We start from the raw sequence: 56,810 nt of genomic DNA, 5'->3' as shown, positions 1-56,810 counted from the left end.
TCCTCACCCAGAGCAACTTCATCGAGATCGGCAAGCGGATGACGATCATCGGGATCGCGGCCGTCGGCGAGACGATCGTCATCATCGCCGGCGGTTTCGACCTCTCGGTCGGGTCGGTCGCCGCGATGGCCAGCGTGGGGTCGGCGTGGGTGGTGGACAACGGCGGCCCCCTTGTCGTCGGCGTGCTGGCGGCACTGGCGATCGGCGCGCTGATCGGCGTCGTGAACGGCGCCATCACCGGTTACGGGCGCATCAACCCCCTGATCACCACGCTGGGAACTCTCGCCGTCGTGCGCGGCCTGGCCTACGTCCTCACCGACAACAAGCAGATCACCGTCAACCACGAGGGATTCCAGAACCTGGGGAAGCACAGCGCGGCGGGCCTCCCCTACATCGTGTGGATCCTGCTGGGGACCTTCGTTGTCTTCGGCCTGATCATCCCGCGCTACCGCTTCGGGCGCTACATGTACGCCATCGGGTCCAACGAGCGCGCCGCCGCACTCGCCGGCGTGCGCGTCAACCGCTGGAAGCTGGTGTTCTACGGAGTCTCCGGCATGCTCGCCGGCCTCGCCGGGCTGGTCAACGCCACCCGGCTGGGGACCGGCATCCCGTCGTCGTCCATCGGACTGGAGCTGCAGACCATCACCGCCGTCATCCTGGGAGGAACCTACCTGCTGGGCGGTCGGGGCCGTCTGCTGGGCACCTTCCTCGGCGTACTGTTCCTGTCCTGCCTCCTGACCGGGCTGATCCAGTCGGGTGCGGAGCCCGAGTATCAGCGGGTTGCGCAGGGCAGCGCCCTGCTCCTGGCGGTTCTGTACGACGAGCGGCGGCGCGGACGCCTCGCCCGTGGCTGACGGGCCGGAGCCGGTGCGGCTCAGCCACTGTTTCCGGGTCAATGACGCGGCCGAGTACGCCCGGCGCCACGCCGTGGTGTGGCCCGAGATCGAGGAACTGCTGCGCCGCTGCGGCTTCCGGCGCTACGACATCTACCTCTGGGGCGACGTGGCCGTCAGCTTCATCGAGGTGGACGACTACGCCGCCGCTGCGGCCCGCTACAACGAGAGCGCCGCCGGGGCCCGCTGGGAGGAGCACTTCGCCGACCTCATCACCGTCGAGGTGACCGACGAGCACGGCTGGCCCAAGCCCTTCGACCACGTCTGGAGCCTGTAGGCGTCTACCGGTGCCAACCGAACAACTCGCGCTCGCGCCGTTCGTTGATCCTCTTGGCGTGGAACACGACCGGTCTGTCCTCCCGGGTCACATCGATCATGACCTCGATCGGAAGGCCGTCAAGCGTCAATCCGACAAGCGTTATAGCGTCCTCATGGGGCCAACCGACGATGGATCTCAGCGGAAACCGAATCGCAGGGACGATGTCGCGATCCTCTTCACCGTGTTTGCGAGCCGCCTCAAGGATTTGAAGCCGGTCAAGCTCCAAGGGCGGCTAAGTCTCCACGGCGAGCCCGGCGGACAGCTGTGGCTCGAGACGATCTCTCACCGGTGGCGGCAGGTCGGTCAGCATGGCATCGCGTTCTGCGGCGGGGAGGCGCCGAAGCATGTACACCTGCTCGGACTCCGGCATCTCCGCGAAGTACAACATTGCCGACCGTTGGATTGCCTCCACAAGTTCCGGCGGCGCTTCACGCAGCTCGCGGTCCGGCGGCAATGGCTCCTCCGCCGCGGCGAGCAGCTCCGCGAGGCGGTCCGCCGGGTAGTCGAAGTCGTCATCCATCAGGTATCACTGTACCGCGGGTGAGCCCGCGGGGCGTCGCCGGACGTGCAACCGGTCCGCCCAGGTCATACACGGGCGCGGGCGCACCACGGGGGGCCGCCGGGCCGGGTCACTCGACCGGCGGGACCTCCAGGAGTTCGAGGGTGATGCCGTCGGGGTCGCGGAAGTAGCCGACGCGCTTGCCCTTGTTGGGCCCGTGCGTGATCGTCACCGGGCCCCTGCTGCGCGGCACAGCGCCGAGTGAGGTGAAGCGCTCGAAGTCCGCGGCGAGGTCCGTCGAGGACAGGCAGAGGTGCGCCGTGCCGGGGTTCTTGGACTCGACGTCCACCATCTCGCCTGTCGGCTCCAGGTACTCGATCAGCTCCAGCAGCACCGTCGAGTCGGGAATGTGGAACAGCGCGATGTAGAGCCGGGCGCCGGGGTAGCCGATCTGCTCGGCCGTGTACGGCTTGTCGAAGACGGCCTTGATGAACGGCTCGGTCTCGAACAGGGCCGAGTAGAACGCCACCGAACGGTCCAGATCGGGCACGGTGAAACCGACGTGATGGGTGCCGCAGAGCATGGCTGATTCCCCTTCGACGAGGCGCACGGACGGGGACATGTATAGCCGTTGCGGCATCGCCCCCCAAGCGAGCGGGAGATGCCCGCTTCACGGCATCGCCGGACTCGCAGGTTTGGGCCGCGCAGGCGGCCCTCCTGAACGAGGAACCAGCTAGTGGAAGATGATCCCGCCGTCGACGTTCAGCGCCTGCCCGGTCACGTAGTCGGCCGCATCGCTGAGGAAGTACTGCACCGACCGGGCCACGTCGTCGGGCGTCTGGATGCGCCCCATGGGGATCGTCGCCACCAGCGCGTCGATCGACTCCTGGGGGGTGATCCCGGCCTTCTCCGCACGGGCCTTGTGGATCTTGGGTGTCATGGCGGTGTCGACGACGCCGGGGCACACCGCGTTGATCTGCACCTTCGGGGCCAGCGCCAGGGCGAGGGACCGCACCACGCTCGACACGCCGGCCTTGGACGCCGTGTAGTCGACGGCGTCGGCACGGCCGATTTTGGCGCCGATCGAGGCGATCGCCACGAGACGGCCGCCGTCGCCCGCCATCATGTGGCGGGCCAGCGCCTGCAGGGTGAAGAACGTGCCCTTCAGGTTGATGCCCAGCATCCGGTCCCAGGCCTCCTCGGTGAGTTCCAGGGCGGGGACGATCTCGACGATTCCGGCGGAGGTCACGCCGAGCGTGAGCGGTCCGAGCGCATCGATCGCCTCGGCGACGGCGGCCCGCACCGCCGCGGGCGACGACACGTCAGCGGGACAACCCACGGCGTGCCCTCCGCCATCGCGGATCTCGGCGACAACGGCGTCGAGGGCTGCGGCGTCGATGTCGTTCAGCGCCAGCGCGGCACCCGCAGACGCCAAGCGCAGCGCGATGCCGCGGCCGATCCCGTTCGCCGCCCCGGTCACGAAGGCGTTGCGCCCCTCGAACATTCCCTGGCTCATGGCCCCTCCCCAACGACTCCTCTGATGGGCGACCGCCGCGGAACAGGCGGTCAGTTGCTCCGAACAGCCGGCCCGGCGAGATGTGCGGCCTCCCGCTCCTCCCAGCGGACCGCCCGCGGCAACGGCTCACCATCGGAGCGCAGGTCGTCCACGATGTCGGACACGAGAGAGCGGATGCCGTCGAGCGCTTCTGCCTCGGTGGGTGCCAGGTGGCTCACCAGAGAGAACCCGTCACACAGTCCAACCCAGGCGTCATCCTCGGTGGACCAGAAGGCGCGATACTCGTAGCAGGGCTCATCCATCTGGGTTCTCCTTGAGGGCGATCGCCCGCAAGACTTGGCGCACCTGGTAGGGCTTCGCCTCCCCGTCGTGGTCCTGGATGTTCACGATCGGCGTGCCCCTCAGAGATGTTCGGAAGATCAAATGGCCACCCCTGCGACGAGGTTCACCGAAGTATAGGCGGCACACCTTCGCCAGGTCGGAGAAGCGCACGCCCGTCTGACTCCTCCGCCACCGCGCGATCATCGCCTGAGCTCTCTCGAACTGAGTCACAGGCCCCTCCTGTGCGCTTCATTGACCAAATAGTACTGATTGACATATAATTACACTATGGACACTACCGCCCCCGACCCGGCCGCTCTCGGCCTCGACACACGTTCGTGGCTTCCCGAGCGCCACGACCACGGCATCGCCATCGTGGGCTGCGGTGGGATCACCAACGACGGGCACCTGCCGGCCTACACGTCGCACGGGCTGAACGTGGTGGGGTGCTACGACATCGATCCAGCAGCGGCACGGCGCACGGCGGAGCAGTGGGGCGTCGAGCGGGTCTTCGGCTCGCTGGCGGAGGTCGCGGGCGACCCCTCGGTGGAGATCGCGGACATCGCCGTGCCCGCCTGGCGGCAACTCGAACTGGTTCGCACGCTGGCTGACGGCGGCAAGCACCTGCTGTGCCAGAAGCCGCTGTCGGACGACTTCGCCGAAGCCGTCGAGATCGTCGAGCGGGCCGAGGCGGCAGGGGTCAAGCTGGCCGTGAACCAGCAGTACCGCTGGAGCCCGGTCATCCGGGCGATGCACACGCTGATGGCGCAGGGCCGGATCGGCACGCCCACAGCCGCGTTCGTGCACGAATCCCTGGTGAATCCGTGGGAGTTCTGGCCTTGGCTGATGAAGGTGCCTCAGCTGGAGGTCATGTACCACAGCATCCACTACCTCGACGGCATGCGGTTCCTGCTGGGCGCCCACGGCGAGCCGGAGTGGGTCACGAGCCGGCACACCCGCCAGCCGTCGCAGGCGCCGAGCGCGGAGACGCAGACGGTCACCGTCCTCGACTACGCCTCCGGCTTGCAGGCCTTCGTGGCTGTCGATCACAACGATGTCAGCGACGACGTGTTCGGGCGGGTGCGCGTCCTGGGCACCGACGGCGTCACCTCGGGCACGATGGGGCTCTCCTACGACTACCCCCACGGCCGCGCCGACACCGTCCGCTGGTCGGCGCACGACGACCCCGGCGGCGGCTTCGAGACCGAGCTGCCCGGGCGCTGGATCCCCGAGGGATTCGTCGGGCCGATCTCCTCGCTGATGAGTGCGATCAACGACGACACCGAGCCGCCCACCAGCGGTCGCGACAACCTCCACACTCTGCGCCTCGTGCACGCGGCCTATCTCTCTGCGGCCGAGAACCGCTCGGTGCGGCCCACCGAGATCGACGAGCGGACCTGACGCGCCCGCCGGCGGGGGCGGTTCAGAGGAGGGCGCGGATCAGCAGGCTGAGAGCCGCGGCGACTGAGATCGCCAGCAGTGCGGGACGCGTGTAGCCGCGGTCGAGCACCCCCACGAGCCGCCCGGACAGCAGATACCCGACGATCTGCCCCGGCACAAGCACCGCGACTGCCAGCAGGTGCGTCGTGCCGAACTCCCCCCACGCGGCCAGGAACACCAGTGAGAGGGACGCCGCTAGGAGGAAGTAGACCGACAGCGTGCCGCGCAGCCGGCGGGGCTCCACGTGCTGCAGGGTGAGCGCCAGCGGCGGACCGCCCACACCGGTCGAGGTTCCAGAGACACCCGACACGAAACCGCCGACGGCGACGATCGATCGGCCGCGCGGCAGGCGGACCGGGGTGACCGACAGCGCCACGCCCACCAGGATCACCGACGCCAGGAACACCGACAGCCCCCACTCCGAGAAGACCTCCACGAGCAGGAAGGCTCCGAGCGCCGCCCCCGGCACGCGCCCGAGGAGCGCCCACGACAGCGCCGACCGGTCGATCCCGGAGCGGTCCCGGCGCGCAATGAGCAGCGTGTTCGCCAGCGAGGCCGCCAGCAGCGGGCCTGGCACCAGGTCGGGGTCGATCTGGATCAGGATCGGCGCCGCCACGACGTTCATCCCGAACCCCACGCTGCCCTGGACCGCGGCGCCGACGGCCATCACCACCACCGCGGCGACGATCTCCGCCGGGCTCATCAGCGCCGCCCTCCGGTGCCTGCAGGGAGCATCGTCGGAGCCTACGGGAGACCGTCCGGGCGGCAGCGGGAATCTCCGACGCGAGGGCCCGGCGGACAGTCCCGCCGGGTGAGACAGCGTGTGCCGAGGCGCGGTGCGCGCCCCACCGCACGTCGCTAGTATCCCGCCATCGTGGCCGACAAGAGTGCAGGGGACGCGGGCAAGCCCTGGTGGCTGCGGGGCAACCACGGCCCCCTCCCCGACGAGACCGAGGGTTTCGACCTGCCGGTGCGTGGCCGGATCCCGGCCGACTTGCACGGCATGCTGATCCATGCCGGCCCCAACCCGCCCCGCGGCGACTCGCCGCACTGGTTCCTGGGTGAGGGAATGCTCCACGGCCTGCTGCTGCGCGGCGGGCGAGCCGTGCGCTACCGCAGCCGCTGGGTGCGCACGCCCCGCCTGACGGAGTCCAACGGCGACCACGACGACCCCGACCACTCGCCCGCCAATACCAACGTGGTGGTCCACGGTGGGCGCATCCTGGCCCTCGAGGAGCGCCACCGCCCGTATGAGGTCACCTCCGACCTGGAGACCGTCGGGCCCGTCGACTTCGGCGGCGCGGTGCGCAACCTCACCGCTCACCCCAAGATCTGCCCGCGCACCGGCGAGATGCTGGCGTTCGCCACTTCCGAGGTCGAACCGCAGCTCACCTATCTCCGCTTCGACAGCGACGGCACGCTCGCCGGAACCGCCACGATCGACCTGCCCCGGCCGGTGATGATGCACGACTTCGCGGTCACGTCCGACCATGTGGTGTTCATGGACCTGCCGGTGGTGTGGGATCCCGCGGCCAACGGCGGGCTCCCCTACCGCTGGGACCCCGATCACGGCGCCCGCCTCGGCGTCATGGCCCGCGCCGGCGGCGACGTGCAGTGGTTCGACATCGACCCCTGCTACGTGTTCCACACCGTCAACGCCTGCGAGATGTTCGGGCGCATCACCCTCGACGCCTGCCGCTACGACTCCCTCTGGGGCACCTCCTCGAACCGCTTCGACGTGCCCGCCATGGTGCACCGCTGGAGCCTGGGGCTCGGCGACGGCTCGGTCCGCGAGGAGACGCTCTTCGACGTGCGCTGCGACTTCCCGCGCATCGACGAGCGGCTCCTCGGGCGCCCCAACCGCTACGCCTACGTGACCACGCTGGTGGACGAGGAGACCGGCAGCGTCTCCCACGGGCACCGCGTCGTGCGCCTGGACCTGGTGGCACACACCAGCGAGCACCATCACTTCGGACCGGCCCGCTACGCCAGCGAGGCGGTGTTCGTGCCGCGCCACGCCGGCGCCGAGGAGGACGAGGGCTACGTGCTGACCGTCGTCTACGACGCCGAGCGGCACGGCAGCGAGGTGGTCATCCTGGCAGCCGACGCCGTCAGTTCGGGACCGCTCGCTACGGTGACCCTCCCCAACCGGGTCCCCTACGGGTTCCACTGCGCCTGGGTGCCGGCCGGCGCCTGAGCGCCCGCCGGACCACGTACCGGAAGACTGGTCGAACAACTAGCGTTGCCGCAGCCTTGGAGTAACGCCCAAGGTCAGAGCGGGAGCGGCGATGCCAATACGGCCGCCCCGTAGGGCGCCGGCGCCGCTCCCGCTTGCCTTGAACTCTAGCACCGGACCACGCGCGCCGCGCTGTTTCCGCCGACGGGCTCATGTGGCAGACTCTCGGCAGGAGGCCAGCGATGTCCGACCCGTCCGAGAAGCTGCTTGACGCAATGAGCCTGCTGGAGTCCTTGGCGCGGGAGGTGACCCCCGAGGAGGCCGCCGACGAGATCGACGCCGCCACGCTGCAGTCCTTCTGGCGCGAGTGGCCCCACACGGTGGGATGGGCCGGCGCCCTGTGGCGGCGCCTCAACCAGGATCTCGACACGCCCTCGCAGCCGGGTGACGGCAGCGGCTACGACGAGACCGGCGGCTCGGGCTGACATGGTCGCGGTGCGGGAGGTCATGAGCACCGAGGTGGTGACCCTGCCGGGCACCACGCCGATGGCCGAGGCCGCCCGGCACATGGTGCGTCGGCACATCGGATCGGTCCTCGTCGTGGACGGCACCATGCTCAGCGGCATCCTCACCGAGCGCGACGTGCTGCGCGCCGCCGGCAAGGCACGGGACATGGCCGTCGACCAGATCGAACGCTGGATGTCCCCCGAGCCGATCACCTGCTCCCCCGAGATCGACACCGAGGAGGCAGCGGAGATGATGCTCTCTGGAGGGTTCCGCCACCTCCCCGTGGTGGACGGAACGGGGCTGATCGGCATCGTGAGCCTGCGGGACGTCCTCAGCGCCCGCATCGGCCGCAAGGGCTGACGCTTCAGCCACCCGAGCCCGCCCCCCGCCGGTCGGAGTCAGGGGCCGAGCGCGGCGAAACGCGCAAAGAATCGTGATACCCCAAAAATTCGGGTGGCGAACACCCAAAAAGTCGACCTACGCCCACCCGTTACCGACAGCACCGGCCTGTGGGGCATCGCGAGCCTCCGCGACATCCGCCGAGTCTCAGTTCTCCGAAAAACGTAGTTCGGAAATCCCGAAAAATGAAGTCTAAAACTCCCGTAAAGTGAAGTGAAGAATGTCCGACAAGAGGCGACCAACGCAACAATCGCCACGCTGCTTGCAGACATCTCCGACGGAGGCGACGGTCCGCCGGCTCGCTCCACGATTCACGCATACCTGGACGAACTGGCCCGCATGTTCGCGATCGAGCCGCTGCCGGCCTGGTCGGCCCACTTGAGGTCGTCCCCCCGCCTTCGCAGGAGCGCTGAGCGGTACTTCGCCGACCCTGCGCTCGCAGTGGCCGCGCTGAGAGGCCTGCCGGCCCGCCTCATCGCCGTGACCGCGTTCGGCCACGGCTACCAGACCGACGACGGGATAGCCGTGGCCCCCCTGACCGCCCTGAAGCCATGACCTCCCAGACGCCGTCGGCTGTCGAGACCGCTGGGCGCCACTATGCGTACCTCCGCACGAAGGTCGCTGCCGCAGCGGCCGCGAATGACGGCGTGCCTCTGGAAGATCACCTGCGTGCGCCGGTCCAGGCTCTGGTGGAGTCCGTCGCGGAGGATCTGGGGCACCCGAAGCTGGTTCTGGCCGGGGAGATTTCCGGCGCGGTTGCGGGCGCCCGGCCCGACTACACCGTGATGCGGGGTGGGCTCATCATGGGGCACATCGAACTCAAGGCACCCGGTGCGGGAGTCGATCCTGACGGGTTCACGGGCCACAACCTGGACCAGTGGCAGCAACTGCGGCACCTACCGAACCTGCTCTACAGCGACGGGATCGACTGGATCCTGTGGCAGGACGACCAGCAAGTGGCCCGAGCGACTGCCTGGACCGCGCCGGGCAAGGGAATCACGAGCGCCAGGATCGACGCTGGCGAACTGGTTGATCTGATCGACACGTTCTGCGCCGACGCCGCGCACGCCCCGGCGACGGCCCAGGAACTCGCCCGCACCACGGCCCGACTCTGCCGGGTGCTGCGCAAGCAGATCGTCGGCGCCCTCGCGTCCGGCGGATCGAAGGGCCTCGAAGCCGTGGCCGAGGATTGGCGATCGTTGCTGTTCCCCGAGGCGAGCGACGCCGAATTCGCCGATGCGTACGCCCAGACCATCACCTTCGGGTTGATCGCCGCTCGCGCCGCAGGCGCCGCGCTGACCGCCGACGCCGACCGCGACGCCGGGGCCGAGTTCTCCGGGGATGTTGAAGCCGCCGCGTGCCCCGGCGAGGCGGCCGGGAAGGATGACCGCCTCACAACTCCGGACGGCGCCTCCGCGGCCCGACTCTCCGCTGGGGCGGGACCGGCCGCCGCGGGGGCCGGCGCTGCCGAGCGGGTGGCGCGGGCGACCAAGGCGCTGGACGCCGAGGCGGGCCTGATCCCCACGGCGCTGCGGGTGCTGTGCGCCGAGAGCGCCATCGGGCCCATCGAGCCCGCCGTCGAGTCGCTGCTGGCGCTGCTCGCCGCCACCGACCCGGCGCTCCTGAACGACGCGGGCGACTGGCTGTACTTCTACGAGGACTTCCTCGCCCAGTACGACCCCGACCTGCGCAAGGAATCGGGCTCGTACTACACCCCCGCCGAGCTGGTGCAGTTCATGGTGCGCCTGGTGGACGAGGTGCTCAGAACGCGACTCGGCCAGCCCTCGGGATTCGCTGAAGAGTCTGTGACGGTCATCGATCCGGCCGTGGGGACCGGCACGTTCCTGCTCCAGATCATTGACCGCATCGCCTCCACCGTCGAGGAGCGCGACGGCGCCGGGGCCGTGGCCGGTGCGCTGCGGGGCGCTGCTGAGCGGCTCGTCGGGTTCGAGCTGCAGACCGGGCCGTACAGCGTGGCGCAGTTCCGCACCGGAGCGCGTTTCCGCCGCCACGGCGTGGATCGTGCGCCGCGGGTGCTGTTGGCGGACACACTGGCCGACCCCTACACCGAGGAGGTCCGGCTGGGGTCGATCTACGAGCCGATCAGCCGGGAACGCCGCGCCGCCAACCACCTGAAGGCGACGACGCCCGTCATGGTCGCCATCGGCAACCCTCCGTACCGGGAGCGAGCGAAGGGACTCGGCGGCTGGGTGGAGAGCGGGAATCCCAACACCGATCTGCCGCCCATCCTCGACGATTGGAAGCCGCCTTCCGACTGGGGCGTCTCCGCCCACATCTACAACATGTCCAACCTGCTGGTCTACTTCTGGCGCTGGGCGACCTGGAAGGTCCTCGAGAACGCGGGCAACGACGGCGGGGAGTCGCCCGGCGTCGTGTGCTTCGTCACGACCGCGGCGTGGCTGAGCGGCGACGGGTTCCAGAAGATGCGCGCCTGGCTGCGGCAGCGGTGCTCGGAGATCTGGGTGGTCTCGCTGTCTCCCGAGGGCCACCAGCCGGACGTGCCGACCCGGATGTTCGAAGGTGTCCAGCACGAAATCAGCGTCGTCTGCGCAGTCCGCTCGCCGGAGGCCGACGAGACACCGGCGACAGTCTGGTTCAGAGAGGTCGCGCCGGGCACCCGCAACGCCAAGTTCGCCGAACTGGAGACCATCGCCATCGGCGGCAATGGGGCGCTCGGCTGGGCTCGGTGCCCTCGGAGATTGCGAGCGCCATTCAAACCCGCTGGTGAGGATGTCTGGCGCTTCTGCCCGTCGATTCACGACCTGCTTCCCTGGTCTACTCCGGGAGTACTGGCCAACCGCGGGTGGCCCACCGCCCAGGATTCGCAAACCCTCAACCGACGCTGGAGCGAACTCGTCTCAGAGGCGGATGAAGAAAGAAGGAAGGCCCTGTTCAAGGAGACCCGCGATAGGACGATCCACCGGAAGTTCAACGCCAACCTTCCCGGCTGCCCGTACGACGCCTCCACCCCAATCTCCGGAGAGAGGAATCCGTGTCCGACGCCGGTCCGCTTCGCGTGGCGATCACTCGACCGTCAGTGGATCATCGCCGACAGACGGGTTCTCGACGTGCCCCGCCCGCCTCTATGGGAGGCGCGCAGTGACCGGCAGATCCACCTGACGTGCATCCAGGACGACCACCCCGAGAACGGGCCGGCGGTCACGTTCACCCATTTGCTGCCCGGCTTGCACCACTACCACGGACGTGGCGGGCGCGCGTTCCCGCTCTGGCGCGACAACGGCGCCACGACCGCGAACGTCGCACCCAAGTTGCTCGACCATCTTGGGGGGCTGCTCGGCACGGAGATAGCACCCGAGGACTTGCTCGCCTACATCGCTGGGGTGTGCGCCCACCCTGCCTACACGGCCTGGCTCAACGAGGTCTCGCCGTACACGCCGGGCCTGCGAGTGCCCCTGACAGCCGACAACGACTACTGGTCGATGGCGGTCGGGATCGGTCGGCGGGTCGTCTGGGCGCACACGTTCGGGGAACGGTACGTCGACACTGACGATGGCCGCCCTGCTGGACGGGTTCGCCTCGACAACGGACCTCGCTTGCGCCACGAGACGGGCGAGGGAACCCGCAACCGTACGCTCTCCTACGACGCTGAGCGGCGCGAACTCCGCATCGGCGACGGGGCGTTCGAGAACGTCGCCCCGGACGTGTACGGCTACGAAGTCTCCGGCACCAACGTCATCAGGTCCTGGTTCAACTACCGGAGGGCCGCAACGGGTACCCGCGACCCGGACTCGCTGGAGTCGATCGCACCTGACGGCTGGCGTCCCGAGTGGGACATCGAGCTTCTCGACATCCTCAACGCCCTCACCGCGCTCGTAGCACTGGAGCCCGAGCAGTCGGAACTGCTAGCAGCGATCATCGACGGCCCGCAGATCACCGTCGAGGACCTCACCGCCACCGAAGTGCTGCCCGTACCGGCCGAGGCCAAGAAGGCCCCGGCAGCCACACGGAAGCCAAAACCCGGCCACACGACGCTGATCTAAGCCGGTCAGAATTTCGTCGATGTCTGAGAATATGACCCCTGCTGGTTACCGCTAGTGCGCTGCCCGCTAAGGCACTCTGAGTGCTTGATGATCACGCCGCCGAGAGCAGGCATTAGACGGTAACCACCCAGCTTGATTCCCACATCCTCAAGCTGCTTGGCCGCTTGACGACTGCGGTCAAGAGCCGTTCGATCGATGTTGGGGTTGTGATTGATGATCTCATTCAGATGTTCCTGTTCCATTGTTGTCCGTCCTTTCGCGACTTAGAAGAACGTAGGTGTGTGAACGAACGAGGTGATACCGTTCCTAAGCATGTGATCCCGCAAAAACCAGAAGTAATCCCAGACAGCTTTCTTCAATTCAGGATTCTCGCCGAAGTCGTCGATCTTCAGTCTGAGTTCATTTCGAAGCGCCGTCATATCGATTCCCCGTCCATGCGTTAGCCAACGTGTGTGATCACTCAGCTGCCGAGCGATTTCACTGGCGCGCTCCTCCTTCATCTGTATGGTGACCGGGATCTTTCTAGTTTCAGTTTCGGTCCAATCCTTGAACTTATAGTTCGTAAGCCAGAGCTTCAGCAGTTCAATAGAAAGATCGCGTTGAAGCTCAAACTGGTGGAGTTCTGCTAGATCAAGTTTCTCCAGCAGTATCAGTTCAGCAGTAGATAATGCGCCATTCTTGCTCTTCTCAATGAGAGTATCGAACTGAGCCAGATACGACAATGCGGGCACTAAACGATCGTCCCGTACAAGCTGCGGGTCGATGGGGCCAAGGCAAGAATGGTAGTCCATCATAATCTCATCGCCGGACATAGCCAATACAGTCCCCGCTGACATCGCTCTGTCCGGAATAATGAATTTGACCTCCGAGTAGTGCTCTCTCAAGACCCGCACGATGCGTTCAACAACTTCCACTACACCACCGGGTGTGTCGAGAATCACGAACAGAGTGTTTCTACGCTCTTCCCTAGCCTCAATCGTGACCTTGGCGGTGTGCTCTACGCCTTCCTGCATCGGCGAGATGATTGTGAGTCCATCCGCATCAAGCATGTCTTCGATCGCTTGAAGGCGGGTTGCAGCCCATTCTCGAGCACTATCCTGCGTAGTCGGAGGTAAAGGAATTGGCGCTGAAGTGCTCATAGGATCAGAGGATAGTGGCAATGTACAACTTGCCTACTAGGTTGGCGGCACGGTCGGCAGGGCGGTCACGCGCGCCGTGCCCCGCAAGACGACCGCCACTGCGGTCGTCTTGCGGGCTCCCCGGCGGCCCGAAGGGTGCGGCAGAGCAGCACGGCTCAACATCGGTCACTCGTGAATCACCTCCATGGTCGGGATACGACCTCGGCAAGCCACAGTGTGAATCTTAGCCTGAATCCACCGATGGGTTGGGATGTGGAGGGTTTGCCATGTGGAGAAATATCTCCTTGACCTGGGAGAGCGGAGCAGGTCACGGGCCGAGCGCGGCGAGCGGCACGACGGCCACGCCGTCGGTCTCGTGGGCTATCCGCAGGCCGGTGTGCTCGCCGGGGGCGTTGGTGCCGAAGACGGCGATCAGCTTGGACGGCGGCCGCCTGCCCGCCTCCCGCGCCCTCTTCGCCAGCAGCTTCAAGGCCCGCTTGGACCGCTCGAGCGCGTGCTCACTGCGGCTCAGCTTCACCTCCACGGCCACCCACGACCCGTCGCGATCCTCCACCACAGCGTCTACTTCGAACCCGCTCTCGGCGTAATAGCGCACCTCGGCATCGTTGACGTCGGCGTAGGCCCGCAGGTCTCGCATCACCAGCGACTCGAACGCGCCGCCCATGAACTCGGGCTCCCCCGCCAGGCGTCGGGGTGCGACACGCAGGACCCCGGTGGCTATCGACGGGTCGCACAGGAAGCGCTTCGGCCGAGCCCGCATGGCCCTCTTCGACGCGGGCTGGAACCCCCACGGCGGGCAGTCCTCCCGAATGAACACCCTCTCGAAGGCGTCGAGGAACGCCGGCAGCGTCTTGCGGTCCAGAGGAGACTCCATCTCGCCCGCCGCCGTGTCACGAGCCAGGGCGCTCACCGACGCGGCCGTTCCGACGTTCCGGGCAATGGAACGCAGAACCGTCCGGGCAGTGCCCACGCTGCGATAGGGAAGCGCATCGGCGCGGCGCCGGATGTCGATGCCGCACATCGCATCCACGTACGCCTCGACGTACCGCAGCGCCTGCTCCAGAGGCATTCTCAGCGAAGCCGGCCAGCCCCCCCGACAGATCGCCTCGGCCAACTCCAGACGGGACAGCGCCCGTTCCGCGGCCGCGTCCACCGGCAGCCCGCCCAGCATGGCCCCCAACGACACCGAGCCGTTGGAGAGGCCGCTCTCATAGGACGAGAACGTCCGCAGCCGCAGCGGCGCCAGCCTGCCCGCACCGGAGTGGCGGATGGGGTTGTCGGGCAACGTGGACGAGCCCGTCAAGATGAACTGGCCCGGCGCGCCCCCTCGCCGGTCGCACTCGCGCCGCACCGCGTTCCACAGCCCCGGCGCCACCTGCCACTCGTCCACCAGCAGCGGCGGCGGCAGATCCAGCAGACCGCGAAGCGCGCCGGGCGACCCGCCAGCCACCTCGACTTCATCCATGGCCAAGAACGACGACGCGGCTCGGCTGCCCGTGGTCGTCTTGCCGCACCCCCTCGGACCTTCGACGACGACCGCCGGCGAGAACAGCAGCACCTCCCGCAGCTTGCCGTCCAAGAGCCGCGGCAAGTACTCGCCCGGAAGCTCAATGCTCACAGAATCATGGTACCCCAATAATTAGGGTGGCGAACACCCAAAATGTCGACCGACACCCCCGTGGCCGACAGCACCTGCCTGCCGGGCACCGTGAGCCTCCGCGAAGCGCTCAGAGCGCCCGTATCGGGCGCAAGGGCTGACGGGCCCCGTCGCCGGGCCGGGATGGCCGCCGGTCGGGGCTCATCGAGATCAGTGAGCCTCACGGGCCGAGCGCGCCGAGCGGCATGATCGCCACGCCGTCGGGATGCTGGAAGCCGTAGCCGGTGGCGGTGATGACCAGGAGGGCCGCGGGGGTTCCCATCCGGGCCGCATCGACCCTGTCGCGGAGGCGCAGCAGGCTCTTCACACCGTGGCGTATCAGCGCTTCGCCCCCCAGTTTGATCTCCGCGGCCATCCACTCGCCGTCAGCGCGCTCGACGATGGCGTCCACCTCGAGGGTGGCGTTGTCGCGGAAATAGAACACTCGGGCGTCGTTGGCCTGCGCGTACACGCGGAGATCGCGCATGGCCAGAGACTCGAACAGCAAGCCCAGGAAGCCCAGATCGGCGCGTAGCCGCCCGGCGTTTGTTCGCAAGGCTGCCACCGCCAGCGAGGGGTCCACGAAGTAGCGCTTCTCGGTGCGCCGGAGCTGCGAGGCCGAACGCAGGTGCGGGGCCCACGCAGGAAGGCCTTCGACGACGAACAGCCGGGAGAGAGCCTCCAGATAGCGCCGGACCGTGCGGGGATGGGTGGAGGCGTCCGTGCCTCCGCTGACGTCGTCGGCAAGGGTCCTGTAGGTGACGTTCGTGGCTTCGTTCCGGGCCAGGGAGACGAGCAGCCTGCCCACGCCCACCGGGTCATGCGCCGGCCCCCCCGATCGGGGGATCTCGGTCCGGGCGATCTCGCCCAGGTAGTCGCGCAACCGGCTCTGCGCGTCCGGGACAGGGGCGTCCAGCAGCCACGGCCAGCCGCCCCGGCACACGAGGTCCACGACCTCGGCGAGGGTCATGTCGGAGCGGCTCGGCGCCGCGCGCTCCCCGTTCAGCAGCCCTCCGAGCGATACCGCGCCGGTGGACTCTCCCGACTCGAACAGCGACATCGGCCGCATCCGGACTCGCGTCACCCTTCCCGCTCCCGAGTGGCGGGTGGCGTCGTCGGGAGGGTTGGCCGAGCCGGTGAGGATGAACCGGCCGGGCCGGCCGCTCCGGTCGCAGGCGTGGCGCATGGGATTCCAGATGCGGGGCGCGAGCTGCCACTCGTCCAGCAGACGGGGGGCGTCGCCCCCAAGCAGCGCGCCAGGGTCCAGGGCGGCCGCCAAGCGGGCGTCGTCGGACTCGTCCAGAGCGGCGGCGCTCGCGGCGAACCTGCGAGCCGTCCACGTCTTTCCGCAGGCCCTCGGCCCTTCGATCACCACCGCCGGAGAACTGCCCAGCGCGGCCTCGACCTCGCGGTCCACCACCCTCCGCAGGTAGCCTTCAGGCGTCAACGGCCCGTCCATGGCTCATATCCTAGCGTCTATGCGATAATATCGCATTTGCAAGTGCGATATTATCGCATGCTAAGGTGCCGAAAACTGGAGTGCGGATCGTCGCAAACTGGAGTTCAGGCACCGTCGGTGCGGTCCCGCCACACGCCTGCACCGCGGATCCGGAGCAAGCACTGTGAGAAGACGCGAGCGACGCCGAGTTCGCCGATGCTCCGCCACCCCGCGGGGTTCGTGGTAGAGCTAAAGGGACAAGCGGAGGCGCCGGTTGAGTGGCCGAGTCCGTTGGCGCCGGCGCCCCCGCTCTACTCTGGGCGCTACGTTGAGGCCGATCATCCCTCCAATGGACCGGCCGTCACATTCACCCGCCTGCTCCCCCGGCAGCATCACTATCGAGGATGGGGAGGCGGGCGAGCATTTCCGTTCTGGTACGACAACGCCGCGCCGGCCTAGACGGCTCTCATCTGACCTTCATCGCGAATATATTCCGAGAATTCCCCGAACAAGTGTTGTGTCATTGATTCAGAGGTGCTAGAGTACTCACTACCGGTTCATCGGTCCTCCCCAGAGGGGGAGTCGGTGGCTCCCCGACCGGCTTGTCGGCCCGGCCGACGCGAAGTGCACGCCGGCGAACTCCTGCGGGGAGCCCACGATGACCGATCCGACCCTCCTGAGCAACACCACCGATGGCGTTGCGGGCGACGCGGTCGGCCGGGTTGCGGGCCAGATCGACAACCTCTGCCTCCCCTGCGGCCACCGCCACCACCACGAACTCCACGACAACGGCGGCGACATCGACACAGCCGCCGACGGCAAACGCACCCTCCGCCACGCCGCCCGCCACCGCCCCCCGAACACCGGCCACCCCCACCGCGACGACACCTGCACAGCCGCCGCGGCAGCGCGGACTCCACCGTCAACCAGCCACTCCGGCTCTAGAGGCACCGGCCTCGGAGTATCCGCCTCAATTGTGTGGAGCGGCTACACGATACCCGGCGCCCGGTGCCGGGGCGGATGCAATATCGCGTGATATCGTACGAGCAGAGATTGCCGTTGGAGGTGACTCGTGGTCGACATTCTTGTGCGGGACGTTCCCGATGACGTCGTGGCGGCCATCGAGGTGAACGCCAGAGCGGTCGGCCTCTCGCGGGTGGAATACCTGCGAAGGCTGCTGGAGCGTGAGCGCACCACCGGAAGCGGCGACGTGACCGTGGAGTCGCTGCGTTGGTTCGGGGAGACCTTCTGTGACCTCGCCGACGACGACGTGATGCACTCCGCATGGACATGACCGGCCGCCTGATCGACAAGTCGGCGCCGGTGCAGTGCCCACGGCACCCACGACACAGACGCCGGGGACGCCGGGGGTCGCGCGTGGACATGACCGGCCGGCTGATCGACAAGTCGGCGCCGGTGCAGTGCCCACGGCACCCACGACACAGACGCCGGGGACGCCGGGGGTCGCGCGTGGACATGACCGGCCGGCTGATCGACAAGTCGGCGCCGGTGCAGTGCCCACGGCACCCACGACACAGACGCCGGGGACGCCGGGGACGCGGGTGGACATGACCGGCTGGCTGATCGACAAGTCGGCGCTCGTGCGGCTCGCCACGAGCCCCGACGCGGCGGAGTGGGCGTCACGAATGAGCCGCGGGCTGGTACGGATCTCGACACTCACCCGACTCGAGGCGGGGTTCTCGGCGCGCTCGGCCGATGACCTCCGGCGGAGCGTCGCCGAACCGCCGCTCAGCGCCATGCCCGTCGAGTACCTGACACCCGCCGGCGAGGACCGGGCGATGGCGGTGCAGCAAGCGCTGGCGAGGGCCGGCCACCACCGCGCACCGTCGATCCCGGACCTGCTCATCGCCGCCATCGCCGAACTGTCCCGGCTGACCGTCCTGCACATGGACGAGGATTTCGAACTCATCGCCGACATCACCGGCCAACCCGTCGAACGCCTGGCGGTTTCGAGTTGACCCCTGCCTGACTTGACCCCTGCCTGACCCCTGCTGGCTTCGCGCCGGACGGGGTCCCTTACAGGGCGCTCAGAGCGGCGTCGTAGTCGGGGTCGGCGTTGAGTGGTGAGACGAGTTCGGTGTGGACGACCTTGCCATACTCGTCGATCACGACGACCGCACGGGCGCACAGACCCTCCATGGAACTGTTCATGATGCGCACGCCGTAGTCCTCGGCGAACTCCGGGGAGCGGAAGGTGGACGCGGTGTAGACGTTCTGGATGCCCTCGTTCCGGCAGAACCGCCTCGCAGCGAAGGGCAGGTCGGCCGACACGCACAGCACCGTCGCGGCGTAGAGGCCTATGACGCGCTCGTTGAACACTCGCACGCTCTCTGCGCAGGTCTCCGTGTCGATGCTCGGGAAGATGTTGAGCACCAGTCGCCGGCCGGCGAAGACCCCGGGGCTCATCGGTTCCATATCGGCCCCGACCAGGCTGAAGTCGGGAGCCTCGGCACCCACGGCAGGCAACTCACCGCTCGTGTGGAGGATGTCTCCTTCATGCTCGATCGTCGCCATGCCAGGTAATCCCCCATATGCGTGTCTCCGTCTCCGGAGCCTGAGTTTCTAGCCGATCCGTCGAGTGCTTGACAATTTCCACTCGGTGGTGCGTTTGACATATGTCACAGCACTTCGTGTGACGGTCCTCTCGACCGCGTGCTTAGCCTGTGGCGGTGCTCGTCCGGCGTCGATTCGCTACCCGCCGCATGGTCGCGCTCGTCCTCGGCCTGTGCGCATCGCTCGGAGTGCTGGGGTGCTCGCCGTCGGAGGTTGCCGGCCTCCGGTCCTACCTGCAGTTCCTGGAGAGTTCCCCGGCCGGCGGTGAGACCTCGTGCCTCGAGGGAACCCCCGTGCTCAGCGAGATCGTCGAACCCGAGGCGGTGCTGCGGTGGGAACCGACGGTGTGCGCCGTCTTCGACCCGGTCGATGCCTCCACGGCGCTGTGCATCATCTCCTACGAGTCGGGCGGCGACCCCGGCAGCACCAATCCCGACGACCCGGGACGCGGCTCGTTCGGCTTGATGCAGATCAACTCCGACTGGTGGATCGGGTCGGAATACCACGAGCGCATGGTCAAGTGGTTCGGGCGCGACGATGAGACGTACCTCGATCCGGCCGTCAACATCAGCGCCGCAGCCCTGCTCGTCAACGATCCCGATCTCTCGGGCTGGCACTCCTGGGCATCGAGTAAAATCTGCCCCCACCGCCACCACGAGCACAGCGCCTAGCAATCTCTCTTCCTAACGGCCACAGCCAGGCGGTTCGAGCCGCCCGAACCGCAGCCGTTCGGACCCCCGTCGAGGTCACCTCCTGGGTTGCCGGGGCCCGGTACTCAGCCGGCCTGAGGGCTGCTTCCGGGGACGGTGCCCTCCGGCAGGCCCATCACGTGGACGGCGACGTCCTCGGGTCTTGCCAGCCACACGTCGTCACGCCGCGCCGCGATGTGCTCGAGGGCGGCGCGCAGGTACTTCAGGCGGAACGGTTGGCCGACCAGGAAAGTGTGCAGCGAGACCGAGTACACCAGCGGCTGCTCGTCGGCGAGGCGGAGCATCTCGTCGAACTGATCGATCATCATCTCGGCGAAGACCGGCGCAGGGTGATGCCGCCGGACGTAGACGCCCACGTCGTTCAGTTCCAAGGGGTAGGGGATGCTCAGCAACGGGCCCGACCTGGTCCTGAGCCAGATCGGCTGGTCGTCGCAGGGGGACTGCAGCGTGTACTTGTAGCCGGCCTCCGCGAGCAGGTCGCTGGTGACGGCCGACTCGGCGATGTACGGCCCCATCCAGCCGCTCGGCCGGCGGCCCCAGTACTCGGTGATGGCCTCGGTTGTCTCGGCGATGAGGCGGGCCTCGTCGGGCTCCCAGAGGCCGTCGCTGCGTTCGGAGTTCGTCCGGCCGTGGGCGATGATCTCGTCGCCGCGCTCGATGATCTTGGCGACGATGTCGGGGTAGAGCTCCATCACCGTCGAATTGACGTTGTGCGACCACGGGATCTCCAACTCGTCGAATACGTCGAACATGCGCCAGATGCCGATCCGGTTGCCGTAGTCCCGCCAGGCATAGCTCCGGTAGTCGGCGGGCGCGCTCACCGCCGAATCGTTCAGACCCATACCCGCCTTGTAGGCGAAGTGTTCGACGTTGTTCGACAGGCACACGGCGAGACGGGTGCCGTTGGGCCAGTCGTAGGGCACGCGGTCCTTGATCGACACGTAGTCGTAGCGGTCGTTCATCGGGAGCTTCACGGGAGAACCTCCTCGAAGAACCCCTCGAAGTGCTCGGCGATCTCATCGGCGGCGGTTGTGAAGAGCTCCAGCACGTCGGTGAGATCCGGTCGCGAGACGACTTGGGTGTGAGCCGGCAGCAACGGCATCGCCCGAGCGGTCTGGGTGGTCAGATCGTCGTGGACGTCGACTACCAAGAAGGGCTGGCGAATCTTCGAGACGAACTCGCCGGTCGGATGGTCGAAGACGGCGTGGTACGTCATCCAGGGATCGGGCTGCGCCCCCAGATGATCCATCAGGAACTCGTGCAGCAGGTCGGGCGACCAGGCGCGCGAGCGCTCGGCCGCGCCGCCGAAGCCGCCGTCGCGCCACCAGCGCCAGTACCAGTCGAGATGCGAGCCGTCGGCATCGGGCCTCGGTTCGTGCAGGTAGTTGTCCTTGTACTGCGGGATCTCCTCCGGCGAGAACACCGGCACGGTCACGACCGCGATCCGCCGGATCCGGTCCGGGTAGCGCACCGCCAGATCGATGGCCTCGCACGAACCGGTGTGGACACCCGCAACGTCGAACTGGCCGATCCCCATGGCGTCGAGCGCGTCGATCGTGGAGTCGGCATAGTCACCCAGGGACAGGCCGGGCCGCGGGTGATCGGAGCACCCGAACCCGAGACGGTCGGGCACGACCACCCGGCGCCCGGCGGACAGCCGAGGGGTGATGTGGCGGTACATGCGGCCCGACGAGAGGCCCATGTGCAGCAGCACGAGCGGTGGATCGCCCTCGCCGTTGCTGCGCATGTGCACATGGCCGTGACGAGTACTGATGAGCCTGCGGCTCGTTCCCTCCGCTTCCAGCATCGTGATTCCCTCCGCCACCGGCATCCGGTGCGCGGGGTACTGTACCCCACGTCCTGCACCCGGACTGTTGCGAGGGGGTACTGATGAGGCGAGGGTACGCCGACACCGCGGTGGGACAGGTTCACTACGTCGAGGCCGGCGAGGGGCCCCCGCTGATCCTGCTGCACCAGACCGCCAGCAGCTCGGTCATGTGGTTGCGGGCGATCCCCTACTTCGCCGAGCGCTACCACACGATCGCCATGGATACGCCGGGGTTCGGGATGTCCGACCATCCGGCCGAGCAGCCGACCGAGGGCATCCCCTACTACTCCCAGGCCGTCATCGGCCTGCTGGACCATTTCGGGTACGAGCAGGCAAACATCGTGGGGTTCCACACGGGCGCCAGCATCGCGGTGGACGTGGCGGCCAACTCTCCCGAGCGGGTCAAATCACTCGTGATCGCACCGATCCTCGCCGTGGACGACCAGGAGGAGCGCGACGATTGGCTGTCTCGTGACGACTTGAAGTCGGGCTGGGTGCCCGACGGCAAGGGCGAGTTCCTGGCGAACGACATCCTGGACTACGTGGCCCACTTCGCGACCGAGAACGACGGTGAGACATACCTGCGAGAGCTCATCGCCAAGCTGCAGGCGGGCCCGAACTACTGGTGGACCTACGTCGCCGTCGTGCAGTACGACCACTACGCGGCGTACCCCCAACTGCAGTGCCCGGTCCTGGTCCTCAACGTGGAGGAGGAGGTTCTGTACTCCTACACGGTGAAGGCGCACGCCGCGATCCCCCACAGCGAGTACGTCGAGATCCCCGGCCCCGAGCCCAACATCCGCGGCTGGGTGGCCGTCGTGCCCGAGTTCCCGAGGGAATTCTCCGAGGCCGTGATGTCGTTCGTGGACCGCATCGAGGGAGAGTGACCAGCCCCGCGCGTGCATCCCGACCCGGCAGCGAGCTCCAGACTGCTGGCGATGTCCAGGTGATCAGCCCCGCGGGCGCCCTGACCGCGCATGACAGCTGAACGATCCCACTGGTGGGTGATGGCAGCAGGAGCACTCACCAGCCTCGTCCTGAATCTCGACCAGGCGACGGTGCTGCTGGGAGCGCCGACCATCGCCGAGGCGCTCGGCGCCGACCTGTCGGCAACCCAGTGGATGTTCTCGGGATTCCTCCTTCCCTTGGCGGCATTGGTCATGCTGGGGGGCGGGCTGACGGACCGCTTCGGCACCTCGTTGATGCTCCGCTGCGGACTGGCGCTCTTCATCGCCGGCACGGTCGGCAGCGCCTTCGCCGGCAGCATGGGACTGCTGATCGGCCTGCGGGCGGTGTCGGGCACCGGCGCGGCGCTGGCCTTCCCGGCCTCCGTGGCGCTGCTGCGTGTGCACCTGCCCGCCGGGCGGCCGCTCAACGTCGCGCTGGGCCTGTGGTTCACCGGTGCGCTCGGGGGCTCGGCGATCGGCCCCCTCATCGGCGGGCTCCTGCTGCGGGCATGGCCGTGGTGGTCGATCTTCTGGCTGTCGTGCGGCTTCGCACTGGCCGCGCTGGTGCCGGTGCTGATCGGTGTGCGGGAGGATCCGGCGCCGCCGACCGCGACCGACCTGCGGGTGCTGCCCAGTCTTGCGGGCTCGGTCGGCCTGGCCCTGCTGATCTGGGGCCTCATCAGCGCCGGCCAGGAGGGCTGGGGCTCCGGCCCGGTGTTGTGGCGGGTGCTCGGAGGCCTGGGGGTGCTGGCGCTCATGACGGCGGCCCTGCGCCGCGGGGCCGGCTCGCGCCCGGAGGTGGGGATCGACCGCCGGCGCCTCGCTGCGGGCCTCATCATCATGCTGCTGGCGATCGTCTCGGTGGTCGGGACGATGTTCTTCGTGATCACCTACCTACAGGGCATACTCGGGTTCTCGCCGCTGGTGGCGGGCGCCGCGTTCATGCCGTTCGGCGTCGTGGCCGCCCTGATCTCCCCCTTCGCCATGCGCCTTCTCGAGCGGTTCGGCTTCGGCCGCATGCTGGGGTCGGCCGTGCTGCTGGAGGTGGCCGGCCTCGTGCTGGTCTCCCGGATGACCCCCATGTCGCCGTACCCCGTCGTCGGCATCGCCCTGGCGCTGGTCGGGGGCGCCATGTCGGTGTTCCCGGCGGTCTCGCTGCATCTGGCGCTCAGCGCCGCGCCCGCATCCCGCGGCGGGATCGTCTCGGGCGCGCACACCGTGGCGATCCAGCTCGGCCAGCTCCTCTCGATCGCCATCATCGGCTCGCTCGTCGCCTCGCGGGTCGGCGGCGTCTACCGCTCCCTGTTGGGGGATGACGGGCTCGACCCGGACGTGCCCGCCGAGATCACCACCGACCTGGCGTTGGGGCGCAGTGCGGCACCGCCGGGCGTCTCGGAAGCGGACGCCGTGCTCTACGAGATCGCCGGCGAGAAGGCTTTCACCACCGCGGTCGGGCAGGCCGCCCTGATCGTGCTCGCCGCGATCGCCGCGGCGGCCGTCTTGGCTATCGCCGTCCTGAGGCCGAAGCGGGAGCCCTCCGCGGCCGTCAGTGCGACAGAGGAGTCAGTCCGCGGAGCCGATCGATGACCGCCGCCGCCGGCAGCACGTCGGCGTACTTGGCATCGAGGTCGAACAGCCCCACGTCGTGGCTCGCCTGGATGCGGTCGTACACGCACTCCTCGGGGACGATCGTCCGGAAGTTGTAGGAGAAGGCATCCACGGCGGTGGCCCGGATGCATCCGCTCGTGGTGCAGCCGGCGAGGATCACCGTGTCCACCCCGAAGTCCACGAGGTAACTCACCAGAGCCGTTCCGAAGAAGGCGCTGGCGTGGCGCTTGGGAAGCAGCACGTCTCCCTCCTCCGGCGCCACCTCGGCCACGAACTCGTAGCCCCGCTCGCTGATCGAGGTGATGGCCGGGTTGATGCTGCCGAAGCGCCCCGCGTCGACGGCCTTCTTGGGTGCGACGTACGGGTAGACGATCGGGATCGCGGCCTCCCGCGCCGCGCCGAGGAGCCGGGCGATGTGCGGCATCGCCGCCCACGCCCTGTCGCCGCAGGCCGTCGGGTACATGGTGGTGATCGCTTCGCGGATCGGCACCGGCCTGTCGCCGGCTGTGCGGTACTGCACGTCGATGACGAGCAGCGCGGGATGGTCGCCGAAACCCGAGGCCCCGCCGAATCCCGACAACTCGTACACGTCGAGGTCGTCTCCGGGGATCGAGGCCAGCCACGACCGTCGATCCTCGGTCTGGCTGCTCATGGGGTCTCGGTCTCTTTCGGTCGACTCATTTCGGTTGACTCATTTCTCGGCCGATTCATTGCTCAATCGATTCATTGCTCAGTCGATTCTCGAGGTCGTCGAACCGCTCCAGATCCACGAGGGCCTGACGCTGCGCCCATCCGAGCACCCGATCGCCCAAATCCACAGAGTCGCCGTGCTCGTAGAGATGCGCCAGAGCGTCCTCGCCGGCCTTGAGCATGACCCGCAGCAGCAGATTGGCGTGCAGGATCAACCGGTAGCCCATCTCCTGCAACTCCTCGCGGGGCAACTGTGGGGTCTTGCCTCCCTCCACGACGTTGAGGAGCACGGGCGTGCCCCCCAACTCGGCGGGAATCCCGCGTATCTCCTCCACCGTCCGCGGCGCCTCCACGAAGATGACGTCGGCTCCGGCCTCCGCGTAGAGGCGCGCCCGGCGCATCGCCTCGTCGAAGCCCAGCACCGAGCGAGCGTCGGTCCGGGCGATCACCACCAGGTCGGGGTCCGCACGGGCACTGAGCGCGGCGTCGATCCGGGAGAGCATCTCCGCGGGCTCCACGAGCCGCTGCCCGGCGAAGTGCCCGCACCGCTTCGGCATCGCCTGATCCTCGATCTGGACGGCGGCGGCGCCCGCCTTCTCGAGCAGGTGGACCGTGCGCATCACCGACAGCGGTCCACCGAAGCCGGTGTCGGCGTCCACGATGACCGGGATATCGACGGCATCGCAGATCCTGGCGGCCTCGTCCACCACTTCGGTCATCGAGACGAGACCGATGTCCGGCAGCCCGAACTGCGAGTTGGCGAGCCCAGCCCCGGTCACGAAACAGCAGTCGAATCCCGCCCGCTCCACCAGGCGGGCCGCGAGGGCGTTCACCGCGCCGACCACGACCGTGGCCTGCGGTCGGTCGAGCAGAGCCCGCAGGGCGGCACACCGTGATGGGGCCGGCGGCCCCCCGACCCCCTGGGGGATACCGGAGGTCTCCGAACCGGCGGTCTCCGGGGAGACCATCAGCGCCGCCGGACCTGCGGGTTGCCGCCGGTTACCGACGCGGCCGCGCCGGCGCGGTTTCCCCGCGCATCGGGCTCCGGGAGTACGGTTGCAACTCGTGCGGGTGGCACTGTCGTGAGGGCGCGGCAATGGGCGTGGCTCATCGTCAAGCGCATCCTCTTCATGATTCCGATCCTATTCGGCGTGGCGACGGCGACTTTCTTCCTCACCCGGCTGGCCGGCGGCGACCCGGCGTATCTGGTCGCCGGCTCCTTCGCCACAGAGGAGGTGATCGCCAACGTCCGGGCCCAACTCGGCACGGATCAGCCGCTGGGTGCTCAATACGCCGACTTCCTCGGCGACACTGTCCGCGGCGATCTCGGCACGTCGCTCTTCACTGACCGTCCGGTCACGACCGATCTGGCCGACCGGCTGCCCGCCACGCTGGAGTTGGTCGTGCTGGCACTGGCCTTCGCCCTCGTCTTCGGTCTGGCGCTGGGCAGCTATGCGGCCCATCGGCGGGGCAGGGGCGGCGACAGGGCGGTCCGCTTCGGCAGTTTTTCCGCTCTCTCGGTGCCCGACTTCTGGCTGGGACTCGTCCTGCTGTTCGTCTTCTTCTTCAAGCTCGACATCGCCCCCGGCCCCACGGGACAGCTGTCTCCGGGCGGACCCGCACCGCGCGACGTGACCGGCGCGGCGCTCTTCGACGCGATGATCACGCTGAACGGTGAGGCCTTCAGGGCATCCCTGCACCACATCTGGCTGCCGCTCATGACGATGGTGCTCATCTTCACCGCGCCCATCGCCCGCCTGGCCCGCTCGGCCGCCATCGAATCGCTGACATCGGACTCCATCCTCTTCGGGCGGGCCTGCGGCCTGTCGAACCGCAAGCTCTGGGTGTACGCCACGCGGGGCGCCCTTCCCCCGGTGGTGACCTTCGTGGGAATCCTCTTCAGCGTGCTTCTGGGAAGCGCCGTGCTGGTTGAGACGGTGTTCTCCTGGGGCGGAGCGGCCCAGTACGCCGTCAACGCCATCCGCCAGAGCGACTTCCCGGCCGTGCAGGGGTTCGTGCTCGTCGCGGGGGCGCTGTCGGTGGCCATCTTCTTCGTCGTTGATCTGCTCTACCGGGTCATCGACCCCCGGGTGCGGTTGTGAACCCGCCCCCGGACGCCCGCAACGAGGCCGCTCTCGAGTTCGTGCTGCCGAGACACGCCGAAGGCTTCGCCAAACGGCTGCGACGGAGCCTGAACCCCCCGCTGCTGTGGGGTGCGTTCATCATCTTCGTGCTGGCGCTGGGCGCCTACGTGGTCCCGGCGGTCTGGCAATTCGGCGCCGAGATCGCCAACCCGCGCGAGGCGCTGCGGCCGCCCAGCGTCCGGCACCCCTTCGGGACCGACCGCTCCGGGTTCGACATCTTCGTGCGGGTGTTCCACGCCCCGCGGATCGATCTGACCATCGTGGTGCTCGGGGTGGGCCTCGGCGCGCTGATCGGCATCGTGTTGGGCGTGGCCGCGGGCTTCTCCCGGCGCCTCATGGGCGAGTTCTCGATGCGGCTCGCCGACATCGTGCAGGCCTTCCCGCTGCTGATCCTGGCGATCGCCCTGGTGTCACTGGGCGGCAACAGCCTGACCAACGTGGTGTTCGTCCTGGCCTTCGTGAACGCTCCGGTGTTCCTGCGGCTGGTCCGCAGCCGCGTGCTGACCGTCCGCGAGCAGCGCTACATCCAGGCCGCGGTGGCGCTGGGCAACTCCACCACGCGCCTCGTGTTCCGCCACGTGCTGCCCAACTCGCTCGGACCCGCCGTCGTGCAGTTCGGCGTCTCGATGGGCTACGGGATCCTCACGCTGGCGGGCCTGGCCTACCTGGGCGTCGGGGTGCAGGTGCCGACGCCCGAATGGGGTTCGATGATCCTCGGAGGCGCCGGCTACATCACCACCGGCCAGTGGTGGATCTCGATCTTCCCCGGCATCTTCCTGGCGTTCGCCGTGTTCGCCTTCAACCTGCTCAGCGAGGGGATCGAGCAGGCCCGGGAGGTGCACCTGCGATGAGCGGACCGGCCCTCGTGGCGAGGGACCTCAGCGTCGAGATCACCGGGCGCGACGGCGTCACCCCCGTGCTGGACGGCGTCGGCCTGGAGCTCCGGAGGGGCCGGATGCACGGCCTCGTGGGCGAGACCGGCTCGGGGAAGTCGATGACGGCGCGCTCGGTCATCGGACTCCTGCCTCCCGGTGGGCGGATCACCGCAGGCTCGGTGCAACTCGGAGGCAGGGAGCTGCTCGGGCTCGACGCCGATGAACTGCGGGAGCTGCGCGGCGCATCGATCGGCATGGTGTTCCAGAACCCCCGGACGGCGCTGTACCCGATGATGACCATCGAGACCCAGATGGCCAACGTGTTGAAGGCGCATCTGGACCTGGACCGGCGGGGGCGCGCCGCCCGGATCCGCGAGCGGCTCCGCCTGGTCGGGATCGACGACGTGGACCGGATCGCCCGGTCGTACCCCCACGAGTTGAGCGGCGGTCTGGCGCAGCGGGCCGTGATCGCCACGGCGCTGCTCTGCGATCCGGAGGTGCTGATCGCCGATGAGCCCACCACCGGCCTCGACGCCACGATCCAGCGCCAGATCCTGGAGTTGATCGCCTTCCTGCAGTCGGAATTGTCGCTGTCGGTTCTCATCATCACCCACGACCTGGGCATCATCGCCCAGTACTGCGACACGGTCTCGGTCATGCACGACGGGCGGGTCGTGGAGGACGGGGACATGCGCGGGGTCCTGCTCTCGCCGCAGCACGACTACACCAAACGCCTCATCGCCGCATCGGACCTGCGCGGGTTGCACGCGCAGCGAGTGCAGGACGCCGGCCGATGAGCGACGGATCCCACGGCTCGACGGTGAGCGGTGGCGCCGGCGCCATCGCCGTCGAAGGCCTCAACAAGACCTTCGGTACCCGGCGCGGCGTGCCCGACGTGGTGGCCGCTGAGGACGTCGGTTTCACGGTCCCCTACGGGCGGACGCTCGGCATCGTCGGCGAGAGCGGCTCGGGGAAGTCGACCGTCGCCCGCTGCATCCTGGGGCTCACCCCGGTTGATTCCGGCAGGATCGAGGTGCTCGGCCGCTCCATCACCGATGCGCCGGTTCGCGCGCTCCGCTCGTGGCGCAGCGAGATGCAGATCGTCTTCCAGGAGCCCTACGAGTCGCTGGATCCCCGCTATCACGTCTGGGAGGCGGTCGCCGAGCCCCTGCTCCTGCACACCGACCTGCGGGGCGCGGACCTGGCGAGACGGGTCCACGAACTGCTGGAGCAGGTGGCGCTCTCGCCGGATCTGGCGGGCCGCTACCCGCACGAACTCTCCGGGGGACAGCAGCAGCGGGTCAACATCGCCAGAGCGCTGGCGACGTCGCCGCGGGTGCTCATCCTCGACGAACCGACGGCCTCGCTCGACGTGTCGGTGCAGGAGGGCGTGCTGCGGTTGCTGCTGAGCCTGCAGCGGGAACTGAACCTCACCTACGTCCTCATCTCCCACGACCTGAAGGCGATCCGGGCCGTCTGCGAGCGCGTGGCGGTCATGTACCTGGGGCGAGTCGTGGAGATCGGTCCCACCGACGAGGTCCTGTCGAACCCCAAGCACCCCTACACCGAGTTCCTCATCGGCGCCGAGCTGTCGGTGGACCCCGACGTGGCCCCCGCCGCGAGCGTCGTGCGGGGCGAGGTGAGCAGCACCGAACGGCCCGGGGGTTGCGTCTTCACGGCGCGCTGTCCCTTGGTCACGAGCGCCTGCCACGACGCGCAACCCGCCCTGGTCGAAGCGACGCCCGGTCACACCGCAGCCTGCATCCTCGTCGAGCCCGAGAGCGTCGCGTCGCAGTCCTCGGGCGCCGGCTGAGCGCGGAACCCCAGGCCACGCCCGGCGCCGCCCGACTACGTGACGCCGGCCCGCAACACGATCGCCGCGACCGAGGATCCGTCACATACAACGATCTCGCGCTCACAGCCCCTTGCCCAGCCCTTTGCCCGACCCTTGCGGCACGACTACCCTTCCGGCGTCATCTCCGAACCTCCGGGTACACGATCCTTGACGGGTCTGAACGCCGGCGTTTCGGGACAGAACCACGGGGAGGGAAACATGAACTCCGGATCGTCGAGCAAGATCCGCCGCGGGCGGGTGTCGGGACGGGCAGGCTGGATTGCCGTCGTGGGAACGTTGGCGCTGCTCGCAGCAGCCTGCGCGGCCGACGATGGCGCCCAGGACACGGCCGATTCGGCTCTGGGCGAAGCGCAGGCAGCCCAGTCCGAAGCCAACGTGGCGCTCGCCGACGCGCAAGCGGCCTCCGCCCAGGCGGACGCGGCGCTCGCCGCCGCCGAAGAGGCCCAGGCCGCAGCCAACCTGGCGCAGGCCACCGCCGAGGGCAACCAGGAGGCCGTCGCCGAGGCCGAGGCGGCGCTCGCCGACGCCCAGGCAGCCGCCGACGAGGCACGCTCGCAGGCGGCCGCCGCCCAGAGCGAGGCCGACTCGGCGCGGGCCGCCGCGGAGGAAGCCCAGGCCGAAGCCCAAGCGGCCGCCGAACGCGAAGCCGCAGCACCCGCGCCGGCGCCGGAGCCGCCCGCTCCCGCGCCCGAGCCGCCCCCGCCGCCACCCGCTGCCGCACCGGCGGTGCCCGAGGAGGTCGTGCTGGCGCTGGCCGGGCCGGTGCTGGCCATCAACCCCGACGGGCCGGGGCAGAACAACCTCCCGTCGGTCGGTATCTTCTTCGCCACCTACGACAGCCTCACGAACTGGGAGATCCCCGCCGACCGCGACGCCCTGTACGCCAGCCTCGAAGGCGGAAACTCCGGCCAGGCCCAGCCCGAGCTCGCCGAGAGTTGGGAGATCTCCGATGACGGCAGCGTCTACACGTTCCACCTGCGCCAGGGCGTGATGAGCGACGCGGGCAACGAGATGACCGCCGCCGACGTGTACTGGTCCCTCGAGAAGGCCATGGCGGCGGGGACCACCGGTGCCTTCTGGCTGCTGGTGGCCGGACTTACGAGCATCGACCAGGTCGAGACCATCGACGACTACACGATCCGGATCAGCGGCCTGGTCGGCGACAAGCTCCTGCCCTCGCTGGGGACAGGCTGGCTGGCGATCTACGACTCCGTGTACCTGCAGGAGAACCACGCCACCGACGAGGACCCCTACGCCAACGAGTGGCTCAACCAGAACACGGCAGGCTTCGGGCCGTACCGCGTGCTGGAATTCGGGCCCGGCGGCGACGAGATGGTCCTCGAGGCCCGCGAGAACTACTGGGGCCCCCAGCCGGCGTTGACGCGTGTCATCCAGCGCAGCGTGCCCGACGCCAACTCGCGGCTGCAGCTGCTGCTCGCCGGCGACGTGGCGTTCGCAGCCGAGTTGACGACGCTGGGCGTCGAGCAGGCGAAGGCCACCGACGGCGTGGCGGTCACCCGCATCTTCACGACCACCGGCGCCTTCCTGGCCCTCACCTACGATCCACCGTTCGACGACCCGGCGGTGCGGGCGGCGATCGCTCAGGCGATCCCCTACCAGGACATCATCGACGTGGTCTTCCAGGGCGATGCCGTCCTGTGGGATTCGATCCTGATCCCACCGGTGCCCGGCTACACCAACGAGTTCTACCGGGGCTATGACGTCGAGGCGGCCGGGGCGGTCCTCTCGGGGATCGACGCGCCGCTCACCCTGGCGTATGCCGACGGCCTCCCGCTGGACGAGGAGATCGCCATCCTGGTGCAGAACTCGTTCCGCGAGGCAGGCTTCGACCTCGCCATCGAGAAGCAGCCACGGGCCACCTTCGACGGCCGCAAGTACGGCAGGACGGGCGAACTGCAGTTCTTCGTGGACGTGCTCGACACGCCGGCCTACTACGACGCCAACTACTACGGCTTCATCTACGGCGGCGTCGGCGGGTTCCTGAACTGGTTCGGGTACGCCAACGACGAGCTGAACGCCGCCCTGGAGGCCGTGATCCATCCCGCCACGATGGAAGAGGCCGCCCTGACGATCCAGCGGATCTACGCCGAGGACTACCCGATCCATCCCATCGCCTGGACCGGCCTCGACTACGCCCACGCCGACTTCCTGACACTGCCAAGGGCGCTCACCGGCAACGGTCTCGTGCGGATTCAGGACTTCGAGGCGGCGGACGGCTAGGAGCGAGGTCCTAGCCGCCGCGGGCCCGAGAACCAAGGAGACGAGATGCCTGAGCTGCCTGCTCCGACCCAGGAGCAGGCAGCTCACTTCGACTACCTCGAGGGCCTGCGGGGCTACAACTACACCGTGCACGTGAAGGGCATCCTGGATGCCTACGAGCGCGCAACGGCCGCGGGCGGCTCCGTGCCCGCCACGATGGACGAGGCCGGCGCGATCATCGCCCCCGGCCACCTCTACCGGTTCGCCGCCGCCACACAGCACCAGGCGCAGAAGATGGGTTGGGCTGCGGCAAGGCGCTCGCTCGAGGATCACACGAGCCGGCTCGCGGAGGTTCTGGACCGCATGCCTCCCGAACCCCGCGGGCAGCTCGTGCTGGATCCCGCCCTGGAGTTGCCCGAGTACTACACGGAGCGCGACAGCGAGGGACTCGACGACATCCACCTCGTGCCCGGCGGCTACTGGGGCGACCCGCTCGTCGGCCCGGTCTACGAGCGGGGCGGCGCCCTCTACCGCATGGCGTGGCGCACGGGCTACACGGGCAGCCCGCCCGGTGCGCTCGTGGCGTTCGCCAAGGGCGCGCCGGCGGGCGACTACCGGCGGATCCTCGACCTGGGATGTTCGTTCGGCGGGCTCACGATGGCCCTGCGGGAGGCCTACCCGGACGCGGAGGAGGTCGCGGGGATCGACATCTCCGCCGCCGCCCTGCGCTGGGCGCACCTGACGGCGGAGGAGCGCGGCCTGGCCATCGCGTTCGAACAGCGGGACGCCACCGCGACCGGGTATCCCGACGGGAGCTTCGACCTCATCGCCGGATTCCTGCTCCTCCACGAGTTGAGCGCGGAGGTTCTCGACGCCGTCATGGCCGAGGCGTACCGGCTCCTGCGACCGGGCGGCCACATGCGGTTCCTGGACATGCCCCCCTACGCGGCCCTGCCACCGGAGCGCGCCTTCCTGCAGTCCTTCGACTGCGAGGGGAACGGCGAGGCGTTCTGGGACGAATTCCTCTCCCGGGACTTCAAGGCCGTCCTGGGGGACCGTGGCTTCGTGAACGTCAGCGACGGTCCCCTGGACTACGACGAACCGGACTATTGGGGCACCGCCGCGCTGCTGCGCACCGGGGAGTTCCGCCTCGAGAACCGCTGGGTGAACGCGGCCGACAAGCCCGCCGCCTGAGAGTTCCTTGTCCTCGCCGCCGGATCACGCCTCCGAAGCCGCCGCCGGGCCGGCGCCCGGCTACCACGCCTTCGAGGACCCCGTCCACGATCGGCTGCTCGGGATCGTCCTGGCTCTGGGAGCGGAGGTGTGGAATCTCCGCGAGCGGCTCGGCCTGCTGGAGAGCGCCCTGGCCCGCCAGGGGATCGAGGTGTCCGCGCTCATCGAGGAGTTGGCGCTCAACCCGGAGAGGGCACCGGCGATGGTCGCCGATCGCGACGCCTTCCTGGCGCGATTCCTGCGCGCCATCAGCGCCGACGGGTAGGAGCCGACGGTCAGCGAGCAGGTGCCCCCCAGTCCCGACCGCGACGTCGCGCAGTTCTTCCGGATCAGCGACGTCCCATCGGCACCGGTCTCCGAGCCGGAGCCGCTGGCGGGGTGCTCGGAGAGCCTGCTGTCCCACAACCCCCGGACGGGGCAGCGGACCCTCGTGGTGGACATCCCCGCCGGTTGGTCGGCATCGCTCGGCGGCGATGCGGGAACGCTGGAACTCCTGATCCTCGAGGGCTCGCTGACCGTCGACGGCAAGCGACTGGGTGCCGGGGGTTTCGTGGCCCTTCCCACGGGTTGCGACCAGCTCCTCGTGACCGCCCGCCGAGCGGCCCGGGGCGTGGTGGTCTGGAGCCCCCACTTCGCCCCCGGCGACTACTACGACTCGGTGCCACGCGTCGTGCGCACGGTCGACCTTCCCTGGGAGCCCACCGTGTTCCCGGCCGAGTTGCAGACGCCGGGTCGCCTCCACGGCGTGTGGTCGAAGTCGCTGCGCCTTCCCGACCCGGTTCGCGGCGATGTCCACGGCGGACCGAAGGGCCTGCTGCGCATCGTGGTCCTCGTGTCGGGTTTCGTGGGTGATCACCGCCAGGAGTCCCATCCGGGGTGCTGGGAGGAGATCATCTGGCTGGCAGGCGACTTCTTCATGCCGGGGACCGGCAGGCAGGCGGCCGGAAGCTACGTGGGGAACCCGTCGTTCCACCGCCACGGCCCGCTGCTGACCCAGCGAGGCTGCATCCTGCTGGTGCACACCGACGCCCCGGCGGACTTCTGCTTCCACGAGCCGCCCATGACCGCCGAGCTGATCGGCTCGTACATGGACGGCGTCTCGTGGCTGGAGGATCCGGGGCATGTGCGGTCGCCGGAGGGATCGCTGGCCGTTCCCCTCAGCGGAATGTCCCTCCTGGCATCCGCGGACTAGATTCCCCGGCGAATCGCCAGTCGAACAGGTCCGAGGGGCAGGTGGCCATGGCAGACGTATGGGTGGGAGTCGACACCGGTGGAACGTTCACCGACCTCTTGGCCTTCAACGCCGACGGCCAGTTGTTCGCAGCCAAGACGCCGTCGACGCCCGAGGATGACACCAAGGCATTCCTGACGGGGCTCTCCGCCCTGCAGGCCTCCGCGGCGTTCGAACCCGGAGACGTCGTCGGCCTCCACTACGGCACGACGGTCGCTCTCAACGCGGTGCTCCAGAAGCGCTGGCCGTCGCTCGGGCTCATCGTCACCGACGGGTACCGGGAGATGATCGAGATCGCCCGGCAGACGGTGCCCGGCGACTGGGGAGCCATCTACACCTGGGTGAAACCACCTCGAGTGGTCCCGCTCGAGAACGTGCGGCAGGTACGAGGTCGCATCACCCATAAGGGCGAAGTCCTCGAGGAGATGAGTGAGGACGACGTGCGATCCGCCGCCGAATTCTTCAAGGAGAAGGGCATCAACGCCGTTGCCTTGTGCTTTATGCACAGCTACCTGGATCCCTCGCACGAGCAGCGTGCACGAGACGTGTTCCGGGAGCTTCACCCTGACTGCTTCCTGACCATCTCCTCGGATGTCCTGCCGGAGTTCCGCGAGTACGAGCGGGCCATGACGACGTGTCTGAATGCAGCGCTGATGCCGCTCGTGAGCGACTATCTCGCCAGCCTCGACAGCCGCCTCAAGACGGCGGGCTACGCGGCCCCGCTACTGCTGATGCGTTCCTCGGGGGGGCTCTCCCAGAGCGACCGCGTGGTGGAGCAGCCGGCGACCATCGCCTACTCCGGACCCAGTGCCGGAGTACTGGGCATGGCCTGGCTGGCTGATCAGATCGGCGAGGACAAGGTGCTGACCTACGACATGGGTGGAACGTCCACCGATGTTGCCCTCGTCGAGGACGGCCGGCCCCTGCTGACCACCGAAGGGCTGCTGGACATCTACCCCATGGGCATGCCGTCGATCGACATCGTCTCCATCGGCGCCGGCGGCGGGTCGATCGCCTCGCTGGGCACCGGCGACCGCCTCCGGGTCGGCCCCGAGAGCGCCGGCGCCGACCCCGGGCCGGTGTGCTACGGAAAGGGCGGGACGAACCCCACGGTGACCGACGCCAACCTCGTCCTCGGGCGCATCCCCGACTACCTGCTCGGCGGCGACATGCCGCTGAACGCAGAAGCGGCACGTGACGTGGTCGGCACCATGGGCGGGAAGCTCGGCCTCGAGCCCGAGGAGTTCGCCTACGGAATCCTGCAGCTGGCAGCTGCCCGCATGTCCGCCGCGGTTCGCCAAGTTTCGATCGCCCGCGGCCGCGACCCGCGCGAGTACGCGCTCTTCGCCTTCGGCGGGGCCGGCCCGCTGCACGCCGCCGAGTTGGCCGACCAGCTGGGCATCCGCAGGATCGTGATTCCCCCGCGTCCCGGTCTCGGCTCCTGCCTTGGCCTGCTGGCGGCGGACATCCAGGCAAGCGCGGTGCAGACCGTCAACACGCGTGTTGAGAGCATCTCCCCCGACAGGATCGGCGACACGTTCGCCGACCTTGAGGCGAAGGTGGTCGCCGACATCCGGGGCCAAGGCATCGCCACTCCCACGACGGAACGATTCGCCGACCTCTGTTACGTGGGCATGGCCACCGAGTTGACCGTCCCCGTTCCGGACGGGCCGGTGTCTGCCGCCGGTCTCGACGCCGCAGTGGACGCGTTTCACGTCGAGCACCAGCGCACCTACGGGTACCACTACGCCGGTGAACAGGCCGTGGAATTCGTCAACCTGCGCGTCCGGGGCACCGGCCCGCTGCCCCGGATCGAGTTGGCCGAGACGACACCCCGGGAGGGGTCGGTGGACGACGCCGTCCTCGGCGACCGCGAGGTGTACTACGGCCCCCGCCACGGGCAGCAGCGGACCCGCCTCTACGACCGGGACCTGCTGGCCGTCGGTCACGAGGTTGCGGGCCCGGCGATCATCGTCGAGTACGACTCCACCGTGCTGGTGCCGCCGGGGGCGAACACCCGGGTGGACGCCCTCGGCAATCTGATCATCCACCTCGCCTGAGGTGTCATCTACCTGACCACGGCCCACGAATATCCCGACGACGACCCAAAGGAGCCGACCAATGTCACCCACCGGCAACGGTTCTGAAGTGACCACCGAGTTCGAGCCGATCCTCTTCGAGATCATCGAGGGTGCCATCGAGTCGGCGCGCCGCGAGATGGAGATCCAGGTGGAACGCACGGCGCGCTCCACGATCGTGCGCGAGCAGCACGACCACCGGTCGGGCATCTTCGACTCCCACGGCAACAGCGTGACGGCGCTGTCGTTCGCCTCGGTGCCGACGCCGGTCATGACCAAGTTCGCCGGCAACATCCACCGCGACGACGTCTTCCTCTACAACGACCCGTACAAGTCCGACGGGGGCATCACCCACCTCGGCGACATGTGCATCACCCGGCCGGTCTTCTCCGGTGATGAGATCGTGGCGTACGTGCAGGTCTTCGGGCACGTCAACGACATCGGGGGCCTGACGCCGGGCAGCGTCCCGCTCACGGCCTTCGAGATCTTCCAGGAGGGCTTCGTCGTCCCGCCGGTGAAGCTCTACGACCGGGGGCAACTCAACGTGGCGCTCTTCGAGACCATCCTGAACAACTCGCGGTTCCCGGATGATCTGCGGGCCGACATCGACGCCTTCGTGAACGCCTGCGGGATCGGGGTCGTCCGCGTCGAGGAGTTGTGTGAACGCTACGGAGCCGAGGCGCTGGCACAGACGTTCCAAGGACTGTTGGACCGTTGCTCCCGGAGTCTGCGCGAGACGGTCTTGCCGATGATCCCCGACGGCTCGTACACGTTCGAGGACTTCTGCGAGTACGTGGACGTGCAGCCTCGCGAGCCGCGCCACTACGTGAAGCTTCGGGCCACCATGACGAAGACGCCCGACGGCATCAACTTCGATTTCTCCGGCACCGATCCGCAGATCAAGGGCTCCTTGAACTGGCCCGCCAACGGCCGCTACTACGCCAAGTCGCTCGGCACGCTCTTCCTGGCCTTCGCCCCGGACATGATCATCAACGACGGCGTGAACGAGGTCATCACGTGCACGCTGCCCGAGCGCACCGTGCTCAGCCCGGAGTGGCCGGCCGCCTGCGGCTGGCGGACGTTCCCGCTGCTGCGCATCCTCGACCTGGGGCTGGGAATACTGGCGAAGGCCTCGGGCGGGTTCGTGCCCGCACCGTCGGAGTCCATCTCCTCCTACGGGCTGTTCGGCCACAACGCCGACGGCGACTACTTCCTGCTGCGGGAGATCACCGGTGCGGGGTCCGGCGCCCGTCCCTTCGCCGACGGCGCCGACACCGTGGACGTGGCCCCGGAGTCCAGGAACATGCCGGCCGAGTTCGCCGAGACGAACTTCCCGGTCCGCATCACCAGACTGGGCCTCCGCCAGGATTCCGGCGGGGCCGGCACGTTCCGGGGCGGCCTCGGCTACTTCAAGGACATCGAGATCCTCATCGACGGCGAGATGCTGATTCACTCCGATCGTGCCACGCTGCAACCGTGGGGAGTCAAGGGCGGCAGCGCCGGCCAGGGCTCGGTCTGGCTCCTGAACCCCGACACACCCGACGAGAGGGTGCTGCCCGGCAAGTCGGACTCCATCGACGTTCGCAAGGGCGACATCCTGCGCGTGCTCAGCCCCGGCGGTGGCGGCTGGGGCGACCCGCTCGACCGCGACCCGGCCGCTGTGCTGCTGGACGTACGACGCGGCCTTGTCTCCCACGGGAGCGCCCGAGACGACTACGGCGTGCTGTTCCTGCCGACCGACGACGACTACGAACTCGAACTCGACGCCGAGGCGACGGAGGCCCAGCGAGCGTCCATCCGAGCCGAACGGCCGCCGCTCAAACTGTTCGACCGCGGCGAGAACTTCTACAGACTCGTCGAGGAGGGAAAGATCACCCTCACCAGCAGCGACGAGGCGCTGGCCCCGGCCGGCTGATGCTGCGAGCCGCCGCCGTCCAGATCTGCCCGGTCGACGGGGACGCCGAAGCCACCCTCGCCAAGGCGGAGCAGTGGCTCATCGACGCCGGTGAGGGTGGAGTGCGACTGGCGGTCCTTCCCGAGGGCTACCTCCCGGGCTTCGCGACGATCCGGGAGGCCAAGGAGTCGGGCGATCCGCAGCGCCTGGCGGAGGTGTTCGCCGCATTCGACACGGTGCCCGGCGTCGCCACCGCCCGCGTGGGCGACATCGCCCGCCGCTACGAGATGGTCGTCGCCTTCGGCATGCTGGCACGCGCCGAAGAAGGTGAACGGCCCACCAACGTCTCGGTGCTGATCGACGAGAACGGCGACATCGCCAACGTCCATCGCAAGATCCACCTCACCCCCACCATCGAGGTCCCCGACTTCACCCCCGGCAGCTCGCTCGCCGTCGCCGACACCGCTGCGGGATGTATCGGGAACATGATCTGCGCCGACTTCTCCCTCCCGGAGACCACGCGGATCCTGGCCATCAAGGGCGCCAGGGTGATCTGCGGATCCCTGGCCGGGTTCTACGTGGACGGACCCGATGCCGAGCAGGTCGTCCTCCACCTGTTCAAGCACTCGCATACGTCGCCGACGCGCGCCATCGACAATTCCGTCTACCTCGTGCTGGCGAACATGGTCGGGCGCAGCGGGGACCTGGGCTTCTTCGGGAAGAGCCGGATCATCAACCCCGAGGGGCGCATCCTGGCCGAGGGAGGCGAGGGAGTCGATTGCGAGGAACTGGTCATCGCCGACATCGATCCGGACATCGACCGGGGGGACATGCCCTTCCGGCTGATCGACCGCCGCCGTCCGGATCTCTACGACGAGATCCTCCTGCCGAATCCCAACGTCGGGGCGATCGAATGGCAGGGTTAGCCGGGGCCGTCACACACCCGCTCGACCCGCTGACGGCAACCGAGATCGAAGAGGCCGCCGCCATCGTCCGGCGCGAGTGCGCCGGCATGGAGCGGCTCCGCTTTCCCCTCCTCATGCTCGAGGAACCTGCCAAGGAGGAGGTGTACCGCTTCGAGCAAGGGGATCCGATCAGCCGCCGGGCGCGCGCCACACTGCTGAACCGGGCCGACGGCACTGCCTATGAGGCTGTGGTGTCACTCAACGAGGGGCGGATCGCCTCGTGGCGCTCGCTCGAGGGGGCGCAGCCTCCGATCCTCATGGAGGAGTTCGCCGCGGTCGACGAACTCGTGAAGAACGACGAGCGCTGGCGCGCGGCACTGCGCCGGCGGGGCGTGACCGACTTCGACATGGTGCAGGTGGACCTCTGGTCGGTGGGCGATTTCCCGATCGAGGGGATCGACCCGAATCGGCGCCTGGTGCGAGCGGCGTCGTACCTGCGGCATGCCCCGACCGACAACGGGTACGCCAAGCCCATCGAGAACGTCGTCGCCATCGTGGACCTCAACGAGAACCGGGTGCTGAAGATCCTCGACGGCGACGTCGTCCCGCTTCCCCCCGAGTCGGGCAACTACGACGCGGCCTCGGTGGGCAAGCTTCGTACCGACTTGAAACCCCTGGACATCGTCCAGCCGGAGGGGCCGAGCTTCTCCATCGAAGGGAACCTGCTGAGTTGGCAGCGCTGGAGTGTCCGGATCTCCATGCACCCGACCGACGGGCTCGTGCTCCATCAGGTGGCCTACGACGACGGCGGGGAGCGTCGCTCCATCCTCTACCGCGCCGCCCTGTCGGAGATGGTCGTGCCCTATGGCGACGGCACCGACGCCTTCCACTGGCGCAACGCGTTCGATGCGGGCGAGTACGGCATGGGCCGGAACATGGGCTCCCTGACCCTGGGGTGCGACTGTCTCGGCGAGATCCGCTACCTGGACACCGTCACAGCCGATGACGACGGCCGCCCCACGCTGTGCCGGAACGTGGTCTGCATCCACGAGGAGGACTACTCGATCCTCTGGAAGCATTTGGACCTGAGCACGGGTTCCAGCGAGGTGAGGCGCTCGCGACGCCTCGTCATCTCGTGCATCGGCACGCTCGGCAACTACGAGTACGGCTTCTACTGGTACTTCTACCAGGACGGCCACATGGAGTTCGAGATCAAGCTGACCGGTGTCATCCAGACTCGGGCGCTCCCTCCCGGCACCCTCGACGACTACGGCACGATCATCTCGACGGATCTCAGCGGTGTGCACCACCAGCACATCTTCAACATGCGCCTCGACTTCGACGTGGACGGGGCGCCGAACTCCGTCGTCGAGGTGGACACCGTCCCGCTCCCGCCCGGCGAGGCCAACCCTCATCTCAACGCCTTCGGCGGCCGGGAGACGCTCCTGGGGACCGAGCAGCAGGCGCAGCGCATCATCGACCCGCTCAAGGCCCGCTACTGGAAGGTCATCAACCCCTCGAGGCTCAACCGCTTCGGGCGGCCCGTGGCCTTCAAGCTCCTGCCCGAGGCCAGTTCGCTGATGCTGGCGTCGCCGGATTCGCGCGTCGCCAAGCGAGCGGGCTTTGCGCAGAAGCACCTCTGGGTCACGCCGTATCGCCCCGACGAGATGCACGCGGCCGGGGACTACCCCAACCAGAGCACCGGCGAGGCCGGCCTCAGCGTTTGGACCGAGCAGGACCGGGACATCGTCGACACCGACGTGGTGGTGTGGCACACGTTCGGCGTATCGCACATCGTGCGTCCCGAGGACTGGCCGATCATGCCGGTGGAGCGGGTCGGTTTCCAGCTGCTTCCCGTGGGGTTCTTCGACCGGAACCCGTCGCTGGATGTTCCCCTGCCGCAGCCGGCATGCCACGACGGCGACGACTGTGCCGAGTGATTCCGGCGCGGCGGGCCGCCATCGGCACGAGCGCCATCCGACCGCACTCAACTGCAGGGGCGGCTGCACTGCATCCGGGATTGGATTAGACAATCGGGGTCGGCAGGGAAGGGGACCAGCATGAACCATCGCAACCGTGACGATCCGCAGTTCTTCCATGTATGGGCGTTGCCCTGGGAGACGGTTCCCGGGCCGAGTTTCCTCCACGGGGTCGAGACCCGGATCATGTCCGACCGCCCCGAGACCGGAGCCGGGACCTACATGGTGAAGATGCCCGCAGGCTGGTCGCACGTCGAGCAGGCCGACGAGGGGGCCCTCGAGATATTCGTCGTGGAAGGCGACCTCACCGCCAACGGCCGGACCGTGGGCGCCGGGGGCTATGCCGCCGTCCCGAAGGGCTGTGGCCCGCTCGAACTCTCCACACAGGGGGGCTTCCAGGCATACGCCTTCTGGAACCCGGTCTGGGCCGAGGGCTACTACTACGACAACCAGCCCTACGTGGCCAAGGTCTGGGAGATCGACTGGATCCTCACCGAGATGCCCGGTCTTCGCCACGGCATCATGCACAAGTCGTTGCGGTGGCCCGACCCGGCGGAGGGCCTGTTCCACGGCGGTCCCGGCGGGATGCTGCGCTTCATCCAGATGGCGCCCGGTTTCGGCGAGCCCCGCCAGGAGGTCCACTATGACACCTGGGAGGAGATGGTCTGGCTGGCCGGTGATCTGCTCATGGCCGAGCGGGGCATGCACGCCGCAGGATCGTTCCTCGCGAATCCCGCGGGTCTGAAACACGGACCGCTGCTGACCGCCAAGGGCAGCCTCCTCATGCTGCACTGCGAGGCTCCCATGGGGGCTCAGTTCTCGGAGTTGGCCAACGACGAGGGCGAAGAGGTGGGCACGGAACTGGTCCGGGCGTTCCACGACGGCGAGTCCTGGTTGAAGTCCCCGGTCCACGTCGACTGGGACCAACGCCCCGAACAGCCGATCTATCCGAGCACGACGCCGATGTACGCCGTGCCGGACGGCGCCTAGGACGAACCGCTGGAACAGCCAAGGAGGCAACAGGCATGCCGGAGATGAGCAACGCCGACCTGGTGCGCAAGACCTACGACGCCTTCAACAACCGCGACTTCGAGGCGGCGATCGAGTGCGTGCACGAGGACCTGGATTGGACCGAGGTGGCCAGCGGGCGCCGCTACCAGGGCCCTGAGGGAATGCTGCGGGAGTACCGCGAGTGGGCCCGCGCCTTCCCCGACGGCTCAGCCGAGATCACGAACCTGATCGAGAGTGGGGAGTGGGTCGTCGTGGAGTTCACGGTCCGGGGCACCAACACCGGGCCGATGATGGGCCCCGACGGAGAGATGCCGCCGTCGAACGCCAAGGTGGAGTTGCAGTCCTGCGACGTGCTACGAGTCGTGGACGGTCGCGTCGTCGGCGGCCGTGGCTATTTCGACCTGAACACGGTCACCCGCCAGCTCACAAGCGACTGACCCAGGCGGCTGACCCGGTCCGGCGCCTCGTCCGACCGCCGCGCAGCCCAGCCCACGGCGGGACCGTCAGACGATCCCGTCCGCCACCAGTTCGGCCAACTCGTCGCCGCTGAGGCCCAGCAGACCGCTGAGTATCTCCTCGTTGTGCGCTCCGAGGTCGGGGCCCGGCCAGTCGAGCCGCCCCGGCGTCTCGGACAGCTTCGGCACCACGTTCTGCATCGGGAGTTCGCCGATATCGGGGTGGGTGAGCCGGACGATGGCCTCCCGGGCTGCGAAATGGGGATCGGCCAGCATCTCCGGCGCGCGGTAGATGTGGCCCGTGGGCACACCGTGCCGTTCCAGGACGTCGTTCAGCTCCTCGGCCTCCAGACCCGCACTCCACGCAGAGATCAACTCGTCCAGTTCAGCTTGCCGGGCACCGCGGGCCACGTGCGTGCCGTAGCGCTCGTCGGTCGCCAGCTCGGGGTGTCCCATCGCCTCGGCCAGCCGAGCGAACACCGTGTCCTGGTTGGCGGCGATGATGACCATCCGCCCGTCCGCTGTGGGGTACACGTTCGACGGCGCCACGTTCGGGAGGATGGCGCCGGTGCGCTCGCGTACGTAGCCGGCGACGGCGTATTCGGGGATGAGCGACTCCATCACGCCCAGCACGGCCTCGTAGATCGCGGAGTCCACCACCTGGCCGCGGCCGGTGCGCTCGCGGGCGTGCAGGGCGCACAGCGCCCCGACGCAGGCGAACGTGGCCGCCAGAGTGTCACCGATGCTGATCCCGACCCTGCTCGGCGGCGCGTCCGGATTGCCGACCACGTAGCGCAGCCCGCCCATGGCCTCTCCGACGGATCCGTAGCCCGGCCGCCCCGAGTACGGGCCGGTCTGGCCGAAGCCCGTGACCCGCACCAGGATGAGGCGCGGGTTGATGGCCGAGAGCTCCTCGTATCCGAGGCCCCAACGCTCCAGCGTGCCGGGCCGGAAGTTCTCCACCATGATGTCCGAGGAGGCGGCGAGCCGTCGCACGATGTCCTGGCCGCGCGACTCGCGCAGGTTGAGCGTCACCGACTTCTTGTTGCGGGCCACGACGGGCCACCACAGCGAGTGCCCGCCGGCGCGTTCCCGACCCCACTGGCGCATCGGATCGCCGACCCCCGGTTGCTCGATCTTGATGACCTCGGCGCCGAAGTCGGCCAGCAACTGCCCGCAGAACGGTCCTGCCAGCAGCACACCCGTCTCCAGTACACGCAGGCCGTCAAGCGCTGGTGTCATCGATCACTCAATCGGCCGCGGCAGACCGGCCACGCGGCCGGGTGCAGTGGAGGGACGCTAGAGAGCACTCAGAGCGGCGTCGTAGTCGGGCTCGTCGCTGATCGGATTCACGAGTTCGGTGTGGACCACATTGCCCGCCTCGTCGATGACGACGACGGCCCGGGCGCACAGCCCGGCGAGCGGGCCGTCGGCGATCTGCACGCCGTAGGCGTCGTAGAAATCCGGGGAGCGGAACGTGGAGGCGCAGGCGACGTTCTCGATGCCCTCGTCGCCGCAGAATCGGGCGGCGGCGAACGGCAGGTCGACGGATACGCACAGTACCGACGTGTTGTCGAGGCTCGCGGCGCGCTCGTTGAAGGCGCGGACCGACGTCGCACACGTCGGCGTGTCGATGCTCGGGAAGATGTTCAGGACCACGCGCCGGCCGGCGAAGTCGCCGAGGCTCACAGGGGCGAGTCCGTCCCCGGTGAGATTGAAGTCCGGCGCGGGTGCACCCACGCTCGGCAATTCGCCGCCGGTTTGCATGACGTTCCCGCGGAATTCGATCTCGGCCATTGCGGTTCCTCCCTGCTGTGGGTAGTCAGCGACTGTTGTCTAGCCGATCGACCGTCGAATAGCGACGGGCCGGCATCCGCAATCACTACACGCGGGAGGACGGGCGGTGCCGGGCGCCGCCATGCTCGCACCCTCGATGCAGCTCGCGATCTGCAGGAGTCCAGTCGGTGGCGCTGCGGCATCGGAACGGCACCGAGCCGATACCGTGAACCGCGCACTTCGCCGACCGGGGTCGGCGCCACCCGTCTCCAGCGGCGGATCGAACGAACCTGAGGCACCATGAGCACGTACCGCCCGCCACTGCATGACATGCGGTTCGTCCTCGAGAACATCTGCGACGTGCGGTCGCTGGCCAAGTTGGAGGCGTTCCAGACCTTCGATCCCGACAGCCTCACCGACATCCTGAGCGAGGCCGGCCGCTTCTTCTCCGAGGTCTTCGCGCCCCTGAACCGCACGGGCGACACCACCCCCAGCGTCCGCAACGACGACGGCAGCGTGACCACGCCGCCGGGGTTCCGCGATGCCTACGAGGCCTACGTGGAGGCCGGCTGGGGTGCGGCCGCGTTCGGGCCCGAACTCGGCGGGGGCGGCCTCCCGTGGGCGGTCGGGCTGGCCCTGCAGGAGATGATGACGGCGTCCAACCTGGCGCTCTCGCTCTGCCCGCTGCTGACGCAGGGCGGCCTGCACCTGCTCGACCTGCACGGCAGCCCCGCCCAGCGCGCCGAATACCTGCCGAAGCTGGTCTCGGGCGAATGGACCGCCACCATGCTGCTGACCGAGCCCCACGCCGGCTCGGACCTGGGCGCCCTCACGACGCGCGCCGAGCGCAGCGCCGACGGCGGCTACCGCCTGCGGGGCCAGAAGATCTTCATCACCTGGGGCGAGCACGACATGGCCGCCAACACCATCCACCTGGTACTGGCCCGCACCCCCGACGCCCCCGCCGGCTCCCGGGGCATCTCGTGCTTCATCGTGCCCAAGTACCTGCCGGACGCCTCCGGGCGGCCCGGCGAACGCAACGACATCACCTGCGTCTCCATCGAGCACAAGCTGGGCATCCACGCCAGCCCCACCTGCGTCATGTCACTCGGCGAGGACGGCGGCGCCGTCGGCTACCTCATCGGCGAGGAGAACATGGGCATGGTCTACATGTTCACCATGATGAACAACGCCCGTCTCGGCGTCGGACTGGAAGGCGTGGGGGTGGCCGACCGGGCCTACCAGCAGTCACTCGACCACGCGACAGAGCGTCGGCAGGGCCGGCGGCCCGAGACGGCGCCCGGGGAGCGTGCCGCCATCATCGAGCATCCCGACGTGCGGCGCATGTTGCTGACCCAGAAGGCCTACATCGAGGCCATGCGCTGCCTCTGCTACTACAACGCCACTGCCCTGGACCTGGCCCAGCACTTACCCGAGGGAGACGAGCGGCGAGCCGCGCAGGAATTGTGCGACCTGCTGACGCCGCTGTCGAAGGCCTGGTGCACCGATGTCGCCAACGAGACGACCTCGCTGGCGCTGCAGGTGCACGGGGGGATGGGCTACGTGGAGGAGACCGGCGCAGCGCAGTACTGCCGGGACGTGCGCATCGCCGCCATCTACGAGGGCACCAACGGCATCCAGGCCATCGACCTCGTCGGCCGCAAGCTGCCGGTGCGCAACGGGGCCGTGGTGCACGAACTGCTCGACCGTGTCAGTCAGACCGCCGAGGGGCTCCACCCCGACCTAGCGGTTCTGAGAGAGCCGCTTGCCACCGCCGTCACCGTCGCCCGTTCCTGCACCGACTGGCTGCTGGCGCATCCCGGCGACGGCGCGCTGGCCGGTGCCACCCCGTACCTGCGCCTGCTGGCGAGCGCGGTGGGGGCGTGGCTGCTGGCCCGCTCGGCCGAGACCGCCCGCGCCGAGACAGCCGCCGGGGCCGCCGGAGCAGAGGCCGAGTTCCTGGCCGCCAAGCAGGTCACCGCCGAGTTCTTCTGCCGACAACTGCTGCCGCAGGCCGTGGGCCTGGCACCGGCAGTCACCGGTGGGAACGCGATCCTCGCCACCCTCAGCGCCGAACAGTTGCGCGGCGCGAGCAGGGCACGTCGACGCTAGGCAGTCGGTTCGTTGATGCCGAGATGACCTTCGATGCGCGCCACACGCCCCTCCAGACCGCCCAATCGGTCAATCACGCGGTGGACGGTGGTCCTGAGGTCGCGGATGTCGAGCTTCAGCCAACTGAACAACATCACCATCAGACCGGCCAAACCAGCGAACTGTCCCCAATCCATGCTCCCCTCCTCGGGATGTCGGTTGCCTTGGGGAATCGGTTGCCTTGGGGAAGCAGGCCCGAGTCTACCCCCGGCAGGGAGGGCGCGCTCAGCCGCCAGCGGTGATCCGGCCCGCCGGCATTGTTGCATCCAGGGTGCCGTCGGGAGCGACGGCGGCGCAGACGAAGCGTGTCAGGGGGGCGAACTCCCCGATCTCCGGGAATGTCACCAGCATGATCCGTACCCCGTTCTCCGCCACGATCATGCGATAGCGGAAGTCCGCGGTGGCGTTGGGGCCCGCCTCGTCCTCGTGGCCCTCGTGGGCGAGCAGGCCCGCGACAAGCAAGCGCGGCGGGGACACTGCGGAACCGGCGTCCAACGCCGAGGCCTCCCACGCGGGCCGGCTTTCCGGGTCGTAGCCGGGCGAGGTACGCAGAGCCACACCCGCCTCGTCGGTGACGATCACCTCGAAGTCGGTGTCGGTGGTGTTGGTCACACGGAAGACGACTCTCTCGCCGGGTTCCACGCTGAAGTCCAGCGGGTCGCATCCCGCCGCATTCGCGATCAGCTCCTCCGGGCGGGGCGGCGGCAGTTCCTCGTCGTCGCCGAGGAACAGAACCATCGAAACGGCGACCCAGGCCAGAGCGACGGCGACGGCGGCCCACAGCACGATGCGCCAGAGACGCGATCGGTCCGGCTTGCGACGCCGGCGCCGCCGCTGCGCGCCCGCGCTGGGCTGCGCCTCGGCGCCACCGGCTCTGGCTCGAGAGCGGGAAGACCCCGACCCGCCGACCCGCCTCTTCTGCGGTCCGGTGCTCATCCCTGCTGCGGAACGGCCTCGGGATGTTCCGGCGGCACCCCCACGGCCCCCGAGCAGGCCGCTCCGGGCTCGGGCGCCGTCGGGCCATCGAAGAGGTACACGTCCAGGAACTGATCGAAGCGGGGATCCTCGATCGAGTCCAGGTGGAGTTGGCGCGCCCAGGCGCTGAGCACCAGCGGCGACGCTTGACCCTCATACGGCGAGACCAGGATGTGCGACGACTGCACCGCCAGCACCTGCAATTCGCCGAGCGTCGCCGCCCCCACGTCGGAGCGATAGGTCACCCACACGGCGCCGTGCTCCAGGGAGTGGACGGCCAACTCGTCCAGAACGGGCACCGTGTAGAAGCCGCAGTTGAGCCAGATGCCCAGGTGAGGGCCGCCGGCGGGCGGCGCCGTCGGGTAGTCGACGTCGTAACGCACGTGTTCGTTGCTCGTGATCGGCACGACCACGACTCCCTCGACACCCTCGGGCGCCCCGTCGGCGGTCCCTCGATCCGCCGGCGCCGGCAGCGGCGCGGCGGACTGGGCCATCGTCGAGTTGGTCGGCAAGGTGTCGGCCAGGTCGGCGCCGACGCGCCCTCCCGCGGCCGCCGGCGGCTCGGGACTCGGGGGAGGCGAAGGGGCCTGCTCGGCGGGAGGTGGGCCGGCTGCGGGTGCGGGCTGTGTCGTCGCCGCGGCGGCAGCCCCCTCGCCGGCAGGCGGCTGTGGCGAGCCGTCGCCGGTGACCCCGGAGTCGCTCACCGCAGGCGGTGGGGTCGCTGTGGCCGCGCCGTCCCTCCCGCAGGCGGCAACCAGCAGCAGAACCGCCGCGAGAAGCGACAATGCCCTCACCGCAGTGCTGCTTCCGAGCATCCTCATCGGCGTCACTGTCCCTTTCCTCGTCCCTGCACGCGGCCCGCGCGCTGCGGTCCCGGCTTCGCCCCGACCGGGCGCCGACGGTTCGGCTCCTGCCGCAGGCCGGTCGCCCTACCCGGACACTACGCGGACTTGCTCCCGAATCCGCGGTCGGCGGGTCCGCCGGCTCCCGTGACGTCGGAGCCGGCTCTCGGCACGGCCCGGCACGCCCCACCGCTCCCGGGACTGGCTCTAACCTCCGGGTCGTGCCCCGAACAGCTGGGAATCCGCCGGACCGATCGCCTCAGGCCGGATCGGACCCGCAACCGCACAGCCGCTACCCACCGCGACCCGGCGCCGTTGCCGTGGTGACAGGTGCGGCGAGTGGCATCGGCGCGGCGCTGGCGCGGCGCCTTGCGGCCGACGGCGCCCGGGTGGTGGTCAGCGACATCGACATCACCGGCGCCGAGGAGGTTGCAGCGGGAATCGACGGGCAGGCCCGGCTCCTGGACGTTGCCGACTCGGCTGCGACCCGCGAGCTGATCGACGAGGTGGAGCGGTCGCTCGGCCCCGTGGAGATCTACTGCTCGAACGCCGGTCTGCTGGTACCCGGAGGTATCGACACGGCGGCCGCCGGCTGGCAGCGGAGTTGGGAGGTCCACGTGATGGCGCACGTCCACGCGGCGGGCGTGTTGCTGCCCCGTTGGACCGAGCGCGGCGGCGGCACCTTCGTGGTGACCGCCTCGGCGGCGGGGCTTCTGACCCAGCTCGACTCGGTGTCCTACGCCGCCACCAAGCATGCGGCGGTTGCCGTCGCCGAGTGGCTTGCCATCAGCTACAGCGACCGCGGGGTCCAGGTGGCGGCGCTGTGCCCGCAGGCGGTGCGCACGCCGCTGCTGGAGGGCACCGCCGGCCGAACCACGCCGGCGGCACCGCCTGGTGGCGGCGTGGTGCACCGGTCGGCCGCGGCGACCGACGGGGTGCTGGAGCCCGATGCGGTCGCCGACGCCACAGCCGAGGCGCTGCAGCAGGGCCGGTTCCTGGTCCTGCCGCATCCGGAGGTTGCGACATACACCAGGCGCCGGGCCGACGACCCGGATCGCTGGCTGGCCGGCATGCGCCGCCTCGCCCAACGGCTGTCGCAGTAGGCGCCTGCCGAGCGCGCAGCAGCGACCGTCGCCGGGCACTGGATTCCGGCCTCCGCCGGAATGACGCGTTTCGGTCTATCCGCCGCCGGCCTCCGCCGGAATGGCGCGGGTCGATCACTCCGCCGCCGAGCCCTAGATCCTAGCTGTGCCGGAATGACGCGGGCCGATCACTCCCCGCCGGAGCCTCCGCCGGAATGGCGCGGGTCGCTCAGTCCGGAGTCTTCGGGCCCTCGGACTCGTGCACTCGTTCCGCCAGCGCCGCCATCACCGCTGCCGCCACGCGCTCGCGGTCGGTGCGGTCGTCCGGGTCCAGTGGCACGAGTGCCTCGACGAGGACGCGGACCACCGGGCGGGCCTTGCCGAGGCGCAGACGCGGGAAGCGGCGGCCGAGGGGCCACACCTCGTCGGTGCCGGTGATCGCACAGAGCGCCAGCGGCGCGGTGCTGCGAGCCGCCAGCACACCGATGCCCGCCTCCGGAGTGCCGACGCCGCCGGCCCGCTCCTCAGGGGCGATCACACGCCCCTCCGGCATGATCACCACGGTCTCGCCTCGATCGAGGGCTTCGAGGCAGGCCTTGATTCCCGTGAGGGCCTGCCTGCCGGTCCCCATGGGGATGCAGCCCCCGGCTCGCAACAGTCGCCCCATGAGCCAATGGTCGAAGTAGCGCCTGGCGACGACGATGCGGACCGACGCCCGGAAGTTCCAGAACAGACGGAACCCCACCACGATGTCGAACAGGCTGCGATGGTTCCCCGCGAAGACAGCGGGGGCACCCACGGGCGGTACCTGCGGTATGTCCCAGCGCGCCATCACCGCCGCCGGTAGCCGGACGACCGTCCCCAGGAATCCGAACCTGCGATGGTGGCGGGTCCGGTGACCGCTCGCGGGCCGCATCGGCGGCAGCGTATTGGGCTGCGCGCCGCGTCCCCAGCCCAATACGCTGGAGGTCGAACGGGAGGTGTGATCCTGGTACGTACCGAACTCCCGGACGGGCAGGGGTTCCCCGAGTCTCCCCAGCGACAGGCCCGCGTCGATCTGACAGTCGACGGCATGACCTGCGGTGCCTGCGCGACCAGCATCGAGAGTGCCCTGCACGAGACCCTCGGCGTGTCCGCGGCACACGTCAACTTCGCCGCCCGCCGCGCCAGCGTGTCGTACGACCCCCGGATGCTGAGCGAGCGCGACGTGCTGGATCGCATTGAGCACCTCGGCTACCGCGCGTCCCCGGGGCACCTGCGCCTCGAAGGCGAGGAGCCCTGGCGGACGAGCGGGGGCGCTCTCCTGGTGACCATCGCACTGGCGGCCGCCTCGATGGTGATCTCATCGGTCGGCTCCCTGCATTTCGCCGGCTGGCAGTGGCTCGTCGGCGGGCTGACCGTGCCGGTCGTCCTGATCAGCGGCCTGGCGTTCCACAGGCCCGGGTGGCGGGCGGTGCGGCGGGGTCACGCCACGATGGACACGCTCGTGTCCCTGGGATCGCTGGTCGCCTGGGGGTGGTCGGCGGTGATCACCATCGGCAACCTCGACGGGCACGTCTACTTCGACACCGCGGCGATCATCGTGGCTGCCGTACTCCTCGGGCGCCGCCTCGAGGCGCGGGCGCGCCAGCGCGCCGGTGATGCCATCGGTTCGCTGGTGGGGTTGAGCGCCGGTGCCGTGCGACTTCCCGACGGGAGCGACATCCCGCCCTCCCAGCTGACCGTCGGCATGCGATTCCTCGCTCGACCCGGCGAGCGGATCGCCGCCGACGGCACCGTCACCGACGGACACTCCGCAGTGGACACCTCGATCGTGACCGGCGAAGTGGTGCCCGTCGAGGTGGGCCCGGGCGACGACGTCACGGGCGGGACTCTCAATACCCACGGATCCCTCACGGTGGAGGCACGGCGGGTCGGCGCCGACGGCACGCTCGCTCAAGTCGTCCGGCTGGTCACCGAGGCCCTCTCGCGCAAGGCGCCGATCCAGCGTCTCGCCGACCGGATCGCCGCGGTCTTCGTGCCCGTCGTGGTCGTGGTGGCCGTCGCCACGCTGGCGGCCTGGCTGGTCCTGGAGTCCGCGGGCGCCGCGATCAGCCCTGCCGTGGCTGTGCTCATCGTGGCCTGCCCGTGCGCCCTGGGCCTCGCCACACCGGCGGCCTTCATGGCCGGGAGCGGCCGAGGCGCCCGCATGGGTGTGATCATTCGGGGCCCCGACGCCCTCGAGGCGGCGCGACACCTCGACGTGGTGGCGCTCGACAAGACCGGCACCGTGACCGAGGGGCACCTCGAGGTCGTGGCCGTCGAGACCGCCGATGGGATCGACTCAGCCGAGTTGCTGGCGACGGCGGCGGCGCTGGAAGCCCGATCGGAGCACCCTGTGGCAGCAGCCATCGTGCGAGCCGGCGCCGGTTGGTCTCCCGGAGATCCCCGGGCCGGTGGCGGGCAGCCCCCCGAGGACGGGTTCGCCGTGGCGGACTTCCGGAACCTGCCGGGTTTCGGTGTTCAGGGGCGGCTGGTGCGGGCCGGTGCGCGCCCCGGTCCGACGCCGCCCGAGCGGGAACCCCGAACCGGCGACCCGGCCGAGGACAGCGTCATGGTCGGGCGCGCCCAACTCTTCGAGCAGGTACCCGCGGCACTGGAGCGGGCCGCCGCCGAGCACGCCGCCGCGGGGCGCACGCTCGTGTTCGTGGGCGGCGACGGATCGGCGTGGGGATTCGTGGCACTGGCGGATCGCGTCAAGCCGTCGAGCGCCGCGGCGGTGGCCGACTGGAAGCGAGCCGGTATCGAGGTCGTGCTCCTGAGCGGCGACAACAGGGCGGCCGCGGAGCAGGTGGGCCGGCAGGTGGGAACCGATCGCACCCTCGCCGAATTGACACCCGCCGGCAAGGCGGCCGAGATCGAGCGCCTGCAAGCCGCCGGGCGGCGCGTGGCGATGGTGGGCGACGGCGTGAACGACGCGCCCGCCCTGGCGGCCGCCGAAGTGGGCGTGGCCATCGGCACCGGCGCCGACGTGGCCGCCGAGGCCTCGGATCTGACCCTCGTCGGAGACGATCTCCGGCGGGCGGTGGACGCTCTGACCCTCGCCCGGCGCACGCTCGGCACCATCCGGGGGAACCTGTTCTGGGCCTTCGTCTACAACACCGCCGCGATCCCGCTGGCGGCGGTCGGGCTGCTGCGTCCCGAGATAGCCGCCGTGGCCATGGGGCTATCCTCGCTCTTCGTGCTCGGGAACTCGCTGCGCCTCAACCGCTTCGCCCCTCTGCGCCCGTGAGCCCCGACGAGCTGTCACCGGTCGGCGGGCCGATCCCCCTCGACGGGCCGTACTACGACCTGCTGCGCCCGGGGAGCGAACTCCCCCGCCAGCCGGGCGTCACCCTCGACAGCGGCATCTGCGCCGTCTACCAGGCACTCGTCGGCGAGAGGCTGCCGCTGGCGCAGAACCGGCGGCTGTGCGCCGAGGTGACGGGCTCCGATCAGCCCCTCGTCAGCCCGGGACTCCTCATGGCCCTGTCGGTCGGGCATACCACGACCGTCAGCCGGCGCGTCATTGCGAACCTCTTCTACCGCGACGTGCGCTTCCCGCGGCCCGTGTACCAGGGGCAGACGTTGGACACGACCGTGCGGGTGATCGCCATGCGCGACGGGCGACCCCGCCCCGATCGGCCACCCCGCGGCATGGTCCTCGTGTCCTGCGAGAGCACGGCCGACGGCGTTCCGGTGGCCACCTACCAGCGCTGTCCCATGCTTCCGACCAGGGGGGCGGACCTCCCCGGGTTCTCCGATGACATAGGCAGCGGCGCCGACACGGACGACCCGACCGGCGGGATCGACCTCGAGGCGTGCGCCGAGTTGGTACCGGGTGGCTGGCGGCTCTACCTGCTGGGGCAACCGGATGCCTGGGAGGTCGGCACCACCGTGACCGACCCGCTGCGGGACTACATCGACAACACGCCGGCACTGCTGCACCTCACCCACAACCTGGCGTTCGTGCACCGGGATGCCGAGGTCTCCCCGTACGGGCGCCGCCTGGTGAACGGCCTCCAAGTGGTGGGCATGGCCCAGGCTTCGCTCAGCCGGGTGGTTCACGGCATGGCGACGGTGGTGGCCTGGGGCTACTGCAACCACACCGGTCCGGTCTTCGAGGGCGATCTGCTGTCGTTCTCGCACACGCTGCTCGGCGAGATCCGCGCCGGTCAGGGACGGCTGCGCGCCGTGCGGGTCCGGGCGACCGCCCACCGGGAAGGCGACCCTGCCGACATTCTGGATTGGACCCTCGCCGCCGTCACCTCCTGAGAGAGCCCCTCCGGCGGTCGCGCCCCGCCGGGCCGCGTGCAGTCAGGCCCTGAGCAGAGCGCGGACCGACTCCGGCGTTGCGGGCAGTGAGGTGACCGCTCCCGGGCGACCGATGGCGTCGTCGATGGCCGCGGCGATGGCCGCGCCGCAGGCGGTCGTGCCGCCCTCGCCGGCGCCCTTGAGCCCGAGCGGGTTGAGCGGGCTGGGAGCGTCCTCGCTCAGCAGCACCTCCACGGGCGGCTGCTCGGCAACCGTGGGCAGCAGGTAGTCCATGAACGACGTGGCGAGCGGTTGGCCGTCTGAGTCGTAGGCGAACAACTCCAGCAGCGCCCCGCCGATGCCCTGGGCGACACCGCCGACGATCTGGCCCTCGCACAGCATCGGGTTCACCGCCCGTCCCACGTCGTAGGCCACCACGTAGCGCTCGACGGTCACACCGCCCGTCTCGCCGTCCACGCGCACCACCGCGGCGTGGGCGCCGTAGGGGTAGGTCATGTGGTCGGCGTTGAACGTGACCTCGGCCACGTCCCCGGTCGCCGCCAACTCGGTGGCCGCCAAGTGGGCGGCCACACCCGTCATGACCGTCACCCGGCTGGCGAAGGCGCCCAGGCCACGGCCGATCAAATCGGTCTGGCCGTGGCGCACCGTCACCTTGCCGTAGTCCACGTCCAGCACCTCGGCGCAGATCTGGGCGATGACGGTCTCCATGCCCTGACCCACCGAAGCGGCGCCGGTCACCACCTCCACACCGCCGTCCTCGAGACGCCGCACGCGCACATCATCGAAGGGCCCCAGACCGGATTTCTCCACGAACATCCCGATGCCGAGCCCGACCATCTCGCCGGTACGGCGCCGCTGCAGCAGCGAGTCCCGCAGTGACTCGTAACCGATGTGGGTCAACAGCCGCTCCAGCAACCGGTGGTAGTCACCGGAGTCGTAGACCAGGGGGGTGCCGAGCGTGCTGACACCGCGGTCGAACGGCATCGCCTCTGCGGGAATCAGGTTGCGCCGGCGCACCTCGACGGGGTCAAGCTCCAACTCGGTGGCCACACGGTCCAGGAGGCGCTCCCGCACGAAGGTGCTCTCGAAGCGGCCGGGTGCCCGGTACGTGCCCGCGGGCGTCTTGTTCGTGAGCCGGATCCGCCCACGGACCCGGTAGGCGGGCACCAGGTACGGGCCTGGCAGGAGCGCCACCGACAGGTTCGGCACGGTGGCCCCGTGCGTGCGCACGTACCCCCCCTGGTCGTGGAAGAACTCGGCGTCGATGGCCTGCACCACACCGTGTTCATCGACGGCTGCGCGCACGCGGTAGGCCTGCTCACGGGAGTGGTTGGCAGCCACCAGGTGCTCCCGGCGATCCTCGACCCACTTGACGGGACGCTGCAGACGCAGCGCCGCGTAAGTCACGAGGACGTCCTCGGGATACAGCTCGCCGCGGACTCCGAAGCCGCCACCCACGTGACCCTCCCGGCCGACGACCTGCCCGGGCTCGATGTCGAGCATGGCGGCGATGGTGGCGCAGTTGTAGTGCGGCACCTTGGCGATGCCGTGCAGCTCCACGAAACCTCCCGCCAGCGGGCGCGCCAGCAGCCCGCGGGTCTCGAGGGGGATCCCGCTGTGGCGACCGACCGAGGCCTCCGACTCCACGACCCGGTGTGCGCCCGCGAAGGCGGCCTCGATGTCGCCGTGCTCGTGCTCCAGGGTCAGGGGGGCGATGGCCCCGGGGGAGGCGGCCTGCAGCACCGGCTCGAGCGGTTCGATGTCCACGAAGGCCAACTCGGCGGCGTCCTCGGCCAGATAGGGATCCTCGGCGATCACCACGGCGACCGGGTCGCCCACGTAGCGCACATACTCGTCGGCGAGGATCCGCTGGCAGTAGGGGCGCAGTTCGTCGAAGCCGGTCATGCGGAAGTCGATGGCCGGAACGTGCGCCACCTCTTCGGCGCTCCAGGCTGCCACGACGCCCTCGGCTGCCAGCACGTCGCCGAGGTCCACGCCCCGCAGCGCGCCGTGGGCCACGTCCGATCGCACCACGCGGAGATGCAACTCGCCCTCGAAGCTGACGTCGGCCAGGAATCGCCCCTCGCCGACCAGCAGCGGCCGGTCCTCGAGACGCAGGACCGACTCGCCGATCAGCGAGCGGCCCCGCGGGCCGTCAGGCTCACCCAAGACTCAGGCCTCGGCGGCGTCGCGCACCGACCGCACCGCCTCGGTGATGGTCTGGTAGCCGGTGCAGCGGCAGAGGTTCGACGAGAGTACCTCGCGCAACTCGTCGTCGCCGATGTCGGGGCGGGTCTCCAGCACACCGGCGCTGAGCATCAGGAACCCGGGCGTGCAGAAGCCGCACTGCAGGCCGTGATGGCGCCAGAACGCCTCCTGCAGCGGGTGCAGCGTGCCGTCGGCAGCGGCGAGACCCTCCACGGTGCGGATCTCGGCGTCCTGGGCCTGCACGGCGAACAGCAGGCAGGACCGCACCGGTTCGCCGTCCAGCAGCACGGTGCACGCCCCGCAGACTCCGTGCTCGCACCCCAGGTGGGTGCCGGTCAGCCCGCAGTCGTCGCGCAGCGCGTCGGCCAGGGTCCGGCGCGGTTCTGCGGTGATCCGGTGCTCGTCACCGTTCACCCGCAGCACCACGGGGACCGCCACATCGGCGGCTGAGATCTCGGTCATCGGACTGGGGCCTCCTGCGTCAGTCGATTCGTTTCGGCCACCGGACTCCCCCCGGCTGCGGCCCGCACCGCCGCCCGGACCCGTTCGGGCGTGGCCGGCATCTCGTTCAACTCCACCCCCAGATGGGCGAGGGCGTCGTTCACCGCGTTCAGGACGGCGGCGGGAGCCCCGATGGTGCCGCCCTCGCCGAGCCCTTTGGCGCCGGTGATGGTGGCGTCGCTGGGGGTCTCGAGGTGGAGGATCTCGATGTCGGGGATCTCGGCGACGGTAGGAGGCAGGTAGTCCATGAGGGAGGTCGTGAGAATGTTGCCGTCGTCGTCGTAGACGACCTCCTCCAGCAGGGCGTTGGCGATCCCCTGCGCCACGCCGCCGCGGATCTGCCCGTCGGCGATCATCGGGTTGACGAGCCGTCCGGCGTCCTCCACCACGACGAAGCGCCGCATCGACACGCCGCCGGTCTCCGGATCCACCTCCACCTC

General features: G+C 69.2%; 57 protein-coding genes (1 of these 57 running past the window's edge). 32 read left to right on the top strand and 25 right to left on the bottom strand.

The genetic code is table 11. The features are described from left to right. Together OXG55_12680 and OXG55_12675 are read left to right on the top strand one after the other, a co-directional pair. Positions 1–854, top strand: the 3' portion of a protein-coding gene (locus OXG55_12680; GenBank protein ID MCY4104093.1) for an ABC transporter permease. Its footprint begins 190 nt before the window's first position; the window shows 854 of its 1,044 coding nt (coding positions 191–1,044); the start codon falls outside the window, past its left edge; its stop codon occupies positions 852–854. After that, positions 847–1,170, top strand: coding sequence for an L-rhamnose mutarotase (locus OXG55_12675; GenBank protein ID MCY4104092.1), 324 nt, complete (start codon positions 847–849; stop codon positions 1,168–1,170). The genes OXG55_12680 and OXG55_12675 overlap by 8 nt, the downstream gene beginning before the upstream one ends. 4 nt (positions 1,171–1,174) lie before the next feature. On the opposite strand, the gene OXG55_12670 is transcribed toward OXG55_12675, so the two are convergent. From OXG55_12670 to OXG55_12645, 6 genes are all read right to left on the bottom strand, one after another. Further along, the gene (locus OXG55_12670) at positions 1,175–1,300 is read right to left on the bottom strand and encodes a hypothetical protein (GenBank protein ID MCY4104091.1); all 126 of its coding nucleotides are present in this window, start codon (positions 1,298–1,300) and stop codon (positions 1,175–1,177) included. A gap of 144 nt (positions 1,301–1,444) precedes the next feature. Beyond that, positions 1,445–1,732 carry a hypothetical protein gene (locus tag OXG55_12665; protein MCY4104090.1) on the bottom strand — a complete coding sequence of 96 codons (288 nt, stop codon included), beginning with the start codon at positions 1,730–1,732 and terminating at the stop codon, positions 1,445–1,447. A gap of 109 nt (positions 1,733–1,841) precedes the next feature. After that, positions 1,842–2,294, bottom strand: a complete 453-nt coding sequence (locus OXG55_12660; protein MCY4104089.1) for a VOC family protein — start codon at positions 2,292–2,294, stop codon at positions 1,842–1,844. Positions 2,295–2,444: 150 nt separating this feature from the next. Next, the gene (locus tag OXG55_12655) at positions 2,445–3,227 is read right to left on the bottom strand and encodes a glucose 1-dehydrogenase (protein ID MCY4104088.1); all 783 of its coding nucleotides are present in this window, start codon (positions 3,225–3,227) and stop codon (positions 2,445–2,447) included. Positions 3,228–3,277: 50 nt separating this feature from the next. Beyond that, positions 3,278–3,529 carry an antitoxin HicB gene (locus OXG55_12650; protein MCY4104087.1) on the bottom strand — a complete coding sequence of 84 codons (252 nt, stop codon included), beginning with the start codon at positions 3,527–3,529 and terminating at the stop codon, positions 3,278–3,280. Further along, positions 3,522–3,752 carry a toxin HicA gene (locus OXG55_12645; protein MCY4104086.1) on the bottom strand — a complete coding sequence of 77 codons (231 nt, stop codon included), beginning with the start codon at positions 3,750–3,752 and terminating at the stop codon, positions 3,522–3,524. Before OXG55_12645 ends, OXG55_12650 begins: the two co-directional genes overlap by 8 nt. An 84-nt stretch (positions 3,753–3,836) precedes the next feature. Between OXG55_12645 and OXG55_12640 the strand changes: the two genes are divergently transcribed. Then, positions 3,837–4,949: a Gfo/Idh/MocA family oxidoreductase gene (locus OXG55_12640; protein MCY4104085.1), complete on the top strand. Its 1,113-nt coding sequence runs from the start codon at positions 3,837–3,839 to the stop codon at positions 4,947–4,949. A gap of 22 nt (positions 4,950–4,971) precedes the next feature. Here the strand turns inward: OXG55_12640 and OXG55_12635 are convergent, their stop codons facing one another. Further along, positions 4,972–5,691 (bottom strand): sulfite exporter TauE/SafE family protein, encoded by a 720-nt coding sequence (locus OXG55_12635; protein ID MCY4104084.1) that lies wholly within the window; start codon positions 5,689–5,691, stop codon positions 4,972–4,974. A gap of 171 nt (positions 5,692–5,862) precedes the next feature. Here OXG55_12635 and OXG55_12630 point away from each other — a divergent pair, with 171 nt between their 5' ends. The 5 genes from OXG55_12630 (at position 5,863) to OXG55_12610 (ending at position 12,092) form a co-directional block, all read left to right on the top strand. Beyond that, positions 5,863–7,185 carry a carotenoid oxygenase family protein gene (locus OXG55_12630; protein MCY4104083.1) on the top strand — a complete coding sequence of 441 codons (1,323 nt, stop codon included), beginning with the start codon at positions 5,863–5,865 and terminating at the stop codon, positions 7,183–7,185. 221 nt (positions 7,186–7,406) lie between these two features. Further along, positions 7,407–7,649: a hypothetical protein gene (locus OXG55_12625; GenBank protein ID MCY4104082.1), complete on the top strand. Its 243-nt coding sequence runs from the start codon at positions 7,407–7,409 to the stop codon at positions 7,647–7,649. A 1-nt stretch (position 7,650) separates the two neighbouring features. Then, complete coding sequence (locus OXG55_12620) at positions 7,651–8,031, top strand: CBS domain-containing protein (protein MCY4104081.1); 381 nt, start codon at positions 7,651–7,653, stop codon at positions 8,029–8,031. Between the two features lie 252 nt (positions 8,032–8,283). After that, the gene (locus tag OXG55_12615) at positions 8,284–8,625 is read left to right on the top strand and encodes a hypothetical protein (GenBank protein MCY4104080.1); all 342 of its coding nucleotides are present in this window, start codon (positions 8,284–8,286) and stop codon (positions 8,623–8,625) included. Further along, entirely contained in the window at positions 8,622–12,092 is a 3,471-nt protein-coding gene (locus tag OXG55_12610; GenBank protein MCY4104079.1) for an N-6 DNA methylase, read from the top strand. Before OXG55_12615 ends, OXG55_12610 begins: the two co-directional genes overlap by 4 nt. Before the next feature lie 5 nt (positions 12,093–12,097). Here the strand turns inward: OXG55_12610 and OXG55_12605 are convergent, their stop codons facing one another. From OXG55_12605 to OXG55_12590, 4 genes are all read right to left on the bottom strand, one after another. Continuing rightward, positions 12,098–12,334, bottom strand: a complete 237-nt coding sequence (locus tag OXG55_12605) for a hypothetical protein (protein ID MCY4104078.1) — start codon at positions 12,332–12,334, stop codon at positions 12,098–12,100. A 21-nt stretch (positions 12,335–12,355) separates the two neighbouring features. Next, the gene (locus tag OXG55_12600) at positions 12,356–13,231 is read right to left on the bottom strand and encodes a serine dehydrogenasease (protein ID MCY4104077.1); all 876 of its coding nucleotides are present in this window, start codon (positions 13,229–13,231) and stop codon (positions 12,356–12,358) included. Positions 13,232–13,538: 307 nt separating this feature from the next. After that, the gene (locus OXG55_12595; protein MCY4104076.1) at positions 13,539–14,849 is read right to left on the bottom strand and encodes a DUF4143 domain-containing protein; all 1,311 of its coding nucleotides are present in this window, start codon (positions 14,847–14,849) and stop codon (positions 13,539–13,541) included. Between the two features lie 199 nt (positions 14,850–15,048). Beyond that, entirely contained in the window at positions 15,049–16,326 is a 1,278-nt protein-coding gene (locus tag OXG55_12590; GenBank protein MCY4104075.1) for a DUF4143 domain-containing protein, read from the bottom strand. Between the two features lie 637 nt (positions 16,327–16,963). Here OXG55_12590 and OXG55_12585 point away from each other — a divergent pair. The 3 genes from OXG55_12585 to OXG55_12575 all read left to right on the top strand — a co-directional run bounded on the left by OXG55_12585 (position 16,964) and on the right by OXG55_12575 (position 18,284). Then, a complete protein-coding gene (locus OXG55_12585) occupies positions 16,964–17,341 on the top strand; it encodes a hypothetical protein (protein MCY4104074.1) in 378 nt (125 codons plus the stop codon). Positions 17,342–17,377: 36 nt separating this feature from the next. After that, positions 17,378–17,599, top strand: a complete 222-nt coding sequence (locus tag OXG55_12580; GenBank protein ID MCY4104073.1) for an antitoxin — start codon at positions 17,378–17,380, stop codon at positions 17,597–17,599. Between the two features lie 274 nt (positions 17,600–17,873). After that, the gene (locus OXG55_12575) at positions 17,874–18,284 is read left to right on the top strand and encodes a PIN domain nuclease (protein MCY4104072.1); all 411 of its coding nucleotides are present in this window, start codon (positions 17,874–17,876) and stop codon (positions 18,282–18,284) included. A gap of 58 nt (positions 18,285–18,342) precedes the next feature. On the opposite strand, the gene tpx (OXG55_12570) is transcribed toward OXG55_12575, so the two are convergent. After that, complete coding sequence (gene tpx / locus OXG55_12570; GenBank protein ID MCY4104071.1) at positions 18,343–18,840, bottom strand: thiol peroxidase; 498 nt, start codon at positions 18,838–18,840, stop codon at positions 18,343–18,345. 188 nt (positions 18,841–19,028) lie between these two features. On the opposite strand from tpx (OXG55_12570), the gene OXG55_12565 reads away from it, so the two are divergent. After that, the gene (locus OXG55_12565; protein MCY4104070.1) at positions 19,029–19,550 is read left to right on the top strand and encodes a transglycosylase SLT domain-containing protein; all 522 of its coding nucleotides are present in this window, start codon (positions 19,029–19,031) and stop codon (positions 19,548–19,550) included. Between the two features lie 104 nt (positions 19,551–19,654). On the opposite strand, the gene OXG55_12560 is transcribed toward OXG55_12565, so the two are convergent. Together OXG55_12560 and OXG55_12555 are read right to left on the bottom strand one after the other, a co-directional pair. Next, positions 19,655–20,563, bottom strand: coding sequence for a polysaccharide deacetylase family protein (locus tag OXG55_12560; protein MCY4104069.1), 909 nt, complete (start codon positions 20,561–20,563; stop codon positions 19,655–19,657). Continuing rightward, positions 20,560–21,396, bottom strand: coding sequence for an alpha/beta hydrolase (locus tag OXG55_12555; GenBank protein ID MCY4104068.1), 837 nt, complete (start codon positions 21,394–21,396; stop codon positions 20,560–20,562). The genes OXG55_12560 and OXG55_12555 overlap by 4 nt, the downstream gene beginning before the upstream one ends. Positions 21,397–21,479: 83 nt before the next feature. Here OXG55_12555 and OXG55_12550 point away from each other — a divergent pair, with 83 nt between their 5' ends. Continuing rightward, positions 21,480–22,304 (top strand): alpha/beta fold hydrolase, encoded by an 825-nt coding sequence (locus tag OXG55_12550; protein ID MCY4104067.1) that lies wholly within the window; start codon positions 21,480–21,482, stop codon positions 22,302–22,304. 90 nt (positions 22,305–22,394) lie between these two features. Next, positions 22,395–23,951 carry an MFS transporter gene (locus OXG55_12545; protein MCY4104066.1) on the top strand — a complete coding sequence of 519 codons (1,557 nt, stop codon included), beginning with the start codon at positions 22,395–22,397 and terminating at the stop codon, positions 23,949–23,951. On the opposite strand, the gene OXG55_12540 is transcribed toward OXG55_12545, so the two are convergent. Next, the gene (locus tag OXG55_12540; GenBank protein MCY4104065.1) at positions 23,911–24,624 is read right to left on the bottom strand and encodes an isochorismatase family protein; all 714 of its coding nucleotides are present in this window, start codon (positions 24,622–24,624) and stop codon (positions 23,911–23,913) included. The genes OXG55_12545 and OXG55_12540 overlap by 41 nt on opposite strands. Before the next feature lie 55 nt (positions 24,625–24,679). Further along, positions 24,680–25,630, bottom strand: coding sequence for an oxaloacetate decarboxylase (locus tag OXG55_12535; GenBank protein ID MCY4104064.1), 951 nt, complete (start codon positions 25,628–25,630; stop codon positions 24,680–24,682). 114 nt (positions 25,631–25,744) lie between these two features. Here OXG55_12535 and OXG55_12530 point away from each other — a divergent pair, with 114 nt between their 5' ends. From OXG55_12530 to OXG55_12465, 14 genes are all read left to right on the top strand, one after another. Next, a complete protein-coding gene (locus tag OXG55_12530; protein MCY4104063.1) occupies positions 25,745–26,764 on the top strand; it encodes an ABC transporter permease in 1,020 nt (339 codons plus the stop codon). After that, positions 26,761–27,657 (top strand): ABC transporter permease, encoded by an 897-nt coding sequence (locus OXG55_12525; protein MCY4104062.1) that lies wholly within the window; start codon positions 26,761–26,763, stop codon positions 27,655–27,657. Before OXG55_12530 ends, OXG55_12525 begins: the two co-directional genes overlap by 4 nt. After that, positions 27,654–28,478, top strand: a complete 825-nt coding sequence (locus tag OXG55_12520; GenBank protein ID MCY4104061.1) for an ABC transporter ATP-binding protein — start codon at positions 27,654–27,656, stop codon at positions 28,476–28,478. The genes OXG55_12525 and OXG55_12520 overlap by 4 nt, the downstream gene beginning before the upstream one ends. Next, the gene (locus tag OXG55_12515; protein ID MCY4104060.1) at positions 28,475–29,494 is read left to right on the top strand and encodes an ATP-binding cassette domain-containing protein; all 1,020 of its coding nucleotides are present in this window, start codon (positions 28,475–28,477) and stop codon (positions 29,492–29,494) included. Before OXG55_12520 ends, OXG55_12515 begins: the two co-directional genes overlap by 4 nt. A gap of 240 nt (positions 29,495–29,734) precedes the next feature. After that, positions 29,735–31,777, top strand: a complete 2,043-nt coding sequence (locus tag OXG55_12510; protein ID MCY4104059.1) for an ABC transporter substrate-binding protein — start codon at positions 29,735–29,737, stop codon at positions 31,775–31,777. A gap of 45 nt (positions 31,778–31,822) precedes the next feature. Beyond that, on the top strand, positions 31,823–32,950 hold the full coding sequence (locus tag OXG55_12505) for a methyltransferase domain-containing protein (GenBank protein ID MCY4104058.1): 1,128 nt from the start codon (positions 31,823–31,825) through the stop codon (positions 32,948–32,950). Between the two features lie 7 nt (positions 32,951–32,957). Beyond that, positions 32,958–33,254 (top strand): hypothetical protein, encoded by a 297-nt coding sequence (locus tag OXG55_12500; protein ID MCY4104057.1) that lies wholly within the window; start codon positions 32,958–32,960, stop codon positions 33,252–33,254. Positions 33,255–33,275: 21 nt separating this feature from the next. Then, positions 33,276–34,181 carry a hypothetical protein gene (locus OXG55_12495; GenBank protein ID MCY4104056.1) on the top strand — a complete coding sequence of 302 codons (906 nt, stop codon included), beginning with the start codon at positions 33,276–33,278 and terminating at the stop codon, positions 34,179–34,181. Positions 34,182–34,228: 47 nt separating this feature from the next. Next, positions 34,229–36,280: a hydantoinase/oxoprolinase family protein gene (locus OXG55_12490; protein ID MCY4104055.1), complete on the top strand. Its 2,052-nt coding sequence runs from the start codon at positions 34,229–34,231 to the stop codon at positions 36,278–36,280. A 61-nt stretch (positions 36,281–36,341) separates the two neighbouring features. Continuing rightward, complete coding sequence (locus OXG55_12485) at positions 36,342–38,213, top strand: hydantoinase B/oxoprolinase family protein (GenBank protein ID MCY4104054.1); 1,872 nt, start codon at positions 36,342–36,344, stop codon at positions 38,211–38,213. Next, positions 38,213–39,118, top strand: a complete 906-nt coding sequence (locus tag OXG55_12480; GenBank protein MCY4104053.1) for a carbon-nitrogen hydrolase family protein — start codon at positions 38,213–38,215, stop codon at positions 39,116–39,118. The genes OXG55_12485 and OXG55_12480 overlap by 1 nt, the downstream gene beginning before the upstream one ends. Next, positions 39,106–41,037, top strand: coding sequence for a primary-amine oxidase (locus OXG55_12475; GenBank protein ID MCY4104052.1), 1,932 nt, complete (start codon positions 39,106–39,108; stop codon positions 41,035–41,037). The genes OXG55_12480 and OXG55_12475 overlap by 13 nt, the downstream gene beginning before the upstream one ends. A 120-nt stretch (positions 41,038–41,157) precedes the next feature. Continuing rightward, on the top strand, positions 41,158–42,066 hold the full coding sequence (locus OXG55_12470; GenBank protein ID MCY4104051.1) for a hypothetical protein: 909 nt from the start codon (positions 41,158–41,160) through the stop codon (positions 42,064–42,066). Between the two features lie 44 nt (positions 42,067–42,110). After that, entirely contained in the window at positions 42,111–42,524 is a 414-nt protein-coding gene (locus tag OXG55_12465; GenBank protein ID MCY4104050.1) for an ester cyclase, read from the top strand. Between the two features lie 66 nt (positions 42,525–42,590). On the opposite strand, the gene OXG55_12460 is transcribed toward OXG55_12465, so the two are convergent. Together OXG55_12460 and tpx (OXG55_12455) are read right to left on the bottom strand one after the other, a co-directional pair. After that, complete coding sequence (locus OXG55_12460; GenBank protein ID MCY4104049.1) at positions 42,591–43,784, bottom strand: CaiB/BaiF CoA-transferase family protein; 1,194 nt, start codon at positions 43,782–43,784, stop codon at positions 42,591–42,593. Positions 43,785–43,841: 57 nt separating this feature from the next. Beyond that, a complete protein-coding gene (gene tpx, locus OXG55_12455) occupies positions 43,842–44,339 on the bottom strand; it encodes a thiol peroxidase (protein MCY4104048.1) in 498 nt (165 codons plus the stop codon). Positions 44,340–44,618: 279 nt separating this feature from the next. Here tpx (OXG55_12455) and OXG55_12450 point away from each other — a divergent pair, with 279 nt between their 5' ends. Continuing rightward, positions 44,619–46,430, top strand: a complete 1,812-nt coding sequence (locus OXG55_12450; GenBank protein ID MCY4104047.1) for an acyl-CoA dehydrogenase — start codon at positions 44,619–44,621, stop codon at positions 46,428–46,430. Here the strand turns inward: OXG55_12450 and OXG55_12445 are convergent. The 3 genes from OXG55_12445 to OXG55_12435 all read right to left on the bottom strand — a co-directional run bounded on the left by OXG55_12445 (position 46,427) and on the right by OXG55_12435 (position 48,238). Next, the gene (locus OXG55_12445) at positions 46,427–46,606 is read right to left on the bottom strand and encodes a hypothetical protein (GenBank protein ID MCY4104046.1); all 180 of its coding nucleotides are present in this window, start codon (positions 46,604–46,606) and stop codon (positions 46,427–46,429) included. The genes OXG55_12450 and OXG55_12445 overlap by 4 nt on opposite strands. Positions 46,607–46,694: 88 nt before the next feature. Then, positions 46,695–47,405, bottom strand: coding sequence for a hypothetical protein (locus OXG55_12440; GenBank protein ID MCY4104045.1), 711 nt, complete (start codon positions 47,403–47,405; stop codon positions 46,695–46,697). Beyond that, on the bottom strand, positions 47,402–48,238 hold the full coding sequence (locus OXG55_12435) for a DUF3105 domain-containing protein (protein MCY4104044.1): 837 nt from the start codon (positions 48,236–48,238) through the stop codon (positions 47,402–47,404). The genes OXG55_12440 and OXG55_12435 overlap by 4 nt, the downstream gene beginning before the upstream one ends. A gap of 368 nt (positions 48,239–48,606) precedes the next feature. On the opposite strand from OXG55_12435, the gene OXG55_12430 reads away from it, so the two are divergent. Further along, positions 48,607–49,389 carry an SDR family NAD(P)-dependent oxidoreductase gene (locus OXG55_12430; GenBank protein MCY4104043.1) on the top strand — a complete coding sequence of 261 codons (783 nt, stop codon included), beginning with the start codon at positions 48,607–48,609 and terminating at the stop codon, positions 49,387–49,389. Positions 49,390–49,597: 208 nt separating this feature from the next. On the opposite strand, the gene OXG55_12425 is transcribed toward OXG55_12430, so the two are convergent. Beyond that, a complete protein-coding gene (locus OXG55_12425) occupies positions 49,598–50,284 on the bottom strand; it encodes a lysophospholipid acyltransferase family protein (GenBank protein MCY4104042.1) in 687 nt (228 codons plus the stop codon). Positions 50,285–50,356: 72 nt separating this feature from the next. Here OXG55_12425 and OXG55_12420 point away from each other — a divergent pair, with 72 nt between their 5' ends. Together OXG55_12420 and OXG55_12415 are read left to right on the top strand one after the other, a co-directional pair. Next, entirely contained in the window at positions 50,357–52,639 is a 2,283-nt protein-coding gene (locus tag OXG55_12420) for a cation-translocating P-type ATPase (protein MCY4104041.1), read from the top strand. Then, positions 52,636–53,661 (top strand): MaoC/PaaZ C-terminal domain-containing protein, encoded by a 1,026-nt coding sequence (locus OXG55_12415; protein MCY4104040.1) that lies wholly within the window; start codon positions 52,636–52,638, stop codon positions 53,659–53,661. The genes OXG55_12420 and OXG55_12415 overlap by 4 nt, the downstream gene beginning before the upstream one ends. 42 nt (positions 53,662–53,703) lie before the next feature. Here OXG55_12415 and OXG55_12410 read toward each other — a convergent pair whose 3' ends face one another. The 3 genes from OXG55_12410 to OXG55_12400 all read right to left on the bottom strand — a co-directional run. Further along, on the bottom strand, positions 53,704–55,830 hold the full coding sequence (locus OXG55_12410; GenBank protein MCY4104039.1) for a xanthine dehydrogenase family protein molybdopterin-binding subunit: 2,127 nt from the start codon (positions 55,828–55,830) through the stop codon (positions 53,704–53,706). Positions 55,831–55,833: 3 nt separating this feature from the next. Continuing rightward, the gene (locus tag OXG55_12405; protein ID MCY4104038.1) at positions 55,834–56,331 is read right to left on the bottom strand and encodes a (2Fe-2S)-binding protein; all 498 of its coding nucleotides are present in this window, start codon (positions 56,329–56,331) and stop codon (positions 55,834–55,836) included. Then, positions 56,328–56,810: molybdopterin-dependent oxidoreductase (locus tag OXG55_12400; protein MCY4104037.1), on the bottom strand; the 483-nt coding region annotated here is incomplete at its 5' end. The genes OXG55_12400 and OXG55_12405, both read right to left, overlap by 4 nt.

The organism is bacterium, from assembly GCA_026708055.1.
In the GTDB taxonomy this organism is placed as follows: Bacteria; Actinomycetota; Acidimicrobiia; order Acidimicrobiales; family CATQHL01; genus VXNF01.
Note: the sequence above shows the minus strand (reverse complement) of the source record. Positions and strands in the feature narration are given on the sequence as shown.

Excerpts from the sequence above, each read along its gene's own strand:
- OXG55_12505 (MCY4104058.1), top strand. The coding sequence starts at position 31,823 with ATGCCTGAGCTGCCTGCTCCGACCCAGGAGCAGGCAGCTCACTTCGAC.
- OXG55_12485 (MCY4104054.1), top strand. The coding sequence starts at position 36,342 with ATGTCACCCACCGGCAACGGTTCTGAAGTGACCACCGAGTTCGAGCCG.
- OXG55_12445 (MCY4104046.1), bottom strand. The coding sequence starts at position 46,606 with ATGGATTGGGGACAGTTCGCTGGTTTGGCCGGTCTGATGGTGATGTTG.
- OXG55_12575 (MCY4104072.1), top strand. The coding sequence starts at position 17,874 with ATGACCGGCTGGCTGATCGACAAGTCGGCGCTCGTGCGGCTCGCCACG.
- OXG55_12620 (MCY4104081.1), top strand. The coding sequence starts at position 7,651 with ATGGTCGCGGTGCGGGAGGTCATGAGCACCGAGGTGGTGACCCTGCCG.
- OXG55_12550 (MCY4104067.1), top strand. The coding sequence starts at position 21,480 with ATGAGGCGAGGGTACGCCGACACCGCGGTGGGACAGGTTCACTACGTC.
- OXG55_12555 (MCY4104068.1), bottom strand. The coding sequence starts at position 21,396 with ATGCTGGAAGCGGAGGGAACGAGCCGCAGGCTCATCAGTACTCGTCAC.
- OXG55_12480 (MCY4104053.1), top strand. The coding sequence starts at position 38,213 with ATGCTGCGAGCCGCCGCCGTCCAGATCTGCCCGGTCGACGGGGACGCC.
- OXG55_12565 (MCY4104070.1), top strand. The coding sequence starts at position 19,029 with ATGGTCGCGCTCGTCCTCGGCCTGTGCGCATCGCTCGGAGTGCTGGGG.
- OXG55_12405 (MCY4104038.1), bottom strand. The coding sequence starts at position 56,331 with ATGACCGAGATCTCAGCCGCCGATGTGGCGGTCCCCGTGGTGCTGCGG.
- OXG55_12440 (MCY4104045.1), bottom strand. The coding sequence starts at position 47,405 with ATGAGCACCGGACCGCAGAAGAGGCGGGTCGGCGGGTCGGGGTCTTCC.
- OXG55_12490 (MCY4104055.1), top strand. The coding sequence starts at position 34,229 with ATGGCAGACGTATGGGTGGGAGTCGACACCGGTGGAACGTTCACCGAC.
- OXG55_12465 (MCY4104050.1), top strand. The coding sequence starts at position 42,111 with ATGAGCAACGCCGACCTGGTGCGCAAGACCTACGACGCCTTCAACAAC.
- OXG55_12425 (MCY4104042.1), bottom strand. The coding sequence starts at position 50,284 with ATGCGGCCCGCGAGCGGTCACCGGACCCGCCACCATCGCAGGTTCGGA.
- OXG55_12510 (MCY4104059.1), top strand. The coding sequence starts at position 29,735 with ATGAACTCCGGATCGTCGAGCAAGATCCGCCGCGGGCGGGTGTCGGGA.
- OXG55_12640 (MCY4104085.1), top strand. The coding sequence starts at position 3,837 with ATGGACACTACCGCCCCCGACCCGGCCGCTCTCGGCCTCGACACACGT.
- OXG55_12535 (MCY4104064.1), bottom strand. The coding sequence starts at position 25,630 with ATGGTCTCCCCGGAGACCGCCGGTTCGGAGACCTCCGGTATCCCCCAG.
- OXG55_12635 (MCY4104084.1), bottom strand. The coding sequence starts at position 5,691 with ATGAGCCCGGCGGAGATCGTCGCCGCGGTGGTGGTGATGGCCGTCGGC.
- OXG55_12460 (MCY4104049.1), bottom strand. The coding sequence starts at position 43,784 with ATGACACCAGCGCTTGACGGCCTGCGTGTACTGGAGACGGGTGTGCTG.
- tpx (MCY4104071.1), bottom strand. The coding sequence starts at position 18,840 with ATGGCGACGATCGAGCATGAAGGAGACATCCTCCACACGAGCGGTGAG.
- OXG55_12605 (MCY4104078.1), bottom strand. The coding sequence starts at position 12,334 with ATGGAACAGGAACATCTGAATGAGATCATCAATCACAACCCCAACATC.
- OXG55_12545 (MCY4104066.1), top strand. The coding sequence starts at position 22,395 with ATGACAGCTGAACGATCCCACTGGTGGGTGATGGCAGCAGGAGCACTC.
- OXG55_12610 (MCY4104079.1), top strand. The coding sequence starts at position 8,622 with ATGACCTCCCAGACGCCGTCGGCTGTCGAGACCGCTGGGCGCCACTAT.
- OXG55_12540 (MCY4104065.1), bottom strand. The coding sequence starts at position 24,624 with ATGAGCAGCCAGACCGAGGATCGACGGTCGTGGCTGGCCTCGATCCCC.
- OXG55_12625 (MCY4104082.1), top strand. The coding sequence starts at position 7,407 with ATGTCCGACCCGTCCGAGAAGCTGCTTGACGCAATGAGCCTGCTGGAG.
- OXG55_12645 (MCY4104086.1), bottom strand. The coding sequence starts at position 3,752 with ATGATCGCGCGGTGGCGGAGGAGTCAGACGGGCGTGCGCTTCTCCGAC.
- OXG55_12590 (MCY4104075.1), bottom strand. The coding sequence starts at position 16,326 with ATGGACGGGCCGTTGACGCCTGAAGGCTACCTGCGGAGGGTGGTGGAC.
- OXG55_12520 (MCY4104061.1), top strand. The coding sequence starts at position 27,654 with ATGAGCGGACCGGCCCTCGTGGCGAGGGACCTCAGCGTCGAGATCACC.
- tpx (MCY4104048.1), bottom strand. The coding sequence starts at position 44,339 with ATGGCCGAGATCGAATTCCGCGGGAACGTCATGCAAACCGGCGGCGAA.
- OXG55_12655 (MCY4104088.1), bottom strand. The coding sequence starts at position 3,227 with ATGAGCCAGGGAATGTTCGAGGGGCGCAACGCCTTCGTGACCGGGGCG.
- OXG55_12585 (MCY4104074.1), top strand. The coding sequence starts at position 16,964 with ATGACCGATCCGACCCTCCTGAGCAACACCACCGATGGCGTTGCGGGC.
- OXG55_12470 (MCY4104051.1), top strand. The coding sequence starts at position 41,158 with ATGAACCATCGCAACCGTGACGATCCGCAGTTCTTCCATGTATGGGCG.
- OXG55_12650 (MCY4104087.1), bottom strand. The coding sequence starts at position 3,529 with ATGGATGAGCCCTGCTACGAGTATCGCGCCTTCTGGTCCACCGAGGAT.
- OXG55_12450 (MCY4104047.1), top strand. The coding sequence starts at position 44,619 with ATGAGCACGTACCGCCCGCCACTGCATGACATGCGGTTCGTCCTCGAG.
- OXG55_12515 (MCY4104060.1), top strand. The coding sequence starts at position 28,475 with ATGAGCGACGGATCCCACGGCTCGACGGTGAGCGGTGGCGCCGGCGCC.
- OXG55_12600 (MCY4104077.1), bottom strand. The coding sequence starts at position 13,231 with ATGAGCACTTCAGCGCCAATTCCTTTACCTCCGACTACGCAGGATAGT.
- OXG55_12475 (MCY4104052.1), top strand. The coding sequence starts at position 39,106 with ATGGCAGGGTTAGCCGGGGCCGTCACACACCCGCTCGACCCGCTGACG.
- OXG55_12665 (MCY4104090.1), bottom strand. The coding sequence starts at position 1,732 with ATGGATGACGACTTCGACTACCCGGCGGACCGCCTCGCGGAGCTGCTC.
- OXG55_12660 (MCY4104089.1), bottom strand. The coding sequence starts at position 2,294 with ATGCTCTGCGGCACCCATCACGTCGGTTTCACCGTGCCCGATCTGGAC.